At 69.3% G+C, this 57671-nt stretch carries 42 protein-coding genes; 39 read left to right on the top strand and 3 right to left on the bottom strand.

Annotation, left to right across the window (positions count from 1 at the left end; all coding sequences use genetic code 11):
* Positions 1 to 34 precede the first annotated feature (34 nt).
* From ACFY0U_RS40365 to ACFY0U_RS40275, 19 genes are all read left to right on the top strand, one after another.
* Positions 35 to 1303 (top strand): acyl-CoA dehydrogenase family protein, encoded by a 1269-nt coding sequence (locus tag ACFY0U_RS40365; RefSeq protein ID WP_388644788.1) that lies wholly within the window; start codon positions 35 to 37, stop codon positions 1301 to 1303.
* 132 nt (positions 1304 to 1435) lie between these two features.
* The gene (locus tag ACFY0U_RS40360) at positions 1436 to 2383 is read left to right on the top strand and encodes an endonuclease/exonuclease/phosphatase family protein (protein WP_388644787.1); all 948 of its coding nucleotides are present in this window, start codon (positions 1436 to 1438) and stop codon (positions 2381 to 2383) included.
* Between the two features lie 207 nt (positions 2384 to 2590).
* The gene (locus ACFY0U_RS40355; protein WP_388644784.1) at positions 2591 to 3169 is read left to right on the top strand and encodes a hypothetical protein; all 579 of its coding nucleotides are present in this window, start codon (positions 2591 to 2593) and stop codon (positions 3167 to 3169) included.
* Positions 3166 to 3828: a hypothetical protein gene (locus ACFY0U_RS40350; protein ID WP_388644782.1), complete on the top strand. Its 663-nt coding sequence runs from the start codon at positions 3166 to 3168 to the stop codon at positions 3826 to 3828. Before ACFY0U_RS40355 ends, ACFY0U_RS40350 begins: the two co-directional genes overlap by 4 nt.
* Positions 3829 to 3920: 92 nt before the next feature.
* Positions 3921 to 4724, top strand: a complete 804-nt coding sequence (locus tag ACFY0U_RS40345) for a hypothetical protein (protein ID WP_388644779.1) — start codon at positions 3921 to 3923, stop codon at positions 4722 to 4724.
* Between the two features lie 12 nt (positions 4725 to 4736).
* The gene (locus tag ACFY0U_RS40340; RefSeq protein WP_388644777.1) at positions 4737 to 6263 is read left to right on the top strand and encodes a B12-binding domain-containing radical SAM protein; all 1527 of its coding nucleotides are present in this window, start codon (positions 4737 to 4739) and stop codon (positions 6261 to 6263) included.
* The gene (tmk, locus tag ACFY0U_RS40335; RefSeq protein WP_388644775.1) at positions 6260 to 6916 is read left to right on the top strand and encodes a dTMP kinase; all 657 of its coding nucleotides are present in this window, start codon (positions 6260 to 6262) and stop codon (positions 6914 to 6916) included. The genes ACFY0U_RS40340 and tmk overlap by 4 nt, the downstream gene beginning before the upstream one ends.
* Positions 6913 to 7359, top strand: coding sequence for an NUDIX domain-containing protein (locus ACFY0U_RS40330; protein WP_388644772.1), 447 nt, complete (start codon positions 6913 to 6915; stop codon positions 7357 to 7359). The genes tmk and ACFY0U_RS40330 overlap by 4 nt, the downstream gene beginning before the upstream one ends.
* 122 nt (positions 7360 to 7481) lie before the next feature.
* Positions 7482 to 7862: a hypothetical protein gene (locus tag ACFY0U_RS40325; RefSeq protein ID WP_388644770.1), complete on the top strand. Its 381-nt coding sequence runs from the start codon at positions 7482 to 7484 to the stop codon at positions 7860 to 7862.
* 55 nt (positions 7863 to 7917) lie between these two features.
* Complete coding sequence (locus tag ACFY0U_RS40320) at positions 7918 to 8283, top strand: hypothetical protein (RefSeq protein WP_388644768.1); 366 nt, start codon at positions 7918 to 7920, stop codon at positions 8281 to 8283.
* Positions 8283 to 10715 (top strand): phage portal protein, encoded by a 2433-nt coding sequence (locus ACFY0U_RS40315; RefSeq protein ID WP_388644765.1) that lies wholly within the window; start codon positions 8283 to 8285, stop codon positions 10713 to 10715. The genes ACFY0U_RS40320 and ACFY0U_RS40315 overlap by 1 nt, the downstream gene beginning before the upstream one ends.
* 76 nt (positions 10716 to 10791) lie before the next feature.
* The gene (locus ACFY0U_RS40310; protein ID WP_388644764.1) at positions 10792 to 28929 is read left to right on the top strand and encodes a DEAD/DEAH box helicase family protein; all 18138 of its coding nucleotides are present in this window, start codon (positions 10792 to 10794) and stop codon (positions 28927 to 28929) included.
* A 15-nt stretch (positions 28930 to 28944) separates the two neighbouring features.
* Positions 28945 to 29178 carry a hypothetical protein gene (locus ACFY0U_RS40305; protein WP_388644763.1) on the top strand — a complete coding sequence of 78 codons (234 nt, stop codon included), beginning with the start codon at positions 28945 to 28947 and terminating at the stop codon, positions 29176 to 29178.
* A 57-nt stretch (positions 29179 to 29235) separates the two neighbouring features.
* Positions 29236 to 29862, top strand: coding sequence for a hypothetical protein (locus tag ACFY0U_RS40300; protein ID WP_388644760.1), 627 nt, complete (start codon positions 29236 to 29238; stop codon positions 29860 to 29862).
* Entirely contained in the window at positions 29863 to 30051 is a 189-nt protein-coding gene (locus ACFY0U_RS40295) for a hypothetical protein (RefSeq protein ID WP_388644758.1), read from the top strand.
* Between the two features lie 197 nt (positions 30052 to 30248).
* Positions 30249 to 32114, top strand: coding sequence for a 2'-5' RNA ligase family protein (locus ACFY0U_RS40290; RefSeq protein WP_388644755.1), 1866 nt, complete (start codon positions 30249 to 30251; stop codon positions 32112 to 32114).
* A gap of 151 nt (positions 32115 to 32265) precedes the next feature.
* Positions 32266 to 33567, top strand: a complete 1302-nt coding sequence (locus tag ACFY0U_RS40285; RefSeq protein ID WP_388644752.1) for a phage major capsid protein — start codon at positions 32266 to 32268, stop codon at positions 33565 to 33567.
* A gap of 101 nt (positions 33568 to 33668) precedes the next feature.
* Positions 33669 to 33938, top strand: a complete 270-nt coding sequence (locus ACFY0U_RS40280; RefSeq protein WP_388644750.1) for a hypothetical protein — start codon at positions 33669 to 33671, stop codon at positions 33936 to 33938.
* Positions 33935 to 35182 (top strand): hypothetical protein, encoded by a 1248-nt coding sequence (locus tag ACFY0U_RS40275; RefSeq protein ID WP_388644748.1) that lies wholly within the window; start codon positions 33935 to 33937, stop codon positions 35180 to 35182. The genes ACFY0U_RS40280 and ACFY0U_RS40275 overlap by 4 nt, the downstream gene beginning before the upstream one ends.
* Before the next feature lie 3 nt (positions 35183 to 35185).
* Here the strand turns inward: ACFY0U_RS40275 and ACFY0U_RS40270 are convergent, their stop codons facing one another.
* Entirely contained in the window at positions 35186 to 35845 is a 660-nt protein-coding gene (locus ACFY0U_RS40270; protein WP_388644745.1) for a hypothetical protein, read from the bottom strand.
* Between the two features lie 90 nt (positions 35846 to 35935).
* Between ACFY0U_RS40270 and ACFY0U_RS40265 the strand changes: the two genes are divergently transcribed.
* The 9 genes from ACFY0U_RS40265 to ACFY0U_RS40225 all read left to right on the top strand — a co-directional run bounded on the left by ACFY0U_RS40265 (position 35936) and on the right by ACFY0U_RS40225 (position 40540).
* A complete protein-coding gene (locus ACFY0U_RS40265; RefSeq protein ID WP_388644743.1) occupies positions 35936 to 36418 on the top strand; it encodes an IPT/TIG domain-containing protein in 483 nt (160 codons plus the stop codon).
* Positions 36419 to 36494: 76 nt separating this feature from the next.
* Positions 36495 to 37025, top strand: a complete 531-nt coding sequence (locus ACFY0U_RS40260) for a hypothetical protein (RefSeq protein WP_388644741.1) — start codon at positions 36495 to 36497, stop codon at positions 37023 to 37025.
* Between the two features lie 12 nt (positions 37026 to 37037).
* Entirely contained in the window at positions 37038 to 37904 is an 867-nt protein-coding gene (locus ACFY0U_RS40255; protein ID WP_388644738.1) for a hypothetical protein, read from the top strand.
* Positions 37905 to 37926: 22 nt separating this feature from the next.
* Positions 37927 to 38256, top strand: a complete 330-nt coding sequence (locus ACFY0U_RS40250) for a hypothetical protein (protein ID WP_388644735.1) — start codon at positions 37927 to 37929, stop codon at positions 38254 to 38256.
* Entirely contained in the window at positions 38256 to 38789 is a 534-nt protein-coding gene (locus ACFY0U_RS40245) for a hypothetical protein (protein WP_388644732.1), read from the top strand. The genes ACFY0U_RS40250 and ACFY0U_RS40245 overlap by 1 nt, the downstream gene beginning before the upstream one ends.
* Positions 38790 to 38830: 41 nt before the next feature.
* A complete protein-coding gene (locus ACFY0U_RS40240; RefSeq protein WP_388644730.1) occupies positions 38831 to 39085 on the top strand; it encodes a hypothetical protein in 255 nt (84 codons plus the stop codon).
* Entirely contained in the window at positions 39082 to 39525 is a 444-nt protein-coding gene (locus ACFY0U_RS40235) for a hypothetical protein (RefSeq protein ID WP_388644727.1), read from the top strand. Before ACFY0U_RS40240 ends, ACFY0U_RS40235 begins: the two co-directional genes overlap by 4 nt.
* A complete protein-coding gene (locus tag ACFY0U_RS40230) occupies positions 39522 to 39872 on the top strand; it encodes a hypothetical protein (RefSeq protein WP_388644725.1) in 351 nt (116 codons plus the stop codon). The genes ACFY0U_RS40235 and ACFY0U_RS40230 overlap by 4 nt, the downstream gene beginning before the upstream one ends.
* Before the next feature lie 80 nt (positions 39873 to 39952).
* On the top strand, positions 39953 to 40540 hold the full coding sequence (locus ACFY0U_RS40225; protein WP_388644722.1) for a hypothetical protein: 588 nt from the start codon (positions 39953 to 39955) through the stop codon (positions 40538 to 40540).
* 104 nt (positions 40541 to 40644) lie between these two features.
* Here ACFY0U_RS40225 and ACFY0U_RS40220 read toward each other — a convergent pair whose 3' ends face one another.
* Positions 40645 to 41598 (bottom strand): hypothetical protein, encoded by a 954-nt coding sequence (locus ACFY0U_RS40220; RefSeq protein WP_388644720.1) that lies wholly within the window; start codon positions 41596 to 41598, stop codon positions 40645 to 40647.
* The gene (locus ACFY0U_RS40215) at positions 41595 to 42482 is read right to left on the bottom strand and encodes a ParA family protein (protein ID WP_388644955.1); all 888 of its coding nucleotides are present in this window, start codon (positions 42480 to 42482) and stop codon (positions 41595 to 41597) included. The genes ACFY0U_RS40220 and ACFY0U_RS40215 overlap by 4 nt, the downstream gene beginning before the upstream one ends.
* A gap of 347 nt (positions 42483 to 42829) precedes the next feature.
* Here ACFY0U_RS40215 and ACFY0U_RS40210 point away from each other — a divergent pair, with 347 nt between their 5' ends.
* The 11 genes from ACFY0U_RS40210 (at position 42830) to ACFY0U_RS40160 (ending at position 57342) form a co-directional block, all read left to right on the top strand.
* Entirely contained in the window at positions 42830 to 43366 is a 537-nt protein-coding gene (locus tag ACFY0U_RS40210) for a hypothetical protein (protein WP_388644718.1), read from the top strand.
* Between the two features lie 65 nt (positions 43367 to 43431).
* On the top strand, positions 43432 to 43647 hold the full coding sequence (locus ACFY0U_RS40205; protein WP_388644715.1) for a hypothetical protein: 216 nt from the start codon (positions 43432 to 43434) through the stop codon (positions 43645 to 43647).
* Positions 43640 to 47713, top strand: coding sequence for a hypothetical protein (locus ACFY0U_RS40200; RefSeq protein ID WP_388644712.1), 4074 nt, complete (start codon positions 43640 to 43642; stop codon positions 47711 to 47713). The genes ACFY0U_RS40205 and ACFY0U_RS40200 overlap by 8 nt, the downstream gene beginning before the upstream one ends.
* Complete coding sequence (locus ACFY0U_RS40195) at positions 47706 to 48755, top strand: hypothetical protein (RefSeq protein WP_388644710.1); 1050 nt, start codon at positions 47706 to 47708, stop codon at positions 48753 to 48755. Before ACFY0U_RS40200 ends, ACFY0U_RS40195 begins: the two co-directional genes overlap by 8 nt.
* A gap of 62 nt (positions 48756 to 48817) precedes the next feature.
* Positions 48818 to 49786, top strand: coding sequence for a hypothetical protein (locus ACFY0U_RS40190; RefSeq protein WP_388644708.1), 969 nt, complete (start codon positions 48818 to 48820; stop codon positions 49784 to 49786).
* Entirely contained in the window at positions 49786 to 51000 is a 1215-nt protein-coding gene (locus ACFY0U_RS40185; protein ID WP_388644706.1) for a hypothetical protein, read from the top strand. The genes ACFY0U_RS40190 and ACFY0U_RS40185 overlap by 1 nt, the downstream gene beginning before the upstream one ends.
* A gap of 83 nt (positions 51001 to 51083) precedes the next feature.
* Positions 51084 to 55313, top strand: coding sequence for a beta strand repeat-containing protein (locus ACFY0U_RS40180; RefSeq protein ID WP_388644705.1), 4230 nt, complete (start codon positions 51084 to 51086; stop codon positions 55311 to 55313).
* A 94-nt stretch (positions 55314 to 55407) separates the two neighbouring features.
* A complete protein-coding gene (locus ACFY0U_RS40175) occupies positions 55408 to 55620 on the top strand; it encodes a hypothetical protein (RefSeq protein ID WP_388644703.1) in 213 nt (70 codons plus the stop codon).
* Between the two features lie 101 nt (positions 55621 to 55721).
* Positions 55722 to 56147: a hypothetical protein gene (locus tag ACFY0U_RS40170; RefSeq protein ID WP_388644702.1), complete on the top strand. Its 426-nt coding sequence runs from the start codon at positions 55722 to 55724 to the stop codon at positions 56145 to 56147.
* Between the two features lie 71 nt (positions 56148 to 56218).
* Entirely contained in the window at positions 56219 to 56539 is a 321-nt protein-coding gene (locus ACFY0U_RS40165; RefSeq protein ID WP_388644699.1) for a hypothetical protein, read from the top strand.
* 275 nt (positions 56540 to 56814) lie between these two features.
* On the top strand, positions 56815 to 57342 hold the full coding sequence (locus ACFY0U_RS40160; protein WP_388644697.1) for a hypothetical protein: 528 nt from the start codon (positions 56815 to 56817) through the stop codon (positions 57340 to 57342).
* Positions 57343 to 57671: the final 329 nt, after the last annotated feature.

Raw genomic sequence — 57671 nt, 5'->3', positions numbered from 1 at the left:
GTCATGTGAGCCCCTTCAGGGAGAGGGACCGTCCATGCCCAAGCCCACCGCACCCCACAGCCTCGACAGGTTCCTCGCGCCTGCCCACAGGGCACTCTGGGAAGCCGTCGACGACTTCGCCACCCACGAGATCCAGCCCCGGGTGGAGCGCATGGAAGGTGCCCCGCACCGCGTGGACCGGAAGATCGCCCGGCTGATGGCCGGCCGCCGCTGGTTCGGCGTCACCGTCCCCGAGGCCTTCGGCGGCATGGAGGCCGGGCACGTCGCCAAGACGATCTTGATCCACCGCCTGGCCCGCGTCTCCGGCGCAACAGCAGCGATCCTCCAAGCCAGCCTGATCCCCGTTGCCGCTCTGCTGTACTACGGCACCGACGAGCAGCACGCCGCGCTGCTGCCCGGCGTGGCCGACGGCAGTGTGTTGATGTCGATCGCTGTGACCGAGCCGGACCAGGGCGGCCACATCGGCGGCATGACGACCGCAGCCGAGTGGGACGGGAAGGCCTGGGTGCTCACCGGGGTCAAGGCCCACGTCGGCAACAGCCACATCGCGGATCGCCACGTTGTCGTCGCCCGCACAGCCCCCACCGGCACCCGCACCTCGCGCGCCTTGACGGCGTTCCTCGTCCAGGACGACCAGCCTGGTGTGAACCGTTTGCAGCACAACGGCAAGCTAGGACTGCACGGCTTCAGCTACGGCCAGATCACCTTCGACCGCGTGCGTATCTCCCCGCATGACGTACTGGGGGATGTCGGCCAAGGCTTCGAAGTCGCCCAGTCCAGCAGCATCCTGTATGGCCGGCCCAACCTGACCGCGGTCTCCCTGGGGCTGCACGAGACGGCCGTCTCCCTGACTGCCCAGTACGTCAGCCAGCGCCCCCGCTACAAGGGCAAGCTCGCCGACCTCAGCGTCGTACAGGATCGGCTCGGTGGGATGTCCGCCCGGCTGCTCACGGCCAGGGTCCTGGCGTATCACGCGGTCGACATGCTTGATCGTGGTCTGCCATGTGATGACGAACTCCTTGCGGCCAAGGCCTTTGGCCACGATCTTGCCTTCGAGACAGGCGACGACGCCATGCGGTTGCATGCCGCCAACGGCTTGGACGTGGACTTCGACATCCAGCGCGTCTGGCGGGACATGCAGACCACCTACGCACCCGCCGGGACCGGCGAGGTCCAGCGCCGGCGTCTCGCAGAGAACCTTCTCCAGCAGCAGGAGGAGGAGGCCAGTGCGCGCACCCCGTGGTCCGTGTTGCATGCCAGCCGCTTCCAGCCCCCCATCGTCGACCAGCCGGTCGGCGTCTAGGAACTCCCGCGCACGGCACCCCTTTCCATCCGCATTGCCGTGCGCGGGACCAGCCCGCCGCCGAGCACGTGGGCGGTCGTCCTCGGCGGCGGGTGCCAGGTCCAGCCCGACAGAACCTGAAGGAGAAGATCAGTGCGGATCTCAACCTACGGTGAGCCCGTCGTAACGATCGCGTCCCTGAACCTGGAGAAGGACGGAGGCCCGGACAACCCCGACGGAGGGTTTCCGCAGCCCTGGTTGGACGCCCATCACCAGATCCTGAAGCCTCTGGAAGCCGACGTCATCCTGCGGCAGGAGGCCACCTACAGCCACCTGGACGACGACCGGCGCCTCAAGGCCGCCGGGGAACTACTGGGGATGAAGGGCTTCCTGTCGGGCAACGGTGCCGGCCGCAACCCGACCGCCCTGTTCATCCGGCCGGAGACCTTCCCGGTCTTCGAGCGCGTGACGTACAACGCGATGTTCTGGCGGACTCCGCCGACCATCGTGTCGGCCCGCTTCGCCGACGTTCCCGAGGCCGAGTTGCTGTTGATGTCGTGGCACGCCGCGTTCAACAGTCCCCGAGGCCGCGAGCGCGAGGCCGACGAGATCTCGGCCTGGGTCGATCGGATGGAGCGGCTCGGAGGCTTCATAGGCGGGGGCGACTGCAACGAGTATCCGGTCCAGGACGGCGAGAGCATCCCGCCCATCGACTGGTCGACCGTCACCGACCGGGCGCACATTCATCACCGGACCAACCTCACCCCGGACGGGTCGCGCGTCAGCTGTACCTACCTGCACAGGGCCCTGCTGACGAGCGGCCTGCAGGATGCGGCGCGCTACGCCGCCCACACCCTTGGACAGCCCGACGCCATCGGTCCGACAGCAGGCCACGCCAAGCCCAATCAAGGCGGATCGCGCCGGATCGACATGGTCTACACGGACAGTCGGATCGCGCGCGCTGTGCTGGCCGTCAACGTCCTGGACACCACCGGCATCAGTGACCACCACGGCGTTGAAGTCGTGCTGTCCCGCCGTGGTCTGGCCGATGCGCTGCGCCGCATACACCCGCCCGTCCCACTGGACCGGGCCGTGGCCTGACTCAGCTCCCGCGCACGGTCACCCCCGTGTATCCGCAGGACCGTGCGCGGGTCCCCACGTCTCACGTTCGGCTCCCCCCGTGGCCGAGCGCGAGACACCAGCCCGGCGCGGGGAAGACGGTGCGGCTTCCCCTCCCCTATGAAGACGCCGACTCCGCCCCCGCGCCGGGCGCCACCACCATCCCGCCGACCGCACAGGGAATGCCTCGTGACCGCCGTCCTGCCCGCCTTCGTCCAGCAGTTACTCAACCAGAGCAAAGACCCCGCGGAGATCCCTCAGATCGACCCTTCGCACGCTGAAGGCTGGCTCAGCATGCTCACGTCGAGGATCCTCAGCGTGCTTGACACAGGCACCTACCGGGCAGATGGCTCGTTCCTCGCCCACGGCTACGCGCATCTGCCCGTTGAGCTGCCGGACGGCCCCTTGACCTACCTTCGGGTGACGACACAATCCGGCCTGGCGCCCTGGCCGGTACTCGCAACCTCCGTGGTCCTGACGCTCTCCGGCTCACTGGAGCTGGAGATGTACCAGGAGTTGGACGACTCCCTCGCCCAATGGCCGCGCTACGCACGCGTCTTCGGACCAGAAGCGGCGTTCGCCGTGCACGCGGAAACGCTCTGCGCCACCCGAAGCAGCGCCGACGCCCTGCACCTGCTGGCCATCGCGCCACCTGCGAAGCCTGGCGGGTCGCCACTCACCCCCGACGAATACTCCCGCGCCGCGTACCGGGCACGCGAGGTCCTCGAAGGCGTCTCACTGGCCGGTACGGCAGGGAGGCGTCCGTGACGACCGCAGACTCCTGGCTGACACAGACCCTGTGCCTTGATATGTCCGATCTGGACTACGTGCAGCACGTCATGCGCAGCATTCTCGATCGGCTGGCCACAGATCGAACCCTGCTCACCACACTCGTCGACGAGGTCGCGAACCACCCCACCCGTCTGGCAGCGAGCCGCGTCACGCTCCTGCTGAACCGGCTGTCGCTGTGGGAGGCCCCCGACCACAGCTTCGAGATCCGCCTCAACATGAACCCACGGCCCGAGAACCAACTCGTACCGCACGACCACTGCTACGCGTTCGCCACACACATCCTGACCGGCGGCTACGTCCACGTCGTCCGGCGCCGCACCAACGGCTGGGAGGGACCTTTCACCGGCGCCGACCTCCAGCCGGCCATCGTGACGGTCGAACGCCCCGGCAGTGCGTACGCGCTCGACCACTCGATGGTGCACCAGGCCGTGATGGCGCCCGACACCGTCACCCTCTTCATCCGCGGTCCCCGCCGAAAGGCGTCCTCCCACGCCGCCGAAGAGCTCATGCCCCCCGCGCAGTCCTGGCCCGAGGCGGTCGCGCCCGGCAGCCAGCCCGAACAGTCGCGCTCCGCCACCGTCGACGAGTACGTGATGATGCGCCGCTACCTGCGAGACCGCCGAATCGTCAACTGACCCCGCGGTATTCCGCAGCCCCTACGGCGTGCCGCCCGCCTGTGACGCGAGAGGCTACGGCGAACACCCCCGAACGACACGAGGAGTTTCCGATGGCCGGCGTACTGACGACCGATCACCCCGCCTGGCACCGCTACGACAACGGTGCCCGCGCCCGCGCCGTACGGGCCGGCTCCGGGCTGTGGGTCATGTCCCACGACAGCCAGGGCCTGCGCATCGACTGCGTGGACGGCAGCGAGGACATCAAGCCGTCGTTCTGCGTCACCGACCCCGCGGACCTGCCCGCGGCCGCGCCCGCAACTCTGCGGGACGGGCTGGTCGAGCTCGGCGTCTCCCAGAGGCTGGCCAACCCCTGGTTGTGGGATGCGATCACCACCGCCATCCTGCGGCAGGTCGTCCGCGCGGACCAGGCCCGCAAGGTTTATCGCACCTGGTGCAGCACGTACGGCACAGACGTCGGCGGCCCCTTCGGGCGCCTGGCCGTGGCCCCCACGCACACGAAGGTGCTCAAGCTCGCTGAGAGCAGCTTCGCCGCTGTCGGCGCGAAGTTCCACCGCACCGCGCTGCAGGCCGCGGCCGAGCAGTACGACAAGCATCACGAGACGTGGCAGCACCTGGACGCCGCCGCTCTGGCCGACGTACTGACCACGATCCCCCGGATCGGGCCGTGGACCGCCCGCGCGGCCGCCGCCGACTTCACCGGGGATTTCAGCATCTACCCGCACGACGACCTCGCTGTGCGGACCTGGGCCGCGCAGATCGCGCCCGCCTACTCCTGGCCCGACAAGAAGAACAAGGCCTTCGGTCCGCTGTGGACCGGCTGGGCCGGTGAAGACCGCACCGCCCTGCACACCCTCACCCTCGCCACCCTCACCTGGGGGGCGCACGCACGATGACATGGAGGAACCATGCGGCAGTTATCGCTGATCGCAGGCGCCGACACCACTCGCACGCTCGACGCCCTGTTCATCAACGCACCGCTGCGTGACTACACCCTGCGGCCCCGCACCAACGACTACACCCTCCCCGTGCTCGGCATGGCGTACATCGCCACCTACGCCCAGAAGCAGGGATTCAACGTCGGCGTCCTCGACGCCGAAGCCCACGGGCTGGGTGTCGAAGAGGCCGCCCAGCTCGTCAACGAGGCCGCGCCCCGATGGGCCGCCATGAACCTCCTGGCGCCCACGTACGAGATGTCCGCGCGGATCGCCGCCCGGCTCGACCCGGGCATTGCGCTGATGGTCGGTGGACACCACGCCAAGGCCATGCCTGACCGCATCCTCAACGACCCCCGCATGAAACACCTGTGCGCCCTCGTCCTGGGGGAGGGTGAACTGCGCGTCGCCGCCCTCCTGGAGGACGTCCACAACCGCCGCACCCTGCCGGGCGTCCTATGGCGCGATCGCCTGCTCGGCACCCGGGCCGTCGGCGTCGCCGACCCCAAGACCAGCGCCGCAATGCTCGGCCCCGACATCAACGCCCTGCCGTACGTCAACCGGGCGTTCCTGCCCCAGGACCCCTACCAGGCCCCCGCCACGGCCGCAGACCTTCGCTTGGCCGCCGAGCGGCCCTGGATCAGTTCCCGGGGCCATTGGGAGGCCAACATCGTGGGCAGCCGCGGCTGCCCGTACAACTGCACCTTCTGCGGCGCCGCGGTCACCGCCAACCCGGACGTCGCCATCCGCGTGCGCTCCCCCGAGAACATCATCGGCGAGCTCGACCAATTGCACGACGAGTACGGGGTGACCGCGTTCCGCTTCGTCGACGACCTCTTCCTCGGTGTCGGCCGCGTCATCGACGAGCAGATGGCCGCCTTCACCCGCGAGCGGATCGGTGACCGGTACGTCTGGGACGCCACCGGCCGCATCAACGTCCTCAACCGGCTGTCCGACTCCGACCTGGAGCGCCTGGTCTCCAACGGGCTGCGCGAGGTGGCCCTCGGCATCGAGTCCGGCAGCGACCGCATCCTGGCCGCGATGGACAAGCGGATCGACGCCGAGATGACCGAACGCGTCGCCCGTCGCCTGGTCGCCCACGGCATCGGCGTCAAGGGCTACTTCATCCTCGGCTTCCCCGGCGAGACCGAAGAGGACCTCGACGCCACCGTCCGGCACATACACAACCTCTGGGACATCTCTGACCGGCACGCCGGCGACGTCCGCGCCAGCGTCTTCGAGTTCAGGCCCTACCCGGGCACCCCCGTGTGGCAGACCCTGATCGACGCCGGCCACAGCGCCGACGCCCTCCTCGCGTACGGCGACGTCGACCTGACCGGCGACGGAGCACACGAGTCGATGCGCCAGCGCGACGAGTTCAACTTCTCCGTCGGCATCCAGTTCGGAAGCGTGCCGCTGAAACGTATCCGCGCGACGCTCGCCCAGCTCACCCGCGAACAGCACGAACGCAACCACAAGATCCCGGAGGCTGCCGCGTGAACGGCGGAAGGGGAGGCTGGTTCGTCAGCGTCGACGGGCCGAGCGGTGTGGGCAAGTCCACCACCGTGCAGGCATTGCACGACCTGCTCACCGAGCAAGGCCGCCCTGCCCGTCGCACCGTCGAGCCGACCGACACCGCACTGGGAAAGTTCACCCGCTCGAACGCGAACACGATTCACGGCCTGGCGCTGGCTTGTCTCGTGGCCGCCACCCGATACGAGCACATCGAGACGGTGATCGACCCGGCGCTGACGGCCGGAGAACTCATCATCAGCGACCGCTACCTTCCATCCACGCTGGTCCTCCAGCAACTCGACGGCGTCCCTGTGGAGTTCCTGATCGACGTCAACCAGCACGCCCCCATGCCGGACTTGGCCGTGATCCTCACCGCCGAGCCGGGCCTGATCGCCGCGCGCATCGCCGAGCGCGGCATTACGCACCGTTGGCACCTCGACCCCACCGGCCCTAGCCGGGAAGTCGACCTGTACGGGGAAGCTGCGGCCTACCTGATGAGCCGCGGTGTCGAAGTGCTGCTTCTCGACAACGGCGCCTACACCCCATCGGACGTAGCCCGGCGAATCGCCGACGCGATACCGGCCCTCCCGATAGCCTCGATCCCCTCCACCACCTCTTCAACCCCCCAAGGACCATGAGCGGAACGCCAGCTGAACCCGTCATCGACACCCACGTCATCCTCCGCGACGGTGACAAGATCCTCTTGTCACAGCGCGGCGGCGCCTACGGCCACAACCGTTGGCACATGCCCTCGGGCAAGCTCGACACAGAGGAGCCCTTGAGCGTCGGCGCCGCCAGGGAGTTGTACGAGGAGACGGGCATCACCGTAGATCCCACCCACCTCCGCCTGGTCCACGTCGTGCACCACAATCAAGACCCGACCACCGACCGCCTCGGCTTCTTCTTCGAGGCCACCGACTGGGAGGGCGACCCGGTGAACAAAGAGGGAGAGGAAAAGTGCCTCGCCCTCGAATGGTTCAGCATTCACGATCTGCCCGACGTCATCGAGTACCCCAAGGCGGGCCTCCTCGGCGCCCTAAAAGGTGCCAGCCCCCTCACTGAGCACGGCTGGCAGCAGTAAGCACCCGCACGCCCCGGGAAACGGCGCGGCAGTTGACGTAACGGAATCATCCACTGCCGCGTCTCCCAAAGTGACCACGGCCCTTGGAGCGGGCCCGGAATCCTCTTGGGAGAGACCTGCACGTGACCGACGAGTCCACGTCCCGTTCCACCACCGCAACCAAGCACCCCCACACCTGGGTTGTCGCCGCTGAAATCGTCGTCGAAGAGGCCGTCGCCCGCGTCGCGGACTTCCGCGGCTCCTTCAAGACGAAGACCGAGCAGCGCATCGACGCCCTGGACACCTACTGCAAGAGCTGCCGCCGTCCCTTCGCCGAAGTCTCCAGAGAGGACTGCGAAGCCCTCGTCGACAACCGGCATCTGATCGGCGGGGACCAGTCGGTGCGCGCGAAGCGCAAGGCCGCCCCGACCCCGCCCCCTGGCGCGAAGCTCGTCAAGGGCGGCACCTACAGCCGGTACGGCCTCAAGGCGTACGTCGCCGGCGTTTCCCGCCCGCACATGTAAGGCCTGGTCGGCGACCACGCGACGTTAACCAGGAGGCGTTCCTAGCTTCCGCCGGGTGAACACGACACCCAAGGACAATCCCGGCCGCCACCGTGCCGGTGCGCGGCTCGCTCGCGAACTGGCCGGGCTGCTCCTGGTGGCCGCCGGGATGCTCGGTCTCGTCACCGCCGCGTTCGCCGTCCACCGCCTCGTCGGCACCGGCCTCGTCGCCCTGGTGCTCCTCGGCTCCGGCGCATGGACGCTGTACCGGAGACCCCGCCCGAGCCGGATGGCGCTCAGGGCCGGTACCTTCTGCACCGTCGCGGGCGCGGCCCTCGGGCTGGCCGTGATCTGGACGCTCACCCCCATTGGTGGCCTTGCCGCGGTGTCCGCGCTCGGTATCAGTGCAGGCCTGTGGCTTACCTCGGGTGAGGTGCGCTGATGGTCAACCGCCGATTCCTGCCCGCGCTGCGCTCCCTACTCACGAGCGCCCCGCAGGCTCCCGAGCCTGAGACGAAGACGATCTCCTGGTCCGGGGGCGGCGCGTACACGTCGACGATGTACGCCGGTACCGGCAACGTCTGGGGCACCGAGGGCCGCGCGGACGGCTGGGACATGGACCGTGTCATCACCGACGGGTACGAGCGCGTCGTCTGGGTGTTCAAAGCCATCGACACCATCGGCAAACACGCCTCGCGGCTCCCCCTGGAAATCGGCCGTGGCCTCACCGAGGAAGGCGAGTTCGAGGAGACCTTCCCCGACCATCCGCTGCTGCGGCTCCTCAACGGGCAGGCGAACCCGCTGGAGACCGGCCGAATGTTCCGCAAGCGGCTCTCCGCGCAGATCCTGCTGTCCAAGCGGGGCGCGTTCGTGGAGAAGACCCGCAGTCGTGCCGGCACCCTCACCCGGCTCGATCTCCTCCCTCCCGACAGAGTCCTGCCCATCCCGGATCCGAAGGGCGACTACCTCTCCCACTTCGAGTTCACGACCCGCGAGGGCGTCATCCGTGAACTCCCGCCCGAGCGGGTGTTGTGGCTCAGAGACCCCCACCCAACCGACCCGTTCAGCGGCATCACCCCCTTGGAGGCCGCCGGGATCAGCGTCGACCTGGACCATTTGTCGCGGCTTTACAACGTCATGTTCATCAAGAACGACGCGCGCCCCGGCGGTGTGATGGCGGTCGACGCCACCACCCTGAACCCGCAGGAGATGGACCGGCTCGAGTCCCGGTTCCTCCCCGGAGCAGAGTTCGCCGGTCACCTGTCGGTGATCGCCGCCGGGCCTGGCGGCATGAGCTACGTCGACACCGCGGCCAAGCCCCGCGACATGAACTACGAGCACGCCTCCGCCAACGCGAAGCTGGAGATCCTCGGCGCGTTCGGCGTACCCGAGTCCGTCACGGGCAACGCGAGCGGCCGCACCTTCGACAATGCCGAGCAGGAGGAGCTCGGCTTCTGGCTGCACACCGAGCTCGGCCACCTGGAGCTCATCGCCAACGCGTTCGAGAAGGACGCCGGCGACGACATGCGGGTGCGCTACGACACGTCGACGGTCGAAGTGTTGGAGTTGCCCCGGCGGAAGCGGCGCGCGGAGGCCCGCGAGGAGTGGAACGCCGGCCTCATCAGCGTCGACGAGTACCGCAAGCTCGCCGGATTCGCCCCGTACGGCAACCCGCACACCCGCGCCCTGTGGATCTCACCGCAGAAGGCGCCCGTTCCACTCGTCCCCGGCGACGCGGCCGCGCTCGGTATCTCCGCGGGGCCGGAGCAGGGCGTTGGCGGTGCCGGAGTCGTCCCGGGCCCGAACGCACCGCAGCAGCCGGGGCAGCCGCAGGGCGAAGGGGCCGCAGCGCAGGCTGTAGCCGAAGCGCTCGGCGAGACTCCGGGCATTGCCGGGGGTAATGACCAAGGTCCGGCGGCCGCGGCCGTGGCGGAGGCCCGCGCGACCATGCAGGACGCCCAGCCGGGTGCCGCGGCGGCCGCCGTGGAGGAAGCCCGCGCTGGCATGGACGTCATGCCCGAGGAGGGGCCTGCCGCGGCCGCCGTCGAAGAGGCCCGGCGCATGGAGTCCAAGGCCCTGCCCGTGGTCAGCGAATTCAGCGTTGCCGACGGGGACTTCGATCGGGCCCGCACCGCGGTGGAGGCAGCTCTCGCTGCGCTCTTCGCGCGCCAGGAGGGCGTCATCACCGCACGGCTTCGGTCACCGAAAGCCCGTAAGGGCACCCGATACTGGCTCGACGACGGGCCGGCCGATACCCGCGGCGGCAGCAAGCCCATGGACATGGACAAGGTCGTAGGCGCCGAGAAGTGGCAGGACGAGGTCATCGCCACCTTGACGCCCGTCCTCACCCGCCTCGCAGGGGTGATGGCGAACGGGGCGGCGGACGCCTTCGGCAGCAGCGTCGACGGCGCCGCGTCGGCCGGCATCGGTGCCGCCGTGCTGACCGCGGCGGCCGTCGCCGCCGACACGGTGCGCGCCTTCCACCGCCACCTGGAACTGCAGCTGGACGAAGCCCAGAATGCTGGTGCCGAACTCAGTGATCTGATCGATCTGGTCACACAGGAGATGCTTCCGACTGCCGACGTGATCGACCGCGTCGCCGAGTCCGCCGCCACAGCCACCGTGAACGGCGCGGTCGACGCCGTGGCGGCCACTACCGGCCCGGACGTCGAACGCACGTGGCAGACCCGCCGCGACGACCGTGTTCGCCCCGCGCACGCCGCGGCCGAGGGCGTCACGATGCCCGTGAAGCAGCCCTTCGAAATGGAGGGCTGGCCGGTGCGGTTCCCCGGCGACCCGCTCGCCCCCCGCTCCCTGACCGTGAACTGCCGTTGTCGCCTGCGCTATCGCACCGCGCCGTCAGGAGAGCTGTGAGACGGATCGCCGAGCCGCATTTCCCGAGGCAGTGAGCACGCGACGCTAACCATCACCGGTGTGCATGGTCCGCCGCATGCAGAACCGGATCATCAACGCTCTCGCCTCAGTCTTCGAGACCAAGCGCGCCCGCCGACCGTGGCGGGAGGAACTCCACCCCCGCGACTCGAAGGGGCGGTTCATTGAGACCGGCGGCATCGCTCGGATCTGGGGCGGCGGCTTCGCCCGCGTCGTACGGGCCCTGTCCCAGACCAAGGTTCAGATCTCCGACCTGAACGGCAGCAACCCAAGGCCCATCCAGACATCCCGCCTGACCATGGTCGCCCGCCCGGACGGCACTGCCCCCACCAAGAGCAAGGAGAAGGTGCAGGCGGAGGAGGAGCGGCGGGACGCCGACCCTCGCCGCGGCGACGGCGTCGACGCCGACGACAACGGTGACCCGGACTCCTCGGACGCCCCGCACGATACGGACGACGAGGGCGAGCCGATCGGCGAGGACGACGAGGAGGAGCCCAAGGACGACGTGGAGCCGAAGAAGGCTCCGCGGTTCACCAGCCTCGTCACCGCCCGCAACCACTTGGAGTCGGGCACCAAGGACCCGCGATGGAAGCGCCCGCCGCGCACCCACAACGGGGTGCACCTGCGAGGCGCTTCCAAGCAGGAGCGGGCCCAGGTCCGCCTCGACACCTACTCGGCCACCCGCGGCATGGACTTCGCCCGGACGTCGCAGCTCTCGTCCGACGGCAACTTCCTGGTCACCCGGCATGGCAACGGCAAGTGGGACGTGTACCACGTCGGGTCGGGCACGATCATGACCCACCAGGCCGGGTTCCGCTCGAAGCCCGACGCCCTGCACTTCGCGAACGAGCTGGAGGAGGCCCGCGACGAGCGCGATCGCCCCTTCAACTGGGACGCGCCGTACGTCGCCGACCGGCTCGGCATGGCCGACGGCCGAGACGGCATCGATGCCGCCATCGCGCGCGGTCGCGACCACGACTCCCCCCGCGACGACAGCGAGCGCCAGGACCAGGCGCAGCCCAAGCCGGAGGTCGAACAGCCGCAGCTCGGCGACGACGGCCAGGAAGAGGAGCAGTCTGCCGGTCAGGGCGAGCCGACCGACGACGAACAACAGGACACCCCTGAACAGCAGGAGGGCGACGGGGGCCGCCTGGCCACGGTCGCCCAGGTCCTCGACCACTGGCGCACCAACCCCGACGTACCGCGCGTGCGCGAGACCTACAACGAGCGGCAGCAGCGCGAGGCCGTGGCCCGGCAGCGCGCCGACCTCGTCATGGACCCGCAGGTCGTCGACGGCTTCCTCATCGGCAAGTTGGACGTCCGGGGCAAGGAGCGCTGGACCGTCTTCCACACGGGCACATCCGTCCCGATCGCCATCCTGCCCTCCGACCAGGGCAAGCCCGACGCCATCGCGCGGGCCCACACGTACCGCGACTACCGCGACGACAACGGTCAGCCGTTCAACTGGGACAGCGACGGCATCGGCGAACGCCTTGCCTCTCCCGCCGGGAAGCGGATGCGGGAGACCACGTCGGGGCGCACCAGCCACGAGCCGGGCCGCCACGAGAACGACGTCCCCGACGACGCCACTGAACTTGCCAGCTTCCCCGGCTACCGCATGGCCCGCGGCGAGGACGGCACCAACGTGTACGGGCCGGACGGCAAGCGCATCGCCACCGGCCAGTCCGTGTTCGACCGCAACACCCGCCGCTCCGCGTACGTCGGCGACATGGACAACCGGCACGTCAGCGGTCGTACGGAGACCGAGTTCGCCGTCAACGCCGCACGGCAGCACACCCTCGCCGCCCAGCCGGACGGCCAGAAGGATCCGATCTGGATCCAGTACTCGCCGAGCCGCGCTCTGGTCCACGGCGTCGATCGGGACGACCCCGACATGCACAAGCGGATGCGCAAGGCCGGCTTCGTCTGGTCCGGCGGCGCCCAGGCGTACGTCACCACGGCCAACACCCGCCCGGTGACCCGCGCCCTGGCCGTCGACACCCTCGTTCGAGGGTTCGCTGACGACGGCCGCCAGATTGAAGTCCGTCGCGACGAAGACCGGCTCCGTGCTCCCAACGCCCCGCACGACCCCGCCTCGGCGGGTGTACCCGAGGACGCCCCGCACGTCGACGTGCCGGAAGCGTCCGCCGACCGCGACCAGGGGGACGAGCCGAACACCCTTGAGGTGACGGCCCCGACCGACGTCGACGAGCAGCAGCAGGATGCCCCGGGGACGGCTTCGGAGACCGACGAGTCCGGCGACGAGCCGGATGCCCCGTACGGGGACGAGGGCAAGACGTACGTCCAGGCGAAGGATGAGATCGCCGCCCTGCAGGGCGAATGGAACGGCACCAGCCTCGCTCGTGACCTGGCCAACGGCCAGGACCGGCCGCTCACGGCAGAACTCAACACCGGCTTCCGCCGCCTCGCGGCCACCACGGGCATCCGCCAGCGCGTCCAGGCCAGCCGCGAACTGCAGCGCTCCGCGGAAGCCATCCTCGCCACGCTCGACGACGAGCCGGGACGCGACCCGTACGGCAAGGGCCGCCCCGTCCTCGAAGCGATCCGCGACCGCGCCGGGCGCCACGGGCAGCGGCTGGACGCCACCCTGAAGAGCCGCCGCGACAACAAGAAGGAGCGCCCGGCCAAGCCCGCCGCCGCGCCCGCCACGCCGGGGGCGGATAATCAGTCCGCCCCCGACACCACCACCACGGGAGACAACAGCAGTGGCAGTGAACAAGCTCGGGCGGATCGCCAGGAAGCACTGGGAGACGTTCCGGCCAGCGGCGTACGCGGAGCTGGGGACGGAGGAGGAGAAGGAGACCTTCTTCGCGACTCTCGGGATGCTGGCGAGTCAGGAGATCACGACCCGGACGCAGCAGATTCTGAAGGGTCAGACAAGCGAGAAGTTCGTGGACCGGGTGGCGGCCAGGACGCAGGCAATGCAGCAAGCCCGCGAACAGGTGATGGCCGAGCAGATCTTCCTGCCGGCCGAGCCCGGGATGGAGAACGCCGAGCTTCCGGATCACGGCAGGCTGTAGCTGCACCGTCCTTCCGCCCGAAGTCCCAGAAGGATCTGGCTCCTTCGGGTGAGAAGGCCAGAGCCCGCGCGAACGTCGCGGCCGTCACGACACTCCGGCAGATCCAGGCCGAGAACCGGCCGGCGACGCCGGAAGAACAGAAGATCCTGGCCCGCTGGTCCGGCTGGGGCGCCCTCCCGATCGTCCTGGCCGACAAGCCGGAGCCGACGGACGGCGCGTTCCGGGACGCCGACGGCAACCCCGACCCCGCCAAGTACGCCCGCGCCCTGAAGAAGTGGGAGTCGTTCGCCACAGAGCGGGCGACCGTGCGGGAACTCCTCAACGACGAGGAGTGGAACGCCGCCAAGGCGAACACGCTCAACGCGCACTACACGGACTCTGAGTTCGTACAGCCGCTGTGGCACCTGGTGCGCGAGCTCGGGTTCAACGGCGGCAACGTCCTGGAGCCGGGCTCGGGCTCCGGCAACTTCATCGGCGCCGCCCCCGAGAACGCGCGGATGACCGGCATCGAGCTGGATCCGACCACCGCGGCAATCTCCCAGCTCCTCTACCCGGACGCCCGGATCATCAACGACTCGTTCGGCGACGTCCGCATGCCCAACGGGCACTTCGACATGGCGATCGGCAACGTGCCGTTCGGCCGGTTCCCCATGTACGACGAGCAGGTCAACCCCGACCTGAAGCACTCGATCCACGACACGTTCATCCTCAAGAGCCTGAAGAAGGTCCGCCCCGGCGGCCTCGTCGCACTCGTCACCAGCCGCTACACGATGGACGGCGAGGACGAGACTGCGCGTCGCCAGATGTCCTACATGGCCGACCTGGTCGGTGCGGTCCGTCTCCCGGCCGGCGCACACCAGGACGCGGCCGGTACCGGTGTCGTGACCGACATCCTCGTCTTCCGCCGACGCTTCGACGACGAGCACACACACAACATCGACATGTCGTGGGTGCGGTCGTCGAAGACGAACGTCAACGGCCACGAGATCGCCGTCAACGACTACTTCCAGCAGAACCCGCGGAACATCCTCGGTGAGCTCACCACGGGGCACGGCCAATTCTCCGACCACGACCTGACCGTGATCGGAGACAAGAACACCACCGGCCCCGCCCTTAAGGCCGCACTGGAACGCATACGCAGCAGCTCGTTCGGCGGGCAGCGCGAGGGCCGCATGCGGTATGTGCCCGAGATCAACGCTGTCGAGCGGAACCTCGAACTCGCGGGTGAGAAGCACGAAGGCTCCGTCGTCATTCTCTCGGACGGCAGGTTCACCCAGGTCGAAGACGGCGCGGTCGTCCCGCTCGACGTCCACCCGACCCAGCAGGAGCAGCTGCGCAAGCTGGTCGGCCTGCGCGACCTGACCAACCGCCTCCTCCGGCTCGAAGGCTCCACCCGCGAAACCGGCGAGACCGACCAGATGCGGGCCGTGCGCCGCGAGCTGAACGAGGCGTACGACGCCTACGTTGCTCAGCACGGTCCGATCGACAAGCCGGGCCAGACCCGGTTCTTCAGCCCCCAGGAGGCGAAGGACCGGGCGAAGGCCGAAGGCCTCAAGGACGTACCGGCCGCGTGGAAGCAGCCGGCCGCGATGCAGTTGTTCGAGGACGACCCGGCCAGCGCCGTGGTGTTCGGCCTCGACAAGTGGGACGACACCGCGAAGTCCGCCAAGAAGGCTGACATCTTCACCCAGCGGGTGCTCGCGCCCCGCGAGATCGCCGACCGGGCCGACAGCCCCGAGCAGGCCATCGCCCTCGCGCAGGAACTCGACGGCGGCGAACTCCACCTGCCGACGATCGCCCGCCTGCTCGGTCGTACGGACCTGGTGGCGCTGCGGGAGGAAATCGGCCCGCTCGCGTTCGACGAGCCCGGCACCAACCGGCTCGTCTCCCGCGGCGAGTACCTGTCCGGGAACGTCCGAGAGAAACTGGCCCTCGCCGAAGCGGCGGCCAGCGCCGACCCGAGGTTCGGGGCGAACGTCGCCGCCCTGAAGAACGTCATCCCCCGCGATCTCGACCCGTCCGAGATCAAGGTCAAGATGGGCGCCCCGTGGATTCCAGAGACGGACATCACGGCGTTCCTCCAGCACATCCTCGGCACGAAGAACGTCCGCGCCGAGCACGGTGGCGGCTCCGTGTGGGAGGTCGAGGGCCCCCGTACCGGCATCGCCGCAACCTCCGACTGGGGCACCAAGGCCAAGCCCGCCCCGGATGTCGCGAAGGCGCTCCTCGAACAGCGCACCATCACCGTCACCCGCACTACCGAGGTCGGCGGCAAGAAGGTCACCGTCACCGACGACGACGCGACCAGCGAGGCCCAGGCCAAGGCCAAGGAGATGGCCGACCGGTTCTCCGAGTGGGTGTGGGAGAACCCGGAGCGCTCCCAGCGCCTAGCCCGGGTCTACAACGACAAGTTCAACAACCTGGTGATGCGGGAGTTCGACGACTCCCCGCTGGCCCTGCCCGGCGCAAACGCCGAGTGGACCATGCGGCCGCACCAGAACGCGGCGATCCGCCGGATCGTCAGCGAGAAGTCGGTGCTGCTCGCCCACGTCGTCGGCGCGGGCAAGACGGCGACGATGGTCGCGGGTACCCAGGAGCTCCGCCGTACCGGCCTGGCCCGTAAGCCCGCCATCGTCGTCCCGAACCACATGCTCGGGCAGTTCCGGCGCGAGTACCTGGAGCTGTACCCCGACGCCAAGCTGCTCACCGCCTCCTCCGCGGACCTCACCGGCAAGAAGCGCCGCCGGTTCGTCGCCAAGGCCGCGACGGGCGAGTGGGACGCCGTCATCCTCACGCAGGGCGCCTTCGAGCGGATCCCCATGCGCGTGGAAGCCCAAGAGGCCTACATGCGGCAGGAGCTCGACAAGCTCTCCGCGGCGATCGAGAACGCCAAGGCCCGGTCGGGCCAGTCGCTCACCCTCAAACGCCTCCAGGAGACCCTCAAACGCAACGAGGAGAAGCTGAAGCAGAAGCTGGCCACGAAGAAGGACCAGGGTGCGGTCAGCTTCGAAGACACCGGCATCGACTACCTGATGGTCGACGAGGCCCACGGCTACAAGAACCTGGCCACTGCCTCGCACATCGAGGGTGCCGCCATCGCCGGGTCCGCGCGGGCCTCCGACCTTCACATGAAGATCGAGTACCTGCGGGAGCACAACGAGAGCGGACGCGTCGTCACCCTGGCCACGGGCACGCCGATCGCGAACTCGGTGACCGAGGCGTACATCATGCAGCGCTTCCTGCGCCCGGACATCCTCGAAGCCGCCGGCGTCGACGACTTCGACTCCTGGGCCGCCACGTTCGGCGAGATCGTCCAGAACCTGGAGTTGGCCCCCGACGGGTCCGGCTTCCGGATGAAGGCCCGGTTCGCCCGCTTCCACAACGCGGCCGAGCTGCTGCGCATGTACCGGCTCGCCGTCGACGTGCAGACCGCCAAGGACCTCAACCTGCCCACCCCGAAGGTGCGCGAGGGCGCGGACGGCAAGCGCGGCGAGGTCGTCACGGTGCCGATCTCGGCCGAGCAGAAAGCATTCGTCACCGCGCTGCCCAATCAGGAGTGGGTCCGCAAGCAGGGGGGAGTGCTCAAGGCGATCGGCCTGGCCTCCCGTGCCGCGATCGACATGAGGCTCGTCGGCGGCGACGGCGAGGAAGGCGGCAAGATCGCCGCCGCCGTCGGGAAGATCGCCGAGATCTACGCGGAGAACAAGGACCGGGTCTACCCGGTCTCCGACGAGGACCTCACCCCGCAGAAGCTTCCCGGCTCTCTCCAGATCGTCTTCATGGATGCGGGCACGCCCGGGTCGACGGCGAAGAACGCGTGGGACGCCTACGCGCACATGAAGGAGGAGCTCGTCGCGGCCGGGGTCCCGGCCAACAAGGTCCGCTTCATCCACGAGGCGAAGACGGACAAGGCCAAGGCGAAGCTGTTCGAGGACGCCCGCAACGGCCGGATCGCGGTGCTCATCGGCTCCACGGAGAAGATGGGCACGGGCACCAACATCCAGGCGCGTGCCGTCGCCCTGCACCACATGGACTTCCCGTGGCGGCCGGCTGACATGGCGCAGCGCGAGGGCCGTATCGAGCGGCAGGGCAACCTGAACATGCCGGGGATTCCCGGCACCGCGGACGACGTCCGGATCATCTCGTACGTCACCGAGGAGACGTTCGATGCCTTCAAGCTCGGCACTCTGGAGCGCAAGGCCGGGTTCATCGCGCAGATGGACCGCAAGGACTTCGACGCGCGCGAGATGGAGGACATCGGCGACATCGCCGTGTCGTTCGGCCAGATGAAGGCCATCGCCACCGGCGACATGACCGTCATGGACTACGCCCAGGCGGGCGCCGACGTCGTCGACCTGCAGCGTCTGGACCGGAGTTGGCACCGGGACCAGGACACCCGCCGTCGTACGGTCCAGGCGGCCGACGGCATCATCGCCGACCTCGCCGCGGTGCTGCCCGCCTGGCGGGATGCCCTGGACCGTCGCGAGGACGTCACCGGCGACAACTTCCGTATCCGGCTTGGCGACAACGAGTTCGACCAGCGGGCCGACGTCTACGACGAACTGGCCCAGAAGGTCCGGGATGCCGCCCGGAACATGCGGCTGCAGGACGGCGCCCGGGTGCCGCTCGGTTGGCTCGGCGGGCACGACTTCCACGCCGAAATCGGCCACGACCAGTTCGGCAACCGCGTCGTCAAGCTCCGCTTCGACTGGCCGAACTGGGAGCACCCGGCCGAGCCGGACACCCGCGGCGTCTACACGCCCAGCCAGCTCGACGACGCGTCCGGGCGCGGCCTCCTCGCCTCCCTGGAACGTCGCCTGGCCAACCTCGACGACGCCATCGCCGACGCCGAGCAGAGCCTGGAGGTTGCGCAGGACGAGCGGGCCCGCGCCAAGCGCGGCTTGGGCGGTACCTCGCCGTACGGCGAGCGCCTGCGCTCCAAGGAGCGCCGTGTCGCGTTGCTGTCGAACCTGATCACCGCGAACGAGAAGCTGAAGGCCTACAAGGGCCGCGAGGTCGACCCGAACGACGAGGGCTACCTCAAGGCTCAGCAGCGAGTGGCCGAGTTGAAGAGCGATCTCGGCATCGAGGACCGTCGTGAGGAGGAGATCGACGAGGTTGCCGCGGCCGCCGCTCTGAACGCGGTCAACGACTCCGTCACCCTGGACGCGGAGGACGTGGAGCGCGAGCTCGCCGAGCTCCGGCCGGAGGGCGCTGCTCGTACGCCCCGCGCCTGGTCCGGTACGTCCACGGTGAACGAGCGGGGCGAGTCCTCGAGGACCGGCGCAGCCGGCACGGTGACCTTGGACCGCGATCAGGTCGACGAGGACTTGCAGGACATCCGTCCCGCCGGGGGCGGCACCGGCTCCGGCGGTAGCTCCGAGCCGCCGAACGGACAGGGGCCTGAGGTCCCGCAGGGCGACGACGGTGACGAGACCCCGGAGCCGCCCGTCGGCGCGGACAGCCCCCGGGCCATGTCCCCGGAGGCCCTGCAGGCGGAGATCGTGGCGCTCATCGAGCACGAGATGACGCACGGCCCTCTCACGGGTGCCGCGAAGACCCGGCTGACGACGCTGGAGGCGGAGAAGGACCGTCGGGCCGGGAAGCGCCCGGAGCGGGAGCCCGCCAAGAAGCCGGCGCCGCAGCGCAGCGGCCCCGGCGGCAACTGGGCAGACCTGACCCGCGACCAGGTCGAAGGCGAAGGTGGCGAGGACGACGGCCTGTTCTCCACGCCGGCCGCCCCGGCTGGCCCGAGCACGGCGGCCGACCCGAACAACCCGCTGGACCGGCCCGACGATGTCTTCGGCACCCCAGACATGTTCGCCGACGCCGAAGGTCGTGACACCAGCGATCTGCAGGACGCTGAGCTCCGCCGAGCGGACCAGCTCCAGCAGGGCGACCGGTTCACCGACGCCGACGGGCGTACGCACACCGTGGCCGAACCGCCGAACAAGACGGGCCGCGGCCGCGTCCGCGTCGTCACGCAGGAGGGCACCGAGCTCTTCTACCGTCCGGCGGACGAGTTCCGGCTCGGTGGTCCCGAGCAGGACGCGAACACCCCCGCTCCCGACGAGCAGCAGGCCCCCGCGCCGCGCGCCGACGACTCCGAGACCGCCGCGCCTGCCGCACCTGAGCCGGTCGACAGCGAGGAGAACCCGTCTACCGCCGACCGGAACGAATCCCCCTCCCCGGCAGAGCCTTCCCCGGGAGCAGGGACAGGCTCTGCCGCCCACCAGTGGAAGCTGAACGACTGGGCGGTCACCCCGAACGGTGAAGGCCGCGTGATCCTCGCCGAGGACGGGGAGGTCATTGTCCTCGACGGCGGCGGAGCGCCGCGGACGTACGAGCCCCGTCAGTTGTCCCTGCCCGGTGAGACGCGCACTGCCGAACACGACGCTCCCACCGCGCAGGAGGCAGCCCGCCAGGAGAAGCGGCAGCGCGATCTGGAGTCGGCGCAGTCGCCGGAGGGCCTGAAGCTCTTCTACGGTGCCCGGCTGGCCAGCCTGGACCTGGAAGAAGGCCACGGCCTGGTGCTCGACGACGACGGCAACGTGCTGGGGTGGATCCGGCGCCGCGGCAACACCTGGCTGGGGCAGGACGCCCGCGGTGGACTTTCCCGCCGTGGGTCGAAGGAGTCCGCCGCTGATCCGCTGCTCGCTCCCCGAGAGGCCGCCCAGGAGGTCGACGCTGGACGGAATGACGACGGGGACATGCCCGTCCCTCTGAAGGACAAGTCGTGGCGGCACCTGCGGCCCGAGGAGGGCAACGATCCGGTCTGGTACTCCGACTTCAGCGAGGCGCAGCGCGAGGAGTTCTTCCGTCTCGTCAAGGAGTGGGAGAAGTCCTCTGACTCCGAGCTGAGCGAAGCCGCCAAGCGCTGGAGCTACGGGCTGAACTACCGGCAAATGCGCCGCCTTGCCGATGAGTTCACCGCAGTCGCGAACGACGCCGACACCTCTACCCCCGAAGGCCGCCGTCGGCAGGGCGTTCTCAAGCGGACTGCCGACAAACTCCACGGGCAGGCCGAACGTGCCTGGTTCGGGTGGCAGTCCGTTCCCCCGCCGGGCGAGACGGACATTCCACGTGACCTAGACCCGGACTGGGTCCCGTACGGGCACCGTGGGACCGCGGGCGAGCAGTCGGGCGCCGAGCCGGCCTCCGTCGAGCTCGACGCTCAGCAGGTCCGCAACGACCTCGCGGGGCTGAACGGTGACGCCTCCAACCCGCCCTCGAACAGTGGTGGCCACCGTTGGGGCGCCGGGGACGCCGTGATCACGCCGGGCGGAGAGCGCGGCACTCTGGTCCGCCCTCCACTGGGCAGCGCCGCGATGGTCCGTCTTGATGACGGCGGCTACGAGTCCCACCCGCTTGCAGTGCTGACGCCGGTTGGGCCAGCGTCGGAAGAACCCACGGGCCTTCCGGATGACCTGGATTCGCAGTGGCGTGCTCTTGCCGACCTGGCACCCGATGCTCCTGCTCTCATCACCGCCAGGGGCAACCTGCGGCAGGCAGCGGAAGCCCTCGCCGCTGGAGACCAGGAAGCGGCATCCGACAACCTGGGCACGGCCGCCCGCAGCATGTGGCCGTTCCACGGCGGCGACTCGTCCGACTGGGATGCCGCTGAGCGTGCCTTCTCCATCGCAGCAGACCACGCAGCCGCTCGCCTGATTCCGCTCCGCGAGGGGGAGCGCCTGGCGACGTACGGGGAGCTGAAGAAGGGCGACATCGTCCGCCAGCCGGGTTCGGAGGAGTATCACCGCGTCAACGAAGACGCTCGCTCTCGGGGCAGGGACTTCGAGACGTGGTTCGAATACGGCGCTGTTGTCAGCGAGGACGGGCTCGGCGGCGGGTTCGGCTTCATGCCGACTGCCCACAGCATGATCGTGGCTGACGAGAACTCCCCCGCGGTCGGGGAGTACATCGCCGGGGAGGAGAGGAAGCTCGCCGACGAGCGGGCGAAGAAGGAGCAGGTCGCCGCTGAGCGGGAGGCGCGGCGGCAGGAAGCGGCGCGGGCCCGCAATGACGAACTCCTGGCGCAGGCCGAGGGCGATGCGGTCGAGCCAGGCGCCCTGAGCAAGGGTGACCGGATCACCGTGCACGAGGGCCGCAACAACCGGGGGCAAGTGGTCACCGTGTCCGGCCGTCTGCTCGCCGAGCCGGAGACAGGCACCGCGACCCGTGACGGCAAGAGGGTGCCGTCGTGGCGCCTGTACGTTGGTGAGGAGGGCGACGAACTGCGGCCCGGCACCATGTACACCATCGAGCGCGGCGAACGCGTGGCACGTCACAGCGACACGACGCCGGCCTCCGCCGTCCCCGGTGAGGGCGGCCAGACGCAGCCGGATGTGGACACGTCCGACGACTTTGCGGCGCTGCGGTCCCGCTACGGCGGCGACATGGTTCCCGCGTCGGACATCAAGCGCGGCGACTGGGTGCACACCGTTTCCGCGGACCCCGCCTACAACGAGCCCATGCACATGGTGGGGCGCGTCATTGGCGTCACGCCGGTGCTCAGCAACGGTCAGGTCCGCATCGAGGTCGAGTCGCACGTCACGCTCAGCGGTAAGGATGCCGTCCGAACCGAGTTCGCGATGTTCCACGCGACGACGATGGTGGAGCGGTTGCCGGAGGGCAACCCGGGGCGCGAGGACTCCTCTGACCTGGAGCGCCGGATCAAGGATGCTGACGAACAGCGCCTTGCGGCCAAGGTGCGCGTGCCGGCGGGCTGGCAGGCCGTGGACGGCGACCGGGTCGAGCCCCGGGCCGGGGACCGCTTCCGGATCGCCCTGCGCAGAGGCACTCTCCAGGACCGCAAGTACATGAACGTCACCGTGGAGCGCCCGGCCGAACGAGAGGGCTACTGGCGGGTCAAGGGCCAGCCGCGGAGCTTCCACCCGAGCGACATCGTGGCCATTCCTGAGGGCGCCGAAGTGCCGTACCGGGACGACAACGCTCCTGAGACCGGCAAGCCGAACGCGGACGCCCTGGAACCGGCGGACCGCTTCTACACCGACGTACCCGACTGGGCCAACGACCTCGGAGACGACGTCTGGCTGGACAAGCCGAAGAAGAGCACCGCGCCCCGAAACATCTACGTCAACGGCAATATCGAGGGTCTTCTCTCGAAGCACAACAAGAGCAAGGGAGGCAAGTACTACTGGTGGCGGCCGTCTTCACACCGCTTGACCTCCGAGAAGCGATTCGACACACCCGAGGAAGCGGCGCGCGACTTCGCTCGCGAGATGCGGGAGCGAGGCCTGCCCAGCCTGAGCGTCCCTCAGGACAACGACGCGGCGGGTCGCGAGGAGCGAGACGACAGCGGTGACGCCAACGACCAAGCGCAGGATCGGGAGGACGAGCGCGAGGCGAACGAAGCCGACTCGGACCGGGAGAACCGCGACAACCGGGATCGTGATGGTGCGCCGGACGAGACAAGTGGCGACGAGGACAGCGGTGCACCCGACTCGGACATGGGCCGCGACGACGAGGACGACGACGGCACCTTGGAGGGGGACGCCGAAGAGGAGGCGGACGACCGCGACGGCCGTCGGCGCCGCCGGAACCGTCGTGACCGCAACCGGCCGGGCGGAGGCGGTCCGGGCCGCCCTCGGCTCCCGCACATCCCGGAGCGCGACAACCGCGGCCTCCAGGACGATGACGACTCCAGCGACCTCGACGAGCTGCGGGGCGCATACCGCTCGGGCCGCAACCTGCCGGCCAGTATGGACACCCCGGAGCACCGGGACTTCCTGCGGCGTCTCGCCGACAATCCGACGCTGACGCAATCCGCGGGCGGCGGCCTGGTGATGTGGACAGACGATCACGAGGCCCTGGCCGAGGGCCAGCCCGCCCTCTGGTACTTCGCCCACGCCCGTACCGGGGCCGGGTTCGGCGGTGCGGGCAACACCGCGGTGAGCGCGTACAGCGCTGTCCGCGCCCGCGAGCTCGCCAACCGGTACGAGCGGCTGGTCGACGCCGACGGTACGCCGTTCTCCTGGAACGGTGATCTCGACGCGGCTGCCGTTCGCGGGTGGCGTGACGGGCAGGGCCGCAACCTGGTCGAGGCGATGCGCGCTGTTCGGGACTCCTTCGAGGCCGATGAGGTCCGCGAGGAGCGCTCCGCGCTTCCGGAGGATCTGTCGATCCTGTCGGACCTCGAACTTGAGTCGTTTCCGCACCAGGGCTTCAACGCCGAGGACTGGGGGCGCTACGCCGCCGAGATGGATCTCCGGTTCCCGCCGGCGGACCAGCTTCGTGACGTTCTGCCGCTGGAGCCTCCGGCGACGGAGGAGGAGCGCGAGGCCGAGAACAAGGCGATGGACGAGGCCCTGGGCTTCGGCGAGTTGGATGTCGCTCAGGAGATTGTCCGTCCCAAGCGCCTGTCGAAGGACCAGCAGCTTCGCGACGAGTACCAGGTGTGGCACGAGGAGCGTCGGAACCGGGCCGACAACGCGATGCGTGGCGGTTCGATGCTCAACAAGGAGGGACAGCGCAAGGGGTACACCGAGGACGACGTCTTCAACGGCGGGTTCCTGTCCGCCAACGACGCCTGGCGCCGGTACGCGTCCGAGGAGCTGGTCGAGTGGTTCGACCAGAACGGCGGCCGTGTCACCTACAACCAGTTCCGCGAGCAGAAGCGGCAGTCCGAGCGCCTCGACCGGTGGGAGTGGGAGGAGCAGCAGCGGACCGCTTCCGGCGAGTCCGGGGCTGACTCTCCTGCGGTTGCGGAGGACACCGACGTCGACGAGCCGGAGGTGGAGGCCGACACGTTCGACGCGTCGAAGCCCCGCTTCAACGACATCGCTGCCCTCCGCGAGCACTTGCGCGCTGGCGAACTCGACCGACCTGGTCCCCGCGGCAACTGGGACATGCGGCAGCGCCTGGACGAGGTGATCGCGAGTAAGAAGCTGGAAATGAGCCCCGGTGGCCGCCTGGCGATCGGTCCTTTCAAGCACAGCAACCGCCGTGGTCTGCAGTGGCGCATCCTGGCACCTGGGTCGATGGAGACGCTGTTCGACCCGTCCGGCGTCAGCCGGGCGGAAGCCGTCGCCTACACCGAGGCTCTGGAGGGTGTCCGGGACCGTGACGGCAACCCGTTCCCGTGGGACGCCCCCGATGCCCCGGCGCGGGCCCGCGCTTTCCGCGGCCCTGACGGCGAGAATTTCGCTGTCGCTGTGGCCAAGGCGTTCATGGACAAGTTCGACGAAGAGGATCGAATCTACGAGCGTACGCGGGCTCGGCTGCTGCTCGACGACGAGGATCAGCTCGACGTGTATTACCCGGCTTGGCGCCAGCGTCAGGAGCAGGACGGCTACACCATCCCCGTCTACGGCCCGTTCGACGTGCAGGTCGGCGACGACGTCGCCACCGTCGAGGCTGAGCCATTCGGCGACGTCCGCATCGAGCGCGGCATCATCGCCGACGAACACCCTGCCTTCCTCACTCGTACCTCCGTGGGCGGTGGAACCGACTTCCCTCTGGGTGTACTGGGCGACTACACCGCCGACACGAAGCACGACGGCGACAGCGGCAGGTACGACCTCAACGGCAACAAGGTGGATAACCTCTACGGTTTCGGGAAGCCCCTGACCTTGGTGGACGACCCGGTCCGGGCGCGAGCCATGCGCCGCCCACGTCCGGGTGAGGTTGCGCCTGAGCCGGCTACCGGGCGGGATGAGGACACCTCCGTGCCCGCGACGTCCCAGACACCGGAGGCCGTGCCGACTTCGGACGTCGTCGTGCCGGAGGAGCGGCCCGCGCCGGAGCCGATCGGTGGCCGTATCGCGGAGTGGGTGAGCGTCAGCGATCTCGCGCTCGGTGACGTGGTCCGTATCGAGGGCACCACCCGTGCGGGCAAGCCGCGCGCCCTGTCCGGGTACGTCATCCAGGCGCCGCAGCGCAAGGCGGTGTCCCGCAAGGGACGCAGCACAGAGATGTTCATGACGCTCGTCTCGGAGACCCGCGACGGCAGCAGCGGTGACCGCTCCCCGGTGTGGACACCCCTCGACGCCTCGGCCGCCCGCGCCACGGGCGAGCCTGACAACGAGAGGGCGGACAACTCGCTCGTCACTGGCGCGGAAGGCGACGTTCTCTCCGGGGAAATTTCGGACCGTATTGCCGCAGACGTGTCGGGGCGCGGTATGTTCCCCGGCAGCCTCGTGCAGAACGACGACGGCCGTGACGGCGTGGTCACCGGCGCGAACTCCTCGACGGTGTCGGTACGTTGGGGCGACGACAAGGAGGAGTCGGGCCTTGCCCCGTCTTCATTGACCGTCACCGACGGCGGGGCGGCCCGCCCCGCAGGCTGGACGCCCGAGGGGCAGAGGCTGCGGGACGGCCACGTCGTCAGCGACCCGGCCGGCACTCTCCTCGGCACGGTCGAGGAGATCGACGGCGACACCGCGCAGGTCGCCACCCGCGAGGGCATCAAGCCGATCCCGGTGACCGACCTGCGAGCGGTCGGCGAAGTGCGCGACACCACCCCGCCGGACCTCATCGGGGACGCCACGCTTGACCCGACCACGGTCGGCGACCTCAACGTGGGCGACACCTTCCTCCGTGACACCTTGGAGAACGGGCCCCGGGCTGTGACCGTGCTGTCCCGGGAGGATGACGGGGACCGGGTACGGCTCGACCTCGCCAACGTTCGCACGGGCGAGGTGGAGCACCTGGACACCACGGCCGACCACCCAGTGGTGCGCCTTGTCGGCCAGGATGGGCAGGCGCTGCCCGCGGCCGACGAGGACGACGTGGACCTGAGCGTGCTCGAAGAGCCGCAGTCGGTCGACCCGGTCATCGGTGACACCGTGGACCCGCAGCTCTCCCCGGAGGAGCGGGACGCCATCGCCGACCACGGCGCCGCGCCCGCGGACGACCCGGGCGTGCAGCAGGCCGTGACCCGTATCGGGCAGGACCTGCCCGTCACTTCGGGACAGGCCGCCGGTCTGGCTGACGCGCTGCGCGCCACTTCGACCCCGGACACTGCGGACGGGCGCGCGGCCCGCCGCGCCGCTGCCCACCTGGACGAGGCCGTCGGCCGTACCGGCGGCGACAGCGACGCCCGTCCGACGCAGGGCACGGTCAACGACCTCGGGGTCGGCGACACGATCGCTCTGCCCGACGAGGACGACGCGAACAACGTCTCCGCGTACACGGTCATCGGGATCGACGATCTCCTCGGCGGGGTGCGGCAGGTGACGGTGCGGGACTCCGCCGGTGCCACGCACTCCCGCACCCTGCCCGGGGATCAGCCGCTGTGGCAGCTCCCCGAACTGCCTGATGCGGAAGGCGCGGACGCTCCGCGTCGTGACCCGAACCCGGCGCCGTCCGCCGACGACATCGTGGCCGGGCACCCCAACCGGGTGGCCCGCGCCGTCGTCGACTCGGCCATCGCAGGAACCGAGCCCGCGGGCAGCATCCACCAGTTGCGGCAGCAGGTCGCCGAGCGGGTCACCAGCGAGACGCTGCTGGTGCCCATGCAGCAGGCCCGGCAGGACGCGGTCGACGCCCTCAACGCGGCCGGGATCAGCGGCCCGGAGCGGTCGCAGGTCTTCAAGCGGCTCAAGGCCGAGCGGCTGCGCGCCCGCGCGGCCGCGGTCCGGGCGGTGCTGCGCACCATCAACGACCTGGAGCCACTCGACGGTGAGAGCGAGCAGGACACGGCGAACCGTGCCGCGGACCTGCTGCGGATGATCCCGGATCAGATCGGAGCCCCGGCCGCCCGCCGGGACGGTACCGGCGAGACCGGGGAGAGCATCGCCCGGCATGTCGACGACGCTCTGATGGCGCTCGCCCGGCAGGCCTTCGGCGACGGTCTGAGCGACGAGGACGCGATGCGGCTGGGGCGTGTCCTGGCCGGTCGTATGGATGCGACCCGGCAGGCGACCGCCCAACGGATCGTCCGGCACTTGCCTCCCGCGACGCAGCAGCGAGTGCTTCCGCAGGTCCTCGCACTACTCATGCGAATCGGCCGCCGCATCGTCGCCATGGTGCAGGCCTTGCTGCGGGCCGCGCGCCAGGCGTGGAACTCGGAGGCCTTCCGCAGATTCCGTGAGCGCCTGGTGGCCCGGGTGAGGTCGTGGCCGGAGTCGCGGCGGCTGCACCGTATCGCCCAAGCCGCTGATCTCCCTGTCCCCGGCGACGGGGAAGGTCTCGGTGAGCGCATCGCGCACTGGGCGCGGCTCATGCCGGCCCCCGGCCGTTTCGGGCAGGCGTCTCGGCGGTCCCGCTGGTACCAGCCCACGACGCGCCGCGCCCTGGCCGCCGGAGAACTCCCGGCCGTACAGGACGGGATGCGCTGGGCGCCGGACCGGGCTGCGGACCGTGGCCCCGGTGCCACCGCGATGCGGCACCTTGCCGCGCTGCGCGCCGCCGGCGTCGACATGGACCAGGAGATCAACGCCCGGCTCGCGGGCGCGCTCCCGGATCTCGGCGACGACCCGCACACCAACCTGCGCCTGGCAGCCGCGTACGCGGACACGACCGAGCGGAGGGCCCGGGACCTGGCCGCCCATCCCGTCGGCCACAGCGTGAACCCGGACTACGTGCTGGAGTTGGCGGCCGCGCGTGCCGAAGCTGCCGACGCCCGTGTGCAGGCGGACCGGATGCGTGCCGCGTACACGACCGCGCTGCCCGACGTCGTCGCCGACGCGTTGGCGTCGGTGCGGGAGATGGGTCCCGGCGGCTCGTCGGCGCTGATCGTGTCTCCGGGCAGCGACAGCGACGCCGCCCGCGCGCTGAACGACGTGCAGCGGTTCATCCCGAGGGACTGGCTGGCCCCGACGGACCGGCGTCTCGTGCACGCACGGGACGCGGAGTCGGGCGGCTACGAACCGCACAGCCGGACAGTGTCCGTCGCCGACCTCGGCGACGGAGGCCTCGGAACGGCCGCGTACGCCCTCTTGGCGCACCTTCAGCAGGCGCAGCCGGACCTTCTGGCCGCCCAGGAGGTATACCGGTACGCCCGCACTCACACGGGCCGGATCGCTGCTCGCCGCTCCAGCGTCGATGAGCTGTTCGCGCGGCTGTTCAGCAACTCGGAGTCGGGCCGGGCGGACGTGGTCCTGCCGCGGGCCCTGCTGTCCCTGTTCAACGGCGACTGGTACGAGGACGACGACCTTCGGGCGTTCCTCCTCGGCCTGCTCGCCACCCGATAGAAGGAGGAGGCCCGCATGTTGGCGACCGGAGTTCTCGAGGACGGTTGCCCCTACCAGGTCGAGATCACCGGCCGGGCCGACCGGCCGGTGATCGGCTCGGCCCGGATCCGGGCGCTGGTCGAGCAGTACACGGGGAAGCCGGTGTTACTCAGCCCGGTCGGGCCCCGCCGGGAACTGGACCCTGGCGACCCGCAGGCCGTGCTCGCGCTGCTACGTCAGCGAACCCACCTGGTCGAGCAAGGCGGTTGAGGGCCGGGGCGCGGCTGGCCGGGACACAAGCCGACCGTGCCCTTCACCCTCCCCGCCGTGACCACTACTCGATTCGCGTTCTCCATCAAGGCCCTGCCCGCGCAACCAGCCAGCGGGGCGCCGCCGGGCCCGCCCGCCCCCTCCGACGAACTCCAGCCGCCATCACACGACGACTCCCGGCCGTGGGCCGGAGACCCGTACGACGAGGGCGACGAGAGCGATCCGGCCAGTGCGTTCGCCGCATTCACCGGCAAGGACGGCGAGGAGGCCTGGCTGGACCGTGCCCCGGACGGCACAGTCACGGGCTGGGTGCGGGACGCGACCGGTCAGGTGTGGCGGTACAGCGACGAAGGCGCCTGGGCTCTCGACGTCGACGGCGCGCAGATGCAGCGCATCAGTACGCAGCCCGGCTCAAGCGACCCGGGCGCAGACCAGACGGGCGCTCCCGGCGGGCAGGAAGACCCGGCCGGGAGCGAGGCGACGGACCCGTACGCCGCCGACCCCGCGGCCGCGGAGACCACCGACTCCGAGGACGATCCCTTCGTCGACGCCGACGAGGAGGACGAGCTGACGGAGTCGGCGGAGGCGGACCCGGATATGGAAGAGTCCCCTGACGAGGAGGACGACGAGGACGGCGATGCGCCGTTCCCCGGGGCCCGTAAGCCCAAGAAGGGAGGCAAGTAGGTGGCAATGGATCGCGTCACGGTGCTCGCCGTGGCCGCCCAGGCTCACGCTGCGGTTGCGGCTGGCAAGACAGAGGAGGACTGCCCCTACGACGCCAACGGCGGGCCCGAGCAGCGCTTCAGGGCCCGCTACTGGAAGCTCGCCTTCGAGGAGGCCGAGAAGGCCCAGGAGGACAGCGCGGGACGGTAAGGCCCCGGCGGGGGCACGGTGCGCGGGTTTGATCACCCCGCGCCCTGGAGGTCCCCGCCGTGCCGAGCCCCCCACCCCGTAAGCCGTCTATTCGTCACGGCACCGCACGAGCGATCTTCGCCGTCACGGGTGTTGTCGACGAGGTCAGTGACCTCATCCTCCCGGGAGCGTTCACCAGAACGCTGGCGACCCGACGGGTGAAGACGGTCTTCCACCACGAGTGGAAAGACCCTATCGGGGTCGTTCTGGAGATCGAGGAGTGGCAGCCCGGAGACCCGCGCTTCGCGACGATCCCCGGTGGCGCTGTCTGGCCCAAGGAGGCCGGCGCGCTGGTTGCTCTCGTCCAGTTCAACATGCGCACCGCCCGCGGCCGCGACGTGTATGAGCAGGTCCGGCAGTGGCACGAGCACGGTGAAGCGCAGTTCTCTATCGGCTACAAGGTGCCGCCCGGCGGGGCCAGCAAGCGGCACGACGGTGTGCGGATCATTCACTCTCTGGACCTGTACGAGGTCAGTCCCGTCCTGCACGGTGCGCACCCACTGACCCGATCCCTCGAAGTCAAGTCCGGTATGTCCGGAGAGGGGATCGAGCACAAGTCGACGTGGTCGGCGATCGAACTCGACCACAAGGACGCCGAGCAGCAAGTCGGCCGGGGCGCCATGATCGCCCTGTCCCTGCCCCGAGACGCTGCGGAGCGGATCGCGCAGCCGGAGGGAACGCCTCCCCGCGACCTGCACATCACCCTGGCATACCTGGGAGATGCGGCCGCGCTCGGAGGCCACCCTGACGACCTGGCCGATCTGGTGCGCAGCGCGCTCACAGATGCCAACCCGCTGGAGGGCAGCATCGGCGGTATCGGCCGCTTCCCGGACACGGGGGACGGCGAGGTCACCTGGGTGCCGGTCGACGTTGCCGGTCTGAGCGAGCTCCGCACGCGGATCGCTGATGCACTGCGGCTCTCCGTGTACTCCGACAAGTTCCGCGAGGACCACGGATTCACCCCACACGTCACCCTCGGCTACCGGCTGCCCGGCGTCGCCCCGTTCCCGCAGATACCGGTGCACTTCGACGAAGTCGTGGTCGTACAGGGGCCGAAGAAGACCCCGATCCCGCTGTCCGGTCCGCCCGTCGACGCCGCTACACCGCAGGCCAGCATGGAAGCCAAGACCGCGGCCGCCGTACTGCTGGAAGCGAAGGCCGCCGGCGGACTCACCCTCAACCGCGGCAACGCCGAGCAACTGCCCGCCATCCACGCCGCGGAGAGCAAGAGCGCTCGCGCCGCCGTTCTCGAAGCGAAGAACCTGCCCCTGGAGTCCGCCATGCCCGCGCTCACCCCGTACTCGTACGAGCAGCTCCGCAACCGCATCGCGGAGGCCGCCCGCTCCCTCTTCGACTGCGGCGACGACTCGTTCACCAGCGTCGAAGCGACCTATCCGGACCGGGCCATCGTCGTCGTCTGCGACCGCGGCGAGAACACCACGTACGCCATCCCGTACACGGTCGACGGCTTCGACGTGGACCTGGGAACACCGCAGGCCGTGGAACTCGCCACGGTCGCCGTGCCCGTCGACGGCAAGGAGAGACCGGCCAGCGCTGACGAAGAGATCGACGCCCGGTTCATGAAGCCGTCCGCGCAGGCCCTCGACGATGCGACCGCCCTCATCACCGTCTCCGACGCCACCCCCGACGAGGTCGGCACGCTCCAGCCGAGCGTGGAACGCCTCCTCGCCGCCCTCGCCAAGAAGGGCGCCCCCGTCCCCACCGCCAAGCAGAAGCAACAGGACCCGCCACACGAGGAGGAGGACGAGGACGTCGGCGACGACTTCCTTCCCGACGAGGAAGCGCCTGCTGACGCCGACGAGGAACTCCCGGACGACGCAGAAGACGAGCCGACGTCGACGCCGCCTGTCGACCTGTGGGACGACGAGGACGGCTCTGAACAGTGGGGCTCCGATGGCGAGGACGAGGACGGCAACGAGCCATACACGCCGATCAAGCCCAACGACCGGGCTGTCCTGGACCCCGACGAGGTCAAGGCGCAGCTCGCCTCCCTCCGCGCCTGAACCGACGTCGTGCGCTGCGCCTGCGAGTTGAGCGCGCGACGTTAACCCCTCCGGTGTTCTCCAATGCCCGCGCGTTTCGGGTCGTCCCGGTGCTGGCCGGGCGAGCGACGCATGTCCATCGCCACGCCCAGCACCGGGAGAACACACCACCATGGCTACGGCTACCGATAAGAGCCTGCTCCGGAACCTGCAGACTCAACTGCAGGAGAAGAGCGCGGAGGCCGACCGCATCGCGTCGACCTTCAAGGAAGAGGACGGCAAGTTCGTCGTCAGCACCGAACAGCGGGACGCGTACGTCCGAACCGTCCGCGACGCCCAGGAGATCAAGGGGCTCATCGACGCCGCGCAGGGCGCCGACAACCTCACCGAGTACCTCAACGCCCCCGAGGGCACCCCCGCGGCCGGCCAGTTCTACGGCAGCGCCTCACGCGGCACGGAGGCGAAGAGCCTCGGTGAGCTGTTCACCGAGTCCGACGCCTACAAGCGCGCCGCGGCCAGCGAGTTCAAGGAACGGCCATACATCCGTGCCGAGATCGAGGGCAAGTCGATCTTCTCCCTGTCGGCCGGCACGCACACCCACCAGGCCCTCGGCTCCGTCCAGGACCTCGGCATCACCGAGGCCCAGCGCCGCAAGTGGCACATCCGCGACCTGTTCCCGTCCGCCAAGACCAAGTCCGCGGTCCTCCTGGGTATCCGTGAGACCGGGTGGGTCAACAACGCGGCCCAGGTCCCGGAGAGGCGAGCAGCGGACGGCGTCTCGGCGCCGACCGGCCTCGACACCGACGTCTTCGGCAAGGCCCCGCGGTCGAAGCTGAAGCTGGAGCCCGTGGCGTTCCCCATCGCGGAGATCGCCCATCTCCTCGATGGCCACAAGAACATCCTGTCCGACGAGCCGCGCCTGCGGACCTTCATCAACAGCCGCCTCGTCGAGGGCGTGAAGTTCGCGGAGGACTACGACCTCCTGCACAGCCAGGGCGGCGACGGCACATCCATCGTCGGCTTGTTCAACACCCCCGGCGTACAGCAGTACGTGGGGAAGAACACCGACAAGTTCTCGATCCAGATGCGCCGGGCCATGACCAAGGCGCTGCTCGCCGAGTACGAGCCGACCGGCGTCGTCCTGTCCCCGACCATGTGGGAAGAGGTCGAGGTCGAGACCGACGACAACGGCGCCTTCCGCGTCGCCCTCCAGGTCGCCGTGGGCGCGCAGAAGAAGGTCTGGAGGATCAACGTGGTCGAGACCACGGCGATGCCGGACAGCCAGTACCTGCTCGGCTCCTTCGGGATGGGAGCCCAGCTCTACGACCGCGAGAACGTCAGCGTCACCGTCTCCAGCGAGAACGCCGACAACTTTGAGAGGGGCGTCTTGACCTTCCGCGCCGACGAGCGAGTCGCGCTCGAGGTCTCTCGCCCGGAGTCGTTCGTCATCGGCACCTGGACCACGCCGGTGTAACCCGGCCGGGCCCGACCCGGCCCACGCCGGAGACGCACCGCGGGGCCGGACCATACGGTCCGGCCCCGCCTCCCTTTCCCAGCACGAGAACGAGGACTGTCGTGGCAGACGAGAACGGGCTGATGGGGGCCCTCAATCAGCTCACCGATCAACCGCCGGCCCCGCGCGGCCCGCGCTGCACCGTCAGCACGATCCTCGAAGTGCTCGACGAGGACACCGCGCAGAAGCTGCGCACCCTGCTTGACGCTCCGGGGATCTCCGCGACGCAGATCGCCAACGCCCTCTCCGACAACGGGCATCGGGTGCAAGCCCCGGCCGTCGCACGGCACCGCCGCCGAGGTGCCTCGAACGGATGCAGGTGCACCACATGAGCCTCGACGACCAGCTCGACACGCTCCTCGCGCCGACCGCGCCAGCGCAGACCACCCCGCCCGAGATCACCCGCCCACCGTCGACCGCGCCGAAGGGCTGGGAGCCCGGCGTCAAGTGGGAGCCGGACGGAGCCATGCTCGTCACCGCCCCCGCCGCCGACCCGCCACCCCAGGACGAGAACGGGTGGCGGGCCCGGGTCGAGGAACTCGGCCTGGTCGTCCCCGACGGATACCGCGTGCGCCTGGTGGAAGCCCGGCACGACCCGGCCGCGTGGCATCGGGACGCCCAGGGCGAGGACGCGGTCACCCGGCCCGTGTGGCGATGCCGCTACCTCATCGAGCCGACCGTGCCCGGCTGGTCGTCGGCCGAAGACCTCAACTCGCTGGTACGAGACGTGATGCGGCGCCGCCGCAAGCCGCGCACCCCGGCCGACGACAGCGGTCGCGCGCTCGCCGTGGTGTACGCCGACCCGCAGGCCGGAAAGGTCGGCCGTGATGGCGGCACCAAGGAACTCGTCGGGCGGATCGCGGAACGGTTCGACCGACTGCAGGATCACCTCCGCGATCTCGGGAAGATCGGGAGAGCCCCGGACTCGGCATACTGGCTCGACGCCGGCGACTGCATCGAGGGCTTCGAGAACGTCACCTCGCAGGCCTTCACCAACGACTTGACCCTCACGCAGATGGTCAGGGTGCACCGCAGGCTGACCTTTGAGGGCCTGGACCGGCTCGCCACCGCGTTCCCGCGCGTCGTAGCTGCCACGTGCGGTTCGAACCACGCGAGGGTGCGGCGCGGCAAGGACGCTGTCGGCCCGCCCCAGGACGATTGGGGAATCGAGGTGATGGCGCAGATCGCCGACGCGTACTCCAAGAACGCGGACGCCTACGGCCACGTGTCCTTCGTGACCCCGGAGCCGTGGCGGGACACCGTATCCCTGAACATGGCTGGGACGATCGTGGGCCTGGCCCACGGCCACCAGTACCCGCGCCCCGACAAGGCAGGCGACTGGTGGCGGGCACAGACCTTCGGACGCCAGCCAATCGCCGACGCGCGCATTCTCGTCTCCGGCCACTACCACCACTTCCGCACCCAGCAGCTCGGCGCGGGCCGCCTCTGGGTCCAGGCCCCGACCTTGGACAACGGATCGGACTGGTGGGCGATGCGCTCCGGTGAAGTCTCCCAACCCGGTCTGCTGGTCTTCTCCGTGACCGCACAGGGCTGGGACGACCTGCGCATCCTCTGATCGTCAGTACGGGGCGCCCTGGTGAATCTCGTCTGCCAGGGCGTCGAGACGGTCAAGGATGTAGGCGAAGCGTTGCTGCTTCTTCAGCCATGCTCCGGCTGCTGTGGGAGCGTTCGTTCCCGCGAGCTGGACATTGGTTGGAGTGGATGTGATCTTCAACCGGTAAGCAACGATCGCTTTCCGGAGCACCAGTTTGCTCTGCGGGCTTTCGTGCGCGGCGTAGTTCCTCAGCCCGATCAGCAACTCCAGAGCGTGGAAGTACTTAGGGTTCTGCACGGCTGCGTACAGATAGTGCTGCGGGTTGGCCTTCTTCCCGCCGGTGAACTTGCCGATGTCTCCCAGCAGCCCGCCACGCCCCTGGTAGTCGAAGAACTTGCCGCCTGTAACGAGGTACTGGCAGACCTTCTGTGTCATGTGCTTCGGGAAAGTGATGCCTGTGGCCTTGTTGAATGGCTCAGGGTCATTGTTCAGCGCGACGATCAGGCACTCTTCCATCAGGTGTTCAAAGGCCACGTGGGTCTTGTTGAGCGCTGCCTCATACGCCCAGGTGATGGCCTGATCGCTCAGCCCAGCCTGGTCCACCTCGTCGAGGTAGTCGCGGATGCGCTGCGTGGTCTCTTTGAACTTGTCCGCGGCGTACTTGCCGCTCTTCTTGCGCGCCATGGTGATCAGCGTACGAGGCGTGACCGCGACTCAAAGCTGTCCCTTCCTTCACCCTTCCCTCTCCTGAATCCATCTGAGAAGGGACACGCCATGGGCCTCTACACCCAGTCCGGAACCCGCATCACGAAGGCGGCCTTCCCCGCCTCCGCCGTCAGCGACCCCCTGTTGAAGGTCACCGCGGACGTGTACGAGACGCGCCCGCACGACCAGGGCTCCCGCCCGAGCGACAGCCGAGACGCCGTCCCCGAGGGGTCGATCAAGGTGCTGCGCTTCCGGGCGGGGGCGATCCTGCGCCAGTCGCAGGTCGACGCGCTGTTCCCCGCCGCGACGATTGCGAGCATCAGCCCAGCTACCGGTCCGGCCGCCGGCGGAACCGTCGTCACCATCACCGGCGCCAACCTGGACGGAGTGGCCGACGTGAAGTTCGGTTCCACTGCGGGCACCAGCCTCAAGATCCTCTCGTCCGGCAAGCTCCAGGTCACCAGCCCCGCGGGTGCAGCCGGAGCCGTGAACGTCGTCGTGGGCGACGACGCTGGCACCGTCACCAAGACGGGCGGCTTCACCTACGCCTGATCCACTCGCGCCGCGACGTTAGGCCGCGGGGCGGTCCAAGGTTCCTCCGCCAACGCCCAACCCCCTGGAGGACCCAGTGCCGCCCCGCACCCGCAAGACCGCCACGACCGAGCAGACCGACGCCGCAACGGCCGACATCTCGACGTCCGGCGTCGCCGCCGAGCCCGCGCCGGAACAGACCACCGAAGGCACCGCGTCGGCCTCCGACGAGACCGAGAACAAGGCGGCTTCCGCCACTGACATCGAGACGAAGGTTCCGGACGTCGCCCCGCTCGAACCTCCGGCCGCGCGGCTGGAACCCGCCCCGGACTCCGACACGCTGACGACCGCGCAGCAGCTCCTGCCTGCGAACCTCGAAGGCCAGATCGTCGACGACGCAACCGGCGAGATCCCGTCCGACCCTGACGGGGTGTTCGTCACCGTCGGCCTGTACGGGGAGCGGGCCCGCTGCACCGTCCGCCTGGTGGAGAACGTCGGCATCGGCGTCTACAAGACCCCCACCACCCGCCTCCTCGTCCCGGTCGGCGCGGAGCTGAAGACGTCCCAGGCCGACCGGATCGTGACGCGTCTCCGCGAGCAGCTCGACGCGGCCTCGGCCGCCGAGTAAGGGAGACGTCTGGTGACGGTGTACGACTATCGGCCGGTGTGGGCCGGAGCGATGTGCGATCCAGCAGCCGCTGGTGGCAGCGTCGACCGCCTCGACCTGTACGACAGCGCGGAGCGCGCTGGAACGCCCGCGGCTTCGGCCGGCCCGGCTGTCCGCGTGCGCGAGTCGGTGTACCGGTTCACGCTCCCGGACACCCTGGCGGACGGCCGGTACTGGTGCACCGTCACCTTCAAGCCGTCCGCCACGCAGACCTTCACGGACCGAACGGTGAAGGTCGACCTGCCGCGCGGGACGGGCCTCGTCGCTTCCGCGGAGGAGGTCGCCGAGGAACTCGGCGTCACGCTGCCCCTGACCGCCGTGCAGCGCGAGCGGTACTGGACGAAGATCCGGGCCGCGCAGGCGGACGTCTCCAACTACCTCGGCCGGCCGCTCGTCCCGACCCCGCGGCAACTCCTTGAAGTGACACCCCTATACGGATACGCGCTCAACGACCCTCAGGCCTGGCCAATCCAGCAGTACGACGACATCGTGACCTTGCAGGGGTACGTCGCCAACCTCGACGGGACCTACAGCGTGGATCTCCTCGTCGGCCTGGACGCGGCCGCCGAACAACCGATCGTGCGGTACGTCATCGCGCACGCTGCCGAAGCGATCCGCAACGACCCCACCGCCCCAGAGTCCGCCACTCGCCGGGTCACCTCTGTGTCCGCTGAAGGCCAGTCGATCTCGTACGACTCCGCGCCGCAGGCCGGCCAGGTGGGTGCACTTCCCACCCTGGATTCCCTTAGCACCTACCGGCCGCGCTTCTACCGCGCCGTCGCCACGGCCACCCCCACCGCCTGGCCGTACGGCGGCCGCCGCTACCGGCGCCGCTGGTAAATCGTCCGAGAGGCAGACACTCATGGCTGTTGTCCTCCCGGACCGGGAGCTGACCGCGTACGTTCTCGCGCACCCGTGGGCCCGGGACGCACTCGGCACGCCCGTGCCGCCTGCGCCCGACGCCCGCCCGACGCCGCGCGGCACTTGGCCCGGCGCGGCCACCGAGCAGATCGACGGCACGTGGACCCTCCGCGTCGATCCCGAGGCATGGCCGCTCAAGCAGGGCGACGTCCTGAGCGACGGCACCAACATGTGGACGGTGACGACCGCCCTCCCGAAGCGAGTGCCCGGGTACGGGGCGGCGAACTACATCGCCGTCACCGCCTCACTGAACCCGCCCGAGGTGCCCTGATGGCGGCCAAGTTCCATCCGACGCCGGGGCTTGAGCGCATGGTGGCCCTGATGGTCGCGCCCCAGGTCCACGAGATCGCCCGGGAGGTAGAGCGGGCCGCGAAGCGCTTCGCCCCGCCGACGAAGAGGTGGATCACGGTCGCGGACGACCGTGTCCGGCCCACCCATGTCGAAGCCCACGGGCAGGAGCGGCCAGAGAACCTGCGCTTCGAGATCAACAGCATGGACTGGGACCGCAAACACCGCGGCGTCGGCCCCATCACGTACATGAAGGAGCCGCGCGACGAGTCGTCACGTGCGGTCGCGAACATCAAGAACTGCCGGTGCAGCGTGCACGCCATCCCGGACGGCATCGCCCGCAACATCCGCACTCTGCCGCCGGTCGTCACCGGCAGCACCGTCACCGCGAAGGTCGTGGCGTCCGGCCAGTTTGTCGTCGAAGCGGAGGTCGGCACCGTCTACCCGGGCAACCTCGAAGCCGTCGGCGCCTTCTACATGGCGCGCGCCGTGGCTGCGGTCGCCGCCCGCCGCTGAGGGCGCGACACTACGGCACACCGGTCTGCACCCTGCGCGCCATGACCACGAACACCCCCAAGAAGACCGTCACCGCCGCTACCGCGGATACTTCCGCCGTCGAGGACCAGACGGCCGGCGCCGTCACCGTGCTCGGCCCGCCCCTGCGCCCAGGACAGACTGCCGAGTTGGTCGCCTTCGCCCATCACCTGCGGATCGATGGCACGGAGATCAAGCCCGGCGAGACGGCGCATGTCGCGCCTGAGTATGCCCGCCAGCTCCGAAACAGCGGCTACCTCGCACGCACCCGCGGATGACCGGCACCGAGATCGCGGACGCCGACCCGGTGGCCGTTGTCCTGGCCTGGCTCGCCGCTCATCCCAAGGTCACGGAAGTGCTCGGCGGGTCCGGCCGTGTGTCTGGTGTCCGCGAGGCCCCGTGGCCGCATCTGCGCGTCATCCCCGGCGCCGGCGGCGATCTGCGAAATCTGGAGTGGGCCACCGAACCGGAGGTGGTCCTGGAGGTGTACGGCGACCCGTCCGGCTGGCCCGGTCCGGCCACCCTGCGCCGCATCGCCCTGGTGTGCGCGCTGGCCGCGAAGGAGCTCGTCGACCAGCCGGCCGAGCCCGGCCGCCCCGTCGTGAGCTCCGTACGACCGTCAGGCGTCCTGATCGACTCGCCTCTCGCTGACGGGCAACCGCGGCACCTGTTCGGCCTGCTCACCACGATTCACCCGCCCCAGGAGACCACACAGTGACGCTGTCGCAGCACGGCCCTGCCTTCCTCCAGGTCGCGCCCGCCCACACCCCGCCCGACGCGGGACCAGACGTCTGGACCGACCTCGGCGCGGTTAGTGACTTCCGTATCGACGTTCGCTACGCGACGGTCGACATCGACCTCATGAGCCTCAGCTCGTGGCGTGACCTCCTGTCGCCGCTCCACACGATCGGCCCGTCCCCTCACCCGGCCTGCCGCACAACCCGGCAGCGGATCGTGGAGGACCTGCGCGACCGCCACTTCAAGAGCCTGCTGCAGACCCTCCTGCACAGCTACCGCCCGACACCCTTCCCCGCGCCGATCACCTCGTACGTGAACCCCTGGTGAGGTTCACCGCGCGACGTTAACCGCCCGCCCTCCCCATCGTGGCCCGGCCCTAGCACCCGGCCACGAGGAGAGCACCCGCCATGGCAGGCGAGACCACCAACGCGCAGCACATCGTCGTCCCAGCACGAACTCGGGTCTGGCTGGCGCCCGTCGGCACCACGGCGCCGGCAGATGCCACCGTTGCCCTGCCCACGGGCTGGTACAGCGTCGGTCTGACCACCGAGGACAGCCTCAAGTTCAACGAGGAGCCCAGCTTCGAGCAGGTCAAGTCCGCCCAGACGGACTTCCCGTCACGCACGTTCCAGACCTCCGACAGCGCCACGATCGAGGTCGACTTGCAGCAGTGGAACGGCAAGAACTTCCAGGCCGTCTACGGTGGCGGCACGATCACCGAGATCACTCCGTCCGAAGGCACGGCCAAGCACTACAAGTTCGCGCCTCCGCGGATCGGCGGGCGCAGCGAGGTCGCCGCGATCATCGAGGTCATCGACGGCGCGAAGGCGTACAGGTACGTCATGCCGCGGACCATGCAGATGGAGGGCGTCAGCAAGGACCTGCAGAAGGCGAAGGAGTCGGTCCTGCCTTTGCGTTTGGCTGTCCAGGGTGGCGACGACTCGGATGCTTGGTACCTGCTGACCAACGACCCGGCGTTCGCTACCGCGGCGTAGCGGGACGCCGTGTCTCTCATGAGAGACACGGCGTCCCGGAAGAACGCGAGAGGGCTCGTGTCTCTCATGAGAGACACGAGCCCTACGTGTAGACGAACGCGCGATCAGCCCTTCTTGGCCCTCTTCGAGGGGGCCTGGATCTGCGACAGTTCTTCCAGGACGGCCACGACTGGCCTGACCCGCTCCAACAGGCGCTGGGCTTCCCCGGGGTTCGAGGCCAAGACCTCGCGGACCTTCACCGGATCGAGCTCGCCCACCGCCCTGTCCCAGCGGGCCACGAGCGTTGGACGCTCCTGTTCGGAATCGCTGAGGTCGTCGAGGGCTGCGGCCTCCGCGTCGTCCCAGCCAAGGCTCTGGACGGTCGCTTCGAGGTCTGCCGGGCTCTTGCTGGGTGACTCGGTCCAGACCTTGCGGACGGCCGCCTCGCCCTCAGCCCAGTCCTCCTTGCCGCGCGAGCGCAGTACCTTCAGGAGCACCGGGGTTTGGCGGGTGCTCAGCTTGGGAGGCGACATGTCTCCGAGCGCCGTCATCACCGGGTACTCGTTGAGGATCCGGTAGCCGTGCGCACGCGAGATGCCCCACCGCTCCTTCAAGTAGTCCTTGAACTTCGTGAAGGGCTTCCCGGTCTCGAGCGAGACCAACTCCAGGTAGAGCTTGTCCGCGTTGATGGCGTACAGCGGGCCGCTGGCCCTTTCTACGAAGCGTCGGTCGGCGGCCGTGACCGTGTCCTTGTATCGCTCCCTCTCGCGGTCGACCATCCGTTCGTAATAGGCCAGCCACGCGCTCTTAGGGGCGTCGGGTGTCGGCTGCGGCTCGACTTGTTCTTCCGCCTCCGCTGGCGATTCCGCAGCCTCTGCCGGCGCGGCCGGGCTTGGAATGGCGACCTCGGCAGATTCGTCAGATGGCATGTCGCCGCCCGACGGGTTCAAAGTTGGCGCCCCAGGCCCTCCCAACTTGAGGAAGCCGAAGACGTCGTCCGGTGTCGATTCGGCGGTACCACTGAAGGCGTCCTCCAGCGTCCCCTTCTCGTCCGGGGTCGCAGTGTCGGCGGTGGTCATGCGGCGGTCTCCAATCGGCTCCTCATGCGTACCAACAGCGCGGTAGTCAGGTTGTCGTGAGCGTCGGCAAGATTCTTTATGGCTTTCGCCATCTTCTTGTCCTGGGCCCGCTCTTGGGCTTCCAGTTCCCACACGGACAGGCCGAGATCACGGGCGAGTTTTGCGGTCTTCGAGGAAGCGTGGATCGTCTCGTCGAAGACGTGGGCGCTCTTGCCGAGCAGCTTGCGAGCGTCGTTGACGACCTGCTTGTGAATCTCGGTCGATCCAGGCGGCGAGCCGAAGTGAACGACGCCCAGCAGCTCCAGCAGCGTGTTGACCTGCTTCGCTGCTTTGAATGCGTCGGCGATGTCGCTCAGCGCGTCCTCCAGGGAGCAGACGTCCATCTTGACCGGTGCCACGAGCCATCGGGCGGCGCACAAGCACAGCATCAGCACGTTGGGGTTCTCCGGCGGTGCGTCGATCCAGACAACGCCGTACTGGGAGAGCAGGGGCTGAAGGCATTTGGCGAGCCGAAGGAAGGCGGCGTAGGGCCCTTCGTGCTGCGCGATCTCCAAGAAGAGCGTGTTGATCTGGCGGAGCTCCTTGCCCCCCAGGACCACGTCGAGGTTGGGGCGGACGTTCTTGATGGGCACGAGGGGCGTGCCGTTCTTCAAGGCGAGGTAGAAGGCCTCCCCTTTGTCTCCCTCATCCATGCCGAACTCACGCCGCAGGTTGCCCTGGCCGTTCGCGTCGATGGCAAGGGTGGGGATCCCCTTGCTGGCGGTCTTGGTGGCGTTGTTGCCGGTCAGTGTCGTCTTCCCGACGCCACCTTTGCCGCTGACGAAGACTGTGGAGTGGCCGAAGAGTGTGTAGTCGATGCCGAGATCTCTGGCCGACATGGGCATGGTGGTCACGACGGCGCCCTTCCAAGGCACGGAGAACAAGTCGCTCGCATTCTGCCAGCCACACGATTATCTGGGTGCGCAGACCCCAGGGTCTGGATGTCCGGAGGGGCGTGTCTCTCATGAGAGACACGGCCTTCGCGCGCTCGCGTCTCTCATGAGAGACACCGATTCGAGTGACGGCTGGTCCGTGTCTCTCATGAGAGACACGGCAGTTGAGGATCCGCTCCGCTCGTGTCTCTCATGAGAGACACGAGCTCTGTCGTGCCTCCCGGCGAGCACGCGACGTAAGGCGATCAGGGTTCCTACCTTCCCGGTGCTTTGACCCCCACCGGGAGGACCGGACACTCATGAGCACCGCCCAGTACGTCATCGATCTCGCCGCTCCGCGCCGGGAAGTGCAGTTCCCGAACGGCATCCTCGTGAAGTTCTCCGAGGACGACGAGTTCCTGTTCCCGGCCGAACTACCCGCGGACGCGCTCGATCCGATCCTGAGCGAAGACCTCGACCTGGTCGGCCTCCTCGGCGACCTGGTGCAGGCGCAGGGCAAGTCCGCGGTCGGCGAGATCGTCGAACTCCTCTTCCGGCGGCCGCGGCTTCCGAAGCTGTTCATGGACGCCGTGAAGGAGACGTACAAGGTCCTCCTCGGCGAGCAGCAGTTCGCCGCGTTCATCGCGGCCCGCCCCTCCATCCCCGACTACGTCCGGCTCACGGTCGGCCTGATCAAGGTCTACGGGGTGGACCTGGGAAAGCTCTTCGGGTCGGCCGACTCCTCCGAAAGCGATGGGGAGACGTCGAAGCCGACCTCAGCCGATACCACCGGCTCGACGCCCGAGGAATCTGGCTCCACCCCGGAGAGCGCGGATTCCTCGGACTCCGCCGACTGATCGAGCTCCTCGACGGCCTGCCCGAGGAGTCCCGCACCAAGTCATCACTGATCGACGGCTGGACGGTGCACACCGAGCTCCTGGCGCAGCTCGTGGAGGAAATCTCCCTGCTCGCCTCCGACCACCGCCGCAATGAGCCGCGGACGGTCACCCGGCCCTGGAACGGCTCCCATGCCGCGACGGACGGGGCGCAGGAGGCGCAGCAGCCCACGAAGCCGATGAGCGGTCACCAGAAGATGCTGGCGGCCGCGGCCAGACGAGGAATGGTGCGCAGTGGCTGAGGGCATGCAGGCCGGCCGCCTTGAAGTACCTGTCGTCGCCTCCGTCGAAGGGTTCGCCGAGAAGCTGCGGGTCAAGGTCGAGGAGGCCGCGGAGGGCCTGGCCGTCAAGGTCAAGGTCAAGGTCGACGACAAGGGCCTGCGGAAGAGGATCGAGAAGGCCGTCGACAAGGCGGCCGCAGGCGTCACGGCGACGATCGGTGTCCGCATCGACCGCGACCGGCTCCGTGAAGAGCTGAACGCCGCGGCTCGTACGGCGTCCCGCAGCGACATCCGCGTTCCGCTGCGTACCGACAGCGACGACGGCGGCAGCTCCGGCGGTGGTGGGTTCCTCGGCCGCATCCGCTCGTGGCTGACCCGGGCCCAGGGCGAGGCTGACGACAACCCCGTCCAGGTCCCGCTGGCGTTCCGCATGCCGCGGGGGCGCCGCACCATGCGGATGCTGCTCATCGGCAGCCTGGTCGCCCTTGTCCAGCCCGCTGTGGCCGCCCTCGGCCAGTACGCGGGCGGGCTGACCGCTCTGGTCTCCGCGGCCGCGCCCGCTGTCGGTGTCCTCGGCGCGATACCCGGGTTGATCGCCGCGGCGGGCAGCGCAGCGATCGGCACGAAGATCGCGTTCTCTGGGTTCGGTGACGCGCTCAAGGAGTCGTTGAAGGCCCAGCAGATGCTGGCCGCCGACGGCAAGGTCACCGAGGAGCAGCAGGAGAAGCTGGACCAGGCGCTCGGCAAGCTGTCCAAGTCGGCGGGGAAGGCCGTCTCTGCAGTCTCGGCTCTTTCCCCTGCCTGGAACAAGGTCAAGAAGTCCGTCAGCGAACGCTTCTTCTCGAAGATCGCCGACGATGTCGAGCCGCTGGCGGAGTCCGTCTTCCCGCTCCTGAAGGACGTGCTCGGAGACTCCGCCGACCAGATGGGTTCCCTTGCTGAGCGGGGCGCCCAGTTTATGAAGTCGAGCGTCTTCCGCAAGGACTTCAAGACGATCGCCGCGACGAGCTCCAGCGTCGTCGGCAACATGACCGACTCGCTCGCCAACCTCGGTCATGCCACCACCGACTTCCTCGTCGCGTCCGGGCCGTTCGTCAAGCGGGTCGGGCAAGCGATCGAGCGCGGTACCCAGTGGGCGCGCGCGTCCATCCAGGCTGGCCGCGAGACGGGCAGCCTGGCGAAGTTCCTTGATCACGCGGGAGACAAGGCGGCCCAGCTCGGCCGCTCCACGGTCAGCCTGATCAAGGGACTCGGCGGCGTCGGCACCGCCGCCATGGAGTCCGGGAACGCCCTGCTCGACGGGTTCGAAGGCTCCATGAAGCGCTTCGAGCGGTGGGCGAACTCCGGCGCCGGCCAGAAGGTGATGCGGCAGTTCTTCTCTGATGCCGCTCCCGCCTTCCATGAACTGAACGCGCTCGTCGGGGACTTCGTCCGCGGCCTCGGGCGGGCCATGCGGGACGGCGGCGTCACCGACCTGATCCGCCAGATCCGTACGGAGCTGATGCCCGCGCTCGGTACGTTTTTCAGCGCCCTCGGGCAGAGCGTCGGTCCGGCGATCATCAGCGTCATCTCGAACATCGCGACCGCCGTCGGCAACCTGTCGGCCGCGGGCAGCGGGCTCGGTGTCCTTCTGATGGCCTTCAACGGCCTGCTGCAGATCTTCAACACGCTCATGAACGTGATCCCGGGGGCCAACACGGTCCTGGCCGTGTTCCTCGGCACCTTGCTCGCCCTGAAGGTGGTCAGCGGCGTCGCCACGATGCTGCGGACGCTCGGCGCTTCCGCTGTGACCTCCGCGGGCTCCATGCGCACGCTGGGGACCACCATGCGCGGCACTTTGGGCGCCGGTGTCATGGGCCCGCAGATCACCATGTGGCAGCGCATGGGGCTCGCGTACCGCGGTGCGGCTGGCGAGGCTCGCGGGCTCGGTGGTGCGATGCGTGGCCTGCGCGGTGCGAATCGCGTCGCGAGCACTGCGCTCGGCGGGATGACGTCCGCTCTCGGTGGACCGCTGGGTGTGGCCATCGCCGGCGTCACCATCGGGCTCGGCCTGCTCGCCTCCAAGCAGGAGGAGAACGCCCGCGCCGCGGAGGCTCACCGGGAGCGCATCGAGTCGCTGGCGCAGGCCCTGGCGGACTCCGGCGGTGCCATCGACGCCAACGTGCGCGCCAGTGCGGTGCAGTTGCTTCAGGACACCGAGCTTGCCGACGGCAAGGGGAAGCTCGTCGACGTCATGCGTGAGGCGGACGTCAGCCTCAAGACGCTCACCGACGCCTACCTGGAACAGGGCGGCAGCGTCGACGGCTTGCAGAAGAAGCTGCTGGCCCTGGCTGACGCGAATCAGGAGTACGTCGAGAAGGGCCGCGATGTCTTCGTCCTCGACTACTCGCCTCAGGGCGAGAAGTACAAGGCCGCGGCTGATGCGTTGGGCTCGGTCAATGGGGAGTTGAAGAAGAGCCAGCGCGACAGCAAGGAAGCCGCGGAGGCGATGAACACGGCCGGCGTGGCCGGCACCGACGCGTACAGCCGCCTGTCGGCGGCCGTGCAGGGTTTCAGCGACAAGACACAGTCCGCGGACACCCGCGTCGACGCCCTGAAGCGCGCCCTGGACGCCCTCAACGGCAACACCCAGTCGATCCACGATGCCACTGCCCAGCTCAACTCGGTGATGTTGCAGATCGACCAGACGATGGCGGACACCATCGAGCGGTCCGACGGCTGGGGGAAGTCCCTCGTCGACAACGACGGCCTGGTCAACACGGCCACGCGCAACGGGCAGACCCTCAACACGCAGCTCAACGATCTGCGTGACTCCATGCTCGGCGTCGCCACCCGCACCAAGGAGGCTTCCGAGCAGGGCCTGATGACTCTGGCGGAGGCGACGGACAAGAGCCAGGGCGCGATGGAGCGGGCCCGCGCGAAGGCGATCGAGCTTGCCCGCGACATGGGTATCCCGAAGGATCAGGCCGCCGCGCTGGCCGACCAGATGGGGTTCATCCCCGACACGATCACCACGATCATGACGACCAGCGGCGTCGACAAGGCGATGGCCGAGTTCCTCGGCCTCCAGCTCAAGCTCGACGGGCTGGGGGCCGGCGAGACCATCCGGATCGACGCGCCCACCACCCAGGCCGTTCAGCAGCTCCAGGCCCTCGGGTTCACCGTGCAGGGCCTCCCCGAGGGCAAGCAGGTCGCCGTCACGGCGCCGACCGGCGGGGCCCGTGCCGCGATCGGCGCGCTCGCCGAGGACATTTCGGCGGCACCGGACAAGAAGAAGGTCACGGTCGAGGCGATCGTGAAGCAGGCGGCGGGTGAGCTGAAGAACGTCCAGGAGAAGGTCGTTGGCCTGCCCAAGGGCAAGTCGATCGAGATCAAGACGCCGACGAAGACCGCGCGGCAGGCGCTCGAAGACCTCGGTTTCAAGATCGAAAATGTGGACGGCAAGAACGGTAAGACCGTCAAGATCACTGCGCCGAGCAAGAAGCCGATCGAACAGGTCCAGTCGATCCAGGACAAGATCAACAATCTGACGGGCAAAACCGTCACGGTCACCGTTAAGTACAACAGCGAGGGCAAGCCGTCGGTCGTGTCCACGCATGCGGACGGCGGGGTCGTCCGGTACGCCAACGGCGGCATCCACCGCTTCGGCTCCCTGGCCAGCGCCCGTATCAAGGCCTTCGCCAACGGCGCCGAGCAGCACATCGCGCAGATCGCGCGCGCCGGCGAGATGCGGCTGTGGGCTGAGCCGGAGACGGCTCCGGGCGAGGCGTACATCCCGCTCGCCCCGAAGAAGCGGAAGCGGTCGGAGGAGATCCTCGACTGGGTGGCCAGCTACTTCGGCGGAACCGTCGTCTACCCGGGCCGGGCCGTGAAGCAGTTCGCCAACGGGGCCGTCGCCCTCAACAGCGCCGCAGCCCGCACGGCCGTCGCCGCCCGCCGGGCCTCCACACCCCAGGGTGCGGGCTCCGGGGCGCTTGTCGGCGGAGACCTGAACATCAACGTCGGTGCAGTCGGCACGACGGCGAACGCATTGGAGGAGGCCATGTTCGAGCTGCGCCGGATCCGACTGGGAGGCAGCTATGCGTGACGGCGAGTGGTACCTGGGCTATTCGTCGTACGACAACCTGCCAGGGGGCGCGCTGAACTTCGGCACGATGGCCTCGGGCATCTACTGCCTGACCGAGCCCGATGTCGCGTTCGCCGACCCGGACGTCGGGGATGGCGCTATGCCCGGCGAGGACGGCATCCGGCTCGGCCGGGACTACCAGCGCGCGGCCACCGTCACGTTCGAACTCGGCGTCGACGGCGTGGACGGGCCCGTCGACCGGCACTACCCGATGCGCCCCTGGGCGCGCGGGGCTCGGATCGGTGACTGGACCGATATCGAGCTCGTGATGGCGTACGCCAACAAGCGGGGCGGCCCGTGGGACTGGGCGAGCGAGGGCGTGGACATGCTGCGGCAGGTATGGCGGGCCGACGCGATCCGTATGAAGCCGGGCCGGGTGTCCTGGCTGCTGCACCGTACGGCCGGCCGCACGCGCCGCATGTACGGCAGACCCCGCAAGTTCGCCGTCTCCCACTCCCGGCTGACGAAGCAGGGCTACACGCCGGTGGTCGCCGACTTCGTGGCAGTCGACGACCGGTTCTACGACGAGGAAGAGAAGTCCGCCGAAATGTGGGACTTCTACACGGCCGGACGGCCTTCACGTCCGTGGCGGCCGATCCTCAACGACGGCGAGACGTACTTCACCACCTCGAAGAAGACAGCGACAGTGCGGCAACTCGGCCGCCTCCCCACATATCCGGTGATCGTGATCTACGGCCCGTGCAAGAACCCGAAGGTCACACTCGCCCCCGGCCTGTGGTCGGTTCAGTTGGCAATGACGATCGCGGCCGACGACTACGTCACGATCGACCCGCGTCCGTGGGCGCGCACGGTGATCCATACGAAGGGCTCGACCACGGCGTCGGCGGCCGACAAGCTCACCAGGGCCAGCCCCCGGCTCGGCGCGATGTCCATCCCGCCCGGGAACTGGACTGCTTCTCTGTCCTACACGCGCTCGACCTCGAAGTACCTCGACGGCCCGCGCGTCGAGCTCAAATGGCGCGACGCCTTCGCCTGGTGGTGAGCGTGCGACGTTAGCCGCCTTCGCTGTCCACCCTCTCCTCCTCTCGTACGGAGGAGGAATTCATGGCGTGGGACGGCGTTCCCTGGTTCGTCGAAGGCACGGTCGCATCCGAGGAGACGGTCCGCCTCCTCGTCGAGGCCGCGCTGTGTGGTGGCGAGGGCGTCATCGCGCCGGCCGACCTGCTGGTGACGGCGCTGGACTCGCCGGGTGCGGCGGTCCAGGTCGCCGCGGGCGCGATGGCGGCGAAGCGGCGCGCGACCGGGGGTGGCGGCAACCAGTCGTACGCGGCGCGGATGCCGACGCCGGAGCAGGTCGATATCGAGCCGACCGGTGCGGACGGCCCGCGCTCGGATCTGGTGATCGTCCGGATCGAGGATCCGTACGGCGGGGAGACGTGGCCGGAGCCGGAGGACCCGACCATCGGCCCGTACGTCTACACCCGAGTCATCACCGACGTGCCGACGGGCACCACGAGCATCCACGACATCGACCCGACGTCGGCCGCCATCACGCTGGCCCGGGTCGACCTGCCCGCGTCGACGAGCGCGGTCACCGCGGCGATGGTCAAGGACCTGCGCCAGATCGCCCGTCCACGCACGCAGTCCGCCCGCCGCTACCTGTACGGGGCGTGGACGACTCCGGACGATGTCGGCGCGATCACCGACGCGTGGGAGGTGTTCCCGCTCGGCGCGACGTGGGCCGAGTCGGTGCCGGAGTGGGCCACCCACGTCAGCGTGCACGTCCACCTCACCGGTCTACTGCACCCGGACACCGTGGAGGCCCGCGGGCAGCTGCGTGTCTCGCTCGGCGAGCAGCACGGGGTGGGCATGCCGTACACGGCCGCGGCCGCCGGCCGGGTCTCCGTCCAGACGGGGCACAAGTTCACCCTCGATCCGGCCGACCGGGGCGAAGTCCTCACGCTGACCGTGGAGGGCACCGGGACGAGCGGCGTGACGGGCGTACTGCGCGCGGACGCGTACACAGTCCTGTCGGTCGACGTGAACTACGTGCAGGAGCCGGTGAGTTCCTGATGGCGTGGCGGTACATCGCTCAGCGCACGACCACCGGGGACTTCCTGGACTGGGACGTGCCGTTCGTGCCCGACAGCCCGCCGAAGCGGGAGCTCAACGGGCCCGGCCAGATGCAGGGGACGATCTCACCGGAGTACATGCGGCTCATGTCCAAGCCCGACGGGCTGCCCGTGCTCTCCGAGTGGGCGACGTCGCTATACGCGGAGTTCGAGGGCCGCATCCGGTGGGGCGGCATCATCACGAACATCGCCTACCAGGGCCAGGCAATGAAGATCACGTGCGCCGGGTTCACCGCCTACCCCAACGGCATGCCGTACTTCGGCAGCGTGATCCGCTCCGGCGCGAAAATCGCCCAGAAGTACATCGTCGGCGGCGTCAACTATTCGGGACGGGACAAGAACAACGACGGGTATGTGGATGGCTCAAGCCCGAAGCGGAAGATGCCCGCGAAGCCGAAGGACAAGATCACCACGCGGTGGGACGCGTACGACGTCGTACGGCACATCTGGGCCCACCTCCAGGACTACCAGCGCGGCAAGATCGGCATGACCCTCGACAAGCACGACTCCGGCTACAAGCTGGGCGCCGCCTCCGGCGAGGACCCGTGGGAACTGCTGTGGTGGGACAGTCCCGACTGCGGCCAGACGATCACCGACGTCATGAACCTCGCGCAGGCGGACTTCCTGGAGCGGCACTACTGGGACGGGTCGAACGAGAAGATCCTCCACCACATCGACCTGGGCACCCGCCGGTTGGGCAGGAGCCGCTCCGACCTTCGGTTCGCGTCCGGCGAGAACATCATCGAGATCGCGACCCCGCAGGGGCAGGGCGACTTCTACGCCAACAACGTGTACGTGCTGGGCAAGGGCACCGGGGCGAAGACCGCGCGGGCCCGCGTCGTCGTCGACGACAAGCGGATACGCCGCGCCCGGGTCATCACCCGCAAGTCCACGAAGAACGTCAAGACCCTCACCGAGTACGGGAAGCGGGAACGCGCCCGCCACAGCGAGCAGCTCACGATCCCGTCCATCGCGATCCGCCACCACCCCAACGCCCCGCTGGGCTCCTGGGCGCTCGGCGACCGCATCCTCGTCCAGGTCGACGTGCCGTGGGTGGGCGAACTCGCCATCTGGCACCGCGTCACTGCCGAGGAGATCGACCCGGCGGCCGGCACCGCCATCCTCACCCTGACCCGCGCCGACTTCTACGGCTGATCAGCCCGCGACACTAGCCCACCGCGCCGCCCACTCTGCCCGCTCCCCGGACCCCCGGGTGATCGGCAGAGAGAGGGGGCGCGGTGTCCTCCTTTCGGCTGGACGAGCGCGAGCAGACCAAGCAACTCGCGGCATATTTCAAGGGTCTCGAGGACCGCATCGCGGCGCTGGAGCGGACCAACCAGCTCACGAACGCGTCCATCGAGGACGGCTCCCTCGACATCTACGACGACGAAGGCACCCTGCGTGCCTCCTTCGGCGTCCAGGAGGACGGCACCGTCGCCGTCGCCGTCGTCAACTCCGATCCGCCGCCGACGCCCACCCCGCCGACGGTCACGCCCGCGCTGAAGGGCCTCACCGTCGGCTGGGACGGCCAATGGGCCGACGCCGACACCACCCCGGCGGACTTCTCCCACGTCCAGGTCCACGTCCTGGCCTCCGCCGACGTCGAACCGGACACCACCGCGCCATCCGCCCTCATCTCCGCGGCCTCCGGTGCGGAAGTCGCCGTCGTCGTCGACGACTTCGAACCCCGGTGGGTGCGGCTCGTCGCCATCAACTCTGCTGCCCTCGCCGGATCGGCGTCGGATGCCGTGGAGGGCACCGCCACCAAGGCGGTCGGCGACGACCTGGTCGACGGCATCGTCACCGAGGTCAAGCTGGCGCAGGAGGCGGTCACCGAGGCCAAGCTCGCCCTCGCGTCGGTCTCCAGCGAGAAGATCCAGCAGGGCGCGGTCAACGATCTGCTGCTCGCCGACGACGCGGTGACCGCTGCCAAGCTCGCCGCCGGCGCGGTGGACTCCACCGCGCTGGGCGACGGCGCGGTCCTCGCCGAGAAGATTGCCGCGAACGCGGTCACGCAGGCCAAGCTCGCCGCGAACTCAGTGACGGCACTCGCCCTCGCCGACCAGGCTGTGACCGCGGCGAAGGTGGCGGCCGCCGCCATCGACTCGACGAAGATCGCCGACGCTGCGGTGACCGCGGCGAAAATCGGCAACGCGGCCGTCACGACCGGCAAACTCGCCGCCCAGGCCGTCACCATCAACGCCCTCACGGCGGCGCTCGCCGACACCGCCTCCCAGCGGTGGGTCGACGCGATGGCCGACCCGTCGGTGTGGACGGTGACGCAGTCCGGCACGGGCGCCTCCTGGACGCACCTGAGCGGGGTCGCGGACGCACCCACCGGCCAGACCGTCGGCCAGGCGGCCGGCTTCATCCGCATCCGCGGCAACGTCCAGATCCCCTATGACCCGGACGTCCTGTATCGGGTCTCCGCCCGTATCCGTGCCACAGCCCAGCCCACCACGGCCGACGTCATCTACGTCGGCGTCCTCGGGGTCGCGGCGGACGGGACGACCCTCGTCAACCGGGAAGGGGCGGACTCGGCGAACTCCCAGCACTACGTGGCCGCTTCCGCGAAGTCCGTGGGCACGGCGGACGGCTGGGTGACGGTCATCGGGTTCCTCAAGGGCCGCGCCGCCTCCGGTGCTTCCGGCTCGTCTGGCCCGAACAACGACCCCCGCTCTCCGGGCACCGTGCACGCGAACGTCAAGTTCATCGCGCCGTACGTGTGGCTCAACTACAACAACCAGGCGTCCGTGGCCGGGACGATGCAGGTCGACGCGGTCACGGTCGAGGCCCTGAAGACCGGCGTGGTCGACAGCGTGAACCTGGTCGCGGGCAGCGTGACCACCGCGGCTATCGCGACCGACGCGGTGACCGCCACGCAGATCGCGGCCGGAGCGGTCACCGCCTCCGAGATCGCCGCTGGCGCGGTGACGACCGCGAAGCTCGCGGCCGGGGCTGTCACGGCGGCGGAGATCGCCGCGAACACCATCGTCGCGGGCAACCTGGCTGCCTCCTCTGTCACCGCCGCCGCCCTGGCCGCCGGTTCGGTCCAGGCCGCGGCGCTGGCCGCCGACTCGGTGGCCGCCGGAAAGATCGCCTCGGATGCGATCACCGCCCGGGAGCTCGCGGCCGGCGCGGTCACCGCATCCGAGATATCCGCGGGGGCCGTCACCGCCGCCGCTCTCGCCGCCGGGTCTGTCACCACGGACAAGCTGACCGTCGCCGGTGGCGCCAACCTGCTCACGGACCCCTCCTTCGAGGGCGCCTACAGCGCCGCGCTGGTCGCCAGCAGTACGTACTTCACGATCGATACGACCGGCAACGGGTCGGCGAAGTCGCTGAAGGTGAACGCGGTCAACGCGTCGGTGACCACTCGGTCGTTGAAGATCACCACACTGCCGATCCTCGCCGCGGACCAGCTGTTCATCGCGTTCGACTACCTGACGTCCAGCGACTACACCTCCACCGCCGTCGTGAAGGTGTATGCCCGCTGGGAGGACTCCACCGGCGCAACCCTCGGCTACGGCGCCGCGCAGGCCTCCACACCCGTGCTGGGCGGCACCATCTGGAGCCGGCCCACCGCCACCGTCACCGCGCCCGCCAACACGGTGCAGGCCACCATCTGGGCGGAGTCCTACCAAGCCGCCGCAGGAACCCTCTGGTTCGACAACGTCGCGATCCGGCCCGTCGTCGCAGGCACGCAGATCGCCGACGGGGCGATCACCACGGCGAAGATGACCGCCGGGTCGATCCAGGGCGACCGCATCGCCGCCGGATCCTTGGCCGCGGACCGGATCGTGTCCGGCTCGATCACCACCAGCCAGCTGAACGTGACCACCGCGGCGAGCGTGGTGCAGAAGCTCTACGACGTCGGCGCGGACGCGGCACGGTGGCGTACCGGGGGGACAAGCACCAGCACCGCGTCGACGCCCTCGAACCTGACGTCGGTCCAGGTGACCGACGCGCAGTCCGGCAGCTACGTGATGCGCGCGGTCGGCGGAGTCTCCGGGGCGTGGCGGCCGGACGTCCTCATCCCCTTCGACCCCAACGTCCTCTACCGGATCACCGGCACCGTACGCCAGACCGTCGCCGGTTCGGACACCGCACAGCAGCGCTTCTACATGGGCGTGGCTGGCGTCGCCGCCGATGGCACGACGCTCGTCAACACCGGCGGCTCCGCGGCCGCCTCATCCCAGCACTACCTCGCGGCAGCCGCACAGAACCTGACCGCGGGCGGCGGCTGGCAGCGTTTCACCGGCTACCTCAAGGGCTACGCCGCCTCCGGTGCGAGCGGCAGCACGTCGGCCATGGCCTCGCCGACCTCCCCCGGCGTCCTGCACGCCAACGCCCGCTACATCAGCCCCCTGTTCTACGCGAACTACCAGAACGGCACAGGCACCGCCGAGCTCGGCATGCTCACGATCGAGGTCGTCGAGACCGGCGCGGTCCAGACCGTCAACATCTCGGATGGCGCGATCACCGCGGCGAAGATCCTCGCCGGGGCGATCACAACCGAGAAGCTCACCGCGCTCGGGGTGACCGCCGAGAAGATCGCCTCGCTCGCGGTCACGACCGACAAGCTCGCCGCCCTGGCCGTCACGGCGGACAAGATCGCCGCGAACGCCATCACCGCCACCCAGATCGCCGCCGGATCGATCGAGGCCACCCACATCAAGGCCGGGGCGATCACGACGTCCGCCCTCGCTGCGGACGCCATCACCGGCAAGACCATCACGGGCGGCACGATCACCGGCGCCACGGTGACCGGTGGCGTCCTGCGGACCGCGGCAAGCGGGCAGCGCGTCGTCGTCGACCCCGGCGGCTCCAACGAGGTCGGCTCCGTCAAGTTCTTCTCCGGGAGCACCAACGAAGGCAACCCCGCTCAGGTCGTCACGAACATCGCCTATGCCTCTGACGCCTCCGGCGACCACGAGCTGCCCAGCGTCTCCCTGGTAGCCCCCACCACATCCGGCTCCGAGCAGAGCACCGGCCTGTACCTCGCCCCGCTCGTCTCGGGCTACGGGGGCGCCCACTTCAACCTGTACGCGAACAACACCAGCGGAGCAGGAATCGCCCGAATCAATGGCTACGGTGCACTGAGTTCGGCGGCCGGCTCCTCGCTGGAGTTGTTCGTACAGGACGCGCCGTCGAGCTACACCTCGGCGTACGCCAGGCTCACCTCCTCCGGGTTGTCCGTGACTGGTGTCTTCAAGGCCGAGTCGATCGCCACCGGTCGAGTCACCATCACCCCTTCCGCGGCCAACACCCCCACTTCCGTGACAGTCACGGGGTTGAGTCTGTCCGGCACCACGTTCCGGGCCGTGGCCACGCCGAGCACCTCCGTGCCCGGCACGTCCGTCACCGGCGTGGGCGTCACCAACGTCAGCGCGACCGGACTGACGATCTGGGTAACCCGCACCAACACGACGTCGACCGGCATCGACTGGATCGTGATCGCCAGCTAGCTCCTCGGCCCGTGACGCAAGATCCCACGGCGCAGCAGGGTGCGCAGGCGCGGCAGTCGCGCCGCGTGCCGTACCCCGCCGATGGAGAGAGCCCATGACCGTCACGGATGAGGAAGCACCGCCGCCGCTGTCGGCGCAGTGCTCTGCCACCTGCCAGACCAGCGAGCCGGAGTGCCCGAACTACGGCATCCCGTACGAGACGACCGTGTACGAACTGCCCGACGGAAGCCTCTCGGACGTCATCTGCGGGGTCTGCGAGCAGACGATCACTCAGGTGGTCCGCGTCGTCCAAGAGGCCGAGACGTAAGCCGACGACGGCGTCCACTGTGCTCGGTGCGGGGAGCCGCGGGCTTTCGGGCCCCGGCTCCCGCGCACCCCAAACTGATGGCCGAAGACCGAGGAGACACCATGGAGTGGCTTACCTCTCTGGCGCCCGTCCTCGCCCCGTTCTTCGGCATGGTGGGGGTCCTGGGCGGCGGGTGGCTGGTGTACCGGCAGAACACCCGTAAGACGAAGAGCGATGCCGAGATCGCCGAGGGGCAGACGTTCGTCTCCTCCATGAAGACCGTGACCGAGGGATTCACCACCCTCCTCGAACAACAGCGGTCGGTGCACGAGCAGACGATGGCCCGGGTCACGACGCTGGAGGCCCGGCAGATCGACCTGGAGCGCAAGGTCGAGAAGATGGAGGAGGAGCAGCGGCTTTGGCGTCGGTGGAAGGCGGCCGCACTCGAGTACGTCCACTCGCTACTCGACGTCCTCCGGTCTCTCGACCGTCCGGCACCGGAAGCGCCACCAGAGATCGCTGACGACCTCAACCCGCCCGGCAGGTGAGGGCGCGACGGTAGTGCACGGCCTCGGGCAAGGTCCGCCCGTCCCATGACCATCACGGAAGGGCCCTGCCCATGACCACCCTGGAAACCCTCGCCACCGGCTCCGGCGTCGGCGCCGTCCTGCCGCTCCTGATCGCAGTTGTCCAGCAACCGTTCTGGAGCGCCCGGGTCAAGCGGATCGTCGCCGTCGTCGTCGCCGGGATCGCCGGTGTCGTCACCGTCGCGTCCACCGGCGGCATCGACCAGTTCACCCACGGCATTCCGGCCCTCGGCACCATCGGCGCCGTGCTGGCCGCGTCCCAGGCCGCGCACGACCTGGTGTGGAAGCCCAGCACCCTGACCAACGTGATCGAGTCGAAGACCGCTCTTTCCCGGGCGGAAACCAGCTCTTGAACTGGGGCCGCTGGCCGCGGCCGGTATGATCCGCCCAAGGTGGCCGTCTGGCCGCCGAGCCCACCGCAGTAGGGCAGTAGTCACGAGGGTTGGTTGGCTCCTTGCCAGTGTGGCCCGTTGACTGGCTGCTGCTCGCGCGAACCGCGCGCACTGCGCCCGGGGCCGGGGAGGGCCCGCAGGCCCGACCGATCCGGCACGTGGTGGGTTCGGTCGCCAGGCGGCCACCGCTTGCTCCCCTCCAGGAGCCACAGCCGCACGTTACGGAGGACGCATTCATGCCGGCATCGGATAACGGGCCGAGCCGCGAAGAAGTCGACGACGAGATCGACTTCCTTGACCAGCTCACTGACGAGGACTTCGCGCGCGAGTTCGCCGCACTCGTCCAGGACCTGCCCGCCGATGAGCGCAAGGTGTCCCGTACCGTCACCGGTCTCGCGTTCAGATCCGACGAACTCTCCCGTCGCTCCATGAAGGCGGCCAAGGAGCTGCACCGCGGGGCCGAGCAGTACCTCCTCCCCGTCGACGGGGAATCGAGGACCGCGCACGAGAAGAGGCTCGCCGAGTTCCGTGCGCGCATGGAGACGGAGCAGGTGCTCCTGCAGGTCGTCATGGACGCCTATCCCGCACGCCGCGGACGGATGCCCACTCGGAGGAACCCTCGCCGGCGTGCGGCCGACCGGCTCGCGAAGCTCCACCCCGAGCAATACCTGGAGCTCTTGCGCGAGGAGGAGGCGAAGGACCGGGAAGCGAGGAAGAAGCCGCGACCTCGTCCGGCGGACGGTGCAGCAACTCCAGAGCGGTAACCGGCTGTAGCCGCACACACGGCATAGATGATCAAGGGCGCGTGCTCCGGGGCGTGCCCTTTCTGCTGTCCGCACGCGCGGTCGACCGCGTGCACCGTGCGAGGGGGTACGCCGTGCGCACGGTGCGAGGCGTGCGGAGGTCTGCCAGATGCGCGCGCCGATGATCGACCTGCACGGAGCTGCTACGCCTGACCAGCCGGCGCGGGACTCCGTTGCGACCGGCCTGCGTCAGCGTGCACGACGGCCCCGCACGCCCGCGCTTGGACGTGCACGCGGACGTCTTCGCAGTTCACCGGCTGCGTGCGGGTGTGCGCACGCGGGGCGGGGCG

Source organism: Streptomyces sp. NPDC001536 (assembly GCF_042894505.1).
GTDB lineage: Bacteria > Actinomycetota > Actinomycetes > Streptomycetales > Streptomycetaceae > Streptomyces.
The sequence above is the reverse complement of the archived record's forward strand: the minus strand, read 5'-3'. Positions and strand labels throughout refer to the sequence as shown.

Excerpts from the sequence above, each read along its gene's own strand:
- ACFY0U_RS40365 (WP_388644788.1), top strand. The coding sequence starts at position 35 with ATGCCCAAGCCCACCGCACCCCACAGCCTCGACAGGTTCCTCGCGCCT.
- ACFY0U_RS40345 (WP_388644779.1), top strand. The coding sequence starts at position 3,921 with ATGGCCGGCGTACTGACGACCGATCACCCCGCCTGGCACCGCTACGAC.
- ACFY0U_RS40340 (WP_388644777.1), top strand. The coding sequence starts at position 4,737 with ATGCGGCAGTTATCGCTGATCGCAGGCGCCGACACCACTCGCACGCTC.
- ACFY0U_RS40330 (WP_388644772.1), top strand. The coding sequence starts at position 6,913 with ATGAGCGGAACGCCAGCTGAACCCGTCATCGACACCCACGTCATCCTC.
- ACFY0U_RS40315 (WP_388644765.1), top strand. The coding sequence starts at position 8,283 with ATGGTCAACCGCCGATTCCTGCCCGCGCTGCGCTCCCTACTCACGAGC.
- ACFY0U_RS40310 (WP_388644764.1), top strand. The coding sequence starts at position 10,792 with ATGCAGAACCGGATCATCAACGCTCTCGCCTCAGTCTTCGAGACCAAG.
- ACFY0U_RS40305 (WP_388644763.1), top strand. The coding sequence starts at position 28,945 with ATGTTGGCGACCGGAGTTCTCGAGGACGGTTGCCCCTACCAGGTCGAG.
- ACFY0U_RS40285 (WP_388644752.1), top strand. The coding sequence starts at position 32,266 with ATGGCTACGGCTACCGATAAGAGCCTGCTCCGGAACCTGCAGACTCAA.
- ACFY0U_RS40275 (WP_388644748.1), top strand. The coding sequence starts at position 33,935 with ATGAGCCTCGACGACCAGCTCGACACGCTCCTCGCGCCGACCGCGCCA.
- ACFY0U_RS40270 (WP_388644745.1), bottom strand. The coding sequence starts at position 35,845 with ATGGCGCGCAAGAAGAGCGGCAAGTACGCCGCGGACAAGTTCAAAGAG.
- ACFY0U_RS40265 (WP_388644743.1), top strand. The coding sequence starts at position 35,936 with ATGGGCCTCTACACCCAGTCCGGAACCCGCATCACGAAGGCGGCCTTC.
- ACFY0U_RS40250 (WP_388644735.1), top strand. The coding sequence starts at position 37,927 with ATGGCTGTTGTCCTCCCGGACCGGGAGCTGACCGCGTACGTTCTCGCG.
- ACFY0U_RS40245 (WP_388644732.1), top strand. The coding sequence starts at position 38,256 with ATGGCGGCCAAGTTCCATCCGACGCCGGGGCTTGAGCGCATGGTGGCC.
- ACFY0U_RS40240 (WP_388644730.1), top strand. The coding sequence starts at position 38,831 with ATGACCACGAACACCCCCAAGAAGACCGTCACCGCCGCTACCGCGGAT.
- ACFY0U_RS40235 (WP_388644727.1), top strand. The coding sequence starts at position 39,082 with ATGACCGGCACCGAGATCGCGGACGCCGACCCGGTGGCCGTTGTCCTG.
- ACFY0U_RS40225 (WP_388644722.1), top strand. The coding sequence starts at position 39,953 with ATGGCAGGCGAGACCACCAACGCGCAGCACATCGTCGTCCCAGCACGA.
- ACFY0U_RS40220 (WP_388644720.1), bottom strand. The coding sequence starts at position 41,598 with ATGACCACCGCCGACACTGCGACCCCGGACGAGAAGGGGACGCTGGAG.
- ACFY0U_RS40215 (WP_388644955.1), bottom strand. The coding sequence starts at position 42,482 with ATGCCCATGTCGGCCAGAGATCTCGGCATCGACTACACACTCTTCGGC.
- ACFY0U_RS40210 (WP_388644718.1), top strand. The coding sequence starts at position 42,830 with ATGAGCACCGCCCAGTACGTCATCGATCTCGCCGCTCCGCGCCGGGAA.
- ACFY0U_RS40195 (WP_388644710.1), top strand. The coding sequence starts at position 47,706 with ATGCGTGACGGCGAGTGGTACCTGGGCTATTCGTCGTACGACAACCTG.
- ACFY0U_RS40190 (WP_388644708.1), top strand. The coding sequence starts at position 48,818 with ATGGCGTGGGACGGCGTTCCCTGGTTCGTCGAAGGCACGGTCGCATCC.
- ACFY0U_RS40185 (WP_388644706.1), top strand. The coding sequence starts at position 49,786 with ATGGCGTGGCGGTACATCGCTCAGCGCACGACCACCGGGGACTTCCTG.
- ACFY0U_RS40175 (WP_388644703.1), top strand. The coding sequence starts at position 55,408 with ATGACCGTCACGGATGAGGAAGCACCGCCGCCGCTGTCGGCGCAGTGC.
- ACFY0U_RS40170 (WP_388644702.1), top strand. The coding sequence starts at position 55,722 with ATGGAGTGGCTTACCTCTCTGGCGCCCGTCCTCGCCCCGTTCTTCGGC.
- ACFY0U_RS40165 (WP_388644699.1), top strand. The coding sequence starts at position 56,219 with ATGACCACCCTGGAAACCCTCGCCACCGGCTCCGGCGTCGGCGCCGTC.
- ACFY0U_RS40160 (WP_388644697.1), top strand. The coding sequence starts at position 56,815 with ATGCCGGCATCGGATAACGGGCCGAGCCGCGAAGAAGTCGACGACGAG.